This is a genomic window from Sphingobacterium sp. NPDC055346 (assembly GCF_053645235.1).
Genome location: NZ_JBSHMI010000001.1, coordinates 270,819 through 328,489, shown reverse-complemented (window position 1 = coordinate 328,489; position 57,671 = coordinate 270,819). Strand labels below are relative to the sequence as shown.

At 40.2% G+C, this 57,671-nt stretch carries 47 protein-coding genes (1 of these 47 only partly in view); 19 read left to right on the top strand and 28 right to left on the bottom strand.

The genetic code is table 11. The features are described from left to right. The 3 genes in view from ACWICE_RS01400 to ACWICE_RS01390 are tightly spaced (each overlapping or abutting the next) and all read left to right on the top strand, a layout consistent with a single transcriptional unit that may run on beyond the window. Positions 1 to 592: the end of a S10 family peptidase gene (locus ACWICE_RS01400; RefSeq protein ID WP_454297473.1), read on the top strand. It extends 962 nt beyond the left edge of the window; only the last 592 of its 1,554 coding nucleotides appear in the window; its start codon lies beyond the left edge, outside the window; the stop codon is at positions 590 to 592. Further along, positions 570 to 2,993: an alpha/beta hydrolase family protein gene (locus tag ACWICE_RS01395; RefSeq protein ID WP_454297472.1), complete on the top strand. Its 2,424-nt coding sequence runs from the start codon at positions 570 to 572 to the stop codon at positions 2,991 to 2,993. Before ACWICE_RS01400 ends, ACWICE_RS01395 begins: the two co-directional genes overlap by 23 nt. Continuing rightward, positions 2,990 to 5,692 (top strand): M14 family metallopeptidase, encoded by a 2,703-nt coding sequence (locus ACWICE_RS01390; RefSeq protein ID WP_454297471.1) that lies wholly within the window; start codon positions 2,990 to 2,992, stop codon positions 5,690 to 5,692. The genes ACWICE_RS01395 and ACWICE_RS01390 overlap by 4 nt, the downstream gene beginning before the upstream one ends. Positions 5,693 to 5,720: 28 nt before the next feature. Here the strand turns inward: ACWICE_RS01390 and uvrA are convergent, their stop codons facing one another. Next, positions 5,721 to 8,570, bottom strand: a complete 2,850-nt coding sequence (gene uvrA, locus ACWICE_RS01385) for an excinuclease ABC subunit UvrA (protein WP_454297470.1) — start codon at positions 8,568 to 8,570, stop codon at positions 5,721 to 5,723. 128 nt (positions 8,571 to 8,698) lie between these two features. Here uvrA and ACWICE_RS01380 point away from each other — a divergent pair, with 128 nt between their 5' ends. Continuing rightward, a complete protein-coding gene (locus tag ACWICE_RS01380) occupies positions 8,699 to 9,739 on the top strand; it encodes a DUF2157 domain-containing protein (protein ID WP_454290731.1) in 1,041 nt (346 codons plus the stop codon). A 4-nt stretch (positions 9,740 to 9,743) separates the two neighbouring features. On the opposite strand, the gene ACWICE_RS01375 is transcribed toward ACWICE_RS01380, so the two are convergent. Continuing rightward, positions 9,744 to 10,238, bottom strand: coding sequence for a YdcF family protein (locus ACWICE_RS01375; protein WP_185211203.1), 495 nt, complete (start codon positions 10,236 to 10,238; stop codon positions 9,744 to 9,746). 276 nt (positions 10,239 to 10,514) lie between these two features. Then, the gene (lpdA, locus tag ACWICE_RS01370; protein WP_185211201.1) at positions 10,515 to 11,903 is read right to left on the bottom strand and encodes a dihydrolipoyl dehydrogenase; all 1,389 of its coding nucleotides are present in this window, start codon (positions 11,901 to 11,903) and stop codon (positions 10,515 to 10,517) included. 190 nt (positions 11,904 to 12,093) lie between these two features. On the opposite strand from lpdA (ACWICE_RS01370), the gene ACWICE_RS01365 reads away from it, so the two are divergent. Next, complete coding sequence (locus ACWICE_RS01365; RefSeq protein WP_185211199.1) at positions 12,094 to 12,390, top strand: DUF3817 domain-containing protein; 297 nt, start codon at positions 12,094 to 12,096, stop codon at positions 12,388 to 12,390. Here ACWICE_RS01365 and ACWICE_RS01360 read toward each other — a convergent pair. Together ACWICE_RS01360 and lpdA (ACWICE_RS01355) are read right to left on the bottom strand one after the other, a co-directional pair. Further along, positions 12,387 to 12,794 (bottom strand): acyl-CoA thioesterase, encoded by a 408-nt coding sequence (locus ACWICE_RS01360; RefSeq protein ID WP_093100827.1) that lies wholly within the window; start codon positions 12,792 to 12,794, stop codon positions 12,387 to 12,389. The genes ACWICE_RS01365 and ACWICE_RS01360 overlap by 4 nt on opposite strands. A gap of 255 nt (positions 12,795 to 13,049) precedes the next feature. Next, the gene (lpdA, locus tag ACWICE_RS01355) at positions 13,050 to 14,456 is read right to left on the bottom strand and encodes a dihydrolipoyl dehydrogenase (protein WP_185211197.1); all 1,407 of its coding nucleotides are present in this window, start codon (positions 14,454 to 14,456) and stop codon (positions 13,050 to 13,052) included. A gap of 131 nt (positions 14,457 to 14,587) precedes the next feature. Between lpdA (ACWICE_RS01355) and ACWICE_RS01350 the strand changes: the two genes are divergently transcribed. Both ACWICE_RS01350 and ACWICE_RS01345 read left to right on the top strand, forming a co-directional pair. Continuing rightward, positions 14,588 to 14,800 (top strand): hypothetical protein, encoded by a 213-nt coding sequence (locus ACWICE_RS01350; RefSeq protein ID WP_454297469.1) that lies wholly within the window; start codon positions 14,588 to 14,590, stop codon positions 14,798 to 14,800. A gap of 325 nt (positions 14,801 to 15,125) precedes the next feature. Further along, a complete protein-coding gene (locus ACWICE_RS01345) occupies positions 15,126 to 15,410 on the top strand; it encodes a GIY-YIG nuclease family protein (protein WP_254526464.1) in 285 nt (94 codons plus the stop codon). 392 nt (positions 15,411 to 15,802) lie between these two features. Here the strand turns inward: ACWICE_RS01345 and ACWICE_RS01340 are convergent, their stop codons facing one another. From ACWICE_RS01340 to ACWICE_RS01320, 5 genes are all read right to left on the bottom strand, one after another. Continuing rightward, positions 15,803 to 16,348 (bottom strand): plastocyanin/azurin family copper-binding protein, encoded by a 546-nt coding sequence (locus ACWICE_RS01340; RefSeq protein WP_454297468.1) that lies wholly within the window; start codon positions 16,346 to 16,348, stop codon positions 15,803 to 15,805. Positions 16,349 to 16,410: 62 nt separating this feature from the next. Further along, entirely contained in the window at positions 16,411 to 18,036 is a 1,626-nt protein-coding gene (locus ACWICE_RS01335; RefSeq protein WP_185211193.1) for a response regulator, read from the bottom strand. 8 nt (positions 18,037 to 18,044) lie between these two features. Continuing rightward, positions 18,045 to 18,614, bottom strand: coding sequence for a chemotaxis protein CheB (locus tag ACWICE_RS01330; RefSeq protein ID WP_185211191.1), 570 nt, complete (start codon positions 18,612 to 18,614; stop codon positions 18,045 to 18,047). Between the two features lie 2 nt (positions 18,615 to 18,616). Next, complete coding sequence (locus ACWICE_RS01325) at positions 18,617 to 19,450, bottom strand: CheR family methyltransferase (RefSeq protein ID WP_185215955.1); 834 nt, start codon at positions 19,448 to 19,450, stop codon at positions 18,617 to 18,619. Next, positions 19,438 to 22,863 (bottom strand): response regulator, encoded by a 3,426-nt coding sequence (locus tag ACWICE_RS01320; RefSeq protein WP_454297467.1) that lies wholly within the window; start codon positions 22,861 to 22,863, stop codon positions 19,438 to 19,440. The genes ACWICE_RS01325 and ACWICE_RS01320 overlap by 13 nt, the downstream gene beginning before the upstream one ends. Positions 22,864 to 23,397: 534 nt before the next feature. Between ACWICE_RS01320 and floA the strand changes: the two genes are divergently transcribed. From floA to ACWICE_RS01305, 3 genes are all read left to right on the top strand, one after another. Then, positions 23,398 to 24,375 (top strand): flotillin-like protein FloA, encoded by a 978-nt coding sequence (gene floA / locus ACWICE_RS01315; protein ID WP_185211185.1) that lies wholly within the window; start codon positions 23,398 to 23,400, stop codon positions 24,373 to 24,375. A 381-nt stretch (positions 24,376 to 24,756) separates the two neighbouring features. Continuing rightward, positions 24,757 to 25,275, top strand: a complete 519-nt coding sequence (locus tag ACWICE_RS01310) for a KdsC family phosphatase (protein ID WP_254526462.1) — start codon at positions 24,757 to 24,759, stop codon at positions 25,273 to 25,275. Further along, entirely contained in the window at positions 25,275 to 25,871 is a 597-nt protein-coding gene (locus tag ACWICE_RS01305) for a Maf family nucleotide pyrophosphatase (protein WP_454297466.1), read from the top strand. Before ACWICE_RS01310 ends, ACWICE_RS01305 begins: the two co-directional genes overlap by 1 nt. Positions 25,872 to 25,939: 68 nt before the next feature. Here the strand turns inward: ACWICE_RS01305 and ACWICE_RS01300 are convergent, their stop codons facing one another. The 10 genes from ACWICE_RS01300 to ACWICE_RS01255 all read right to left on the bottom strand — a co-directional run bounded on the left by ACWICE_RS01300 (position 25,940) and on the right by ACWICE_RS01255 (position 36,274). Then, on the bottom strand, positions 25,940 to 28,597 hold the full coding sequence (locus tag ACWICE_RS01300) for a TonB-dependent receptor domain-containing protein (protein ID WP_185211180.1): 2,658 nt from the start codon (positions 28,595 to 28,597) through the stop codon (positions 25,940 to 25,942). A 59-nt stretch (positions 28,598 to 28,656) separates the two neighbouring features. Beyond that, positions 28,657 to 29,109, bottom strand: coding sequence for a hypothetical protein (locus ACWICE_RS01295; RefSeq protein ID WP_454297465.1), 453 nt, complete (start codon positions 29,107 to 29,109; stop codon positions 28,657 to 28,659). A gap of 273 nt (positions 29,110 to 29,382) precedes the next feature. Then, positions 29,383 to 30,141 (bottom strand): tryptophan synthase subunit alpha, encoded by a 759-nt coding sequence (trpA, locus tag ACWICE_RS01290; RefSeq protein WP_454297464.1) that lies wholly within the window; start codon positions 30,139 to 30,141, stop codon positions 29,383 to 29,385. A 1-nt stretch (position 30,142) separates the two neighbouring features. Continuing rightward, positions 30,143 to 31,327, bottom strand: a complete 1,185-nt coding sequence (gene trpB / locus ACWICE_RS01285; protein WP_185211175.1) for a tryptophan synthase subunit beta — start codon at positions 31,325 to 31,327, stop codon at positions 30,143 to 30,145. Next, positions 31,305 to 31,946, bottom strand: coding sequence for a phosphoribosylanthranilate isomerase (locus ACWICE_RS01280; RefSeq protein ID WP_185211173.1), 642 nt, complete (start codon positions 31,944 to 31,946; stop codon positions 31,305 to 31,307). Before ACWICE_RS01280 ends, trpB begins: the two co-directional genes overlap by 23 nt. After that, a complete protein-coding gene (gene trpD, locus ACWICE_RS01275; protein ID WP_454297463.1) occupies positions 31,939 to 32,928 on the bottom strand; it encodes an anthranilate phosphoribosyltransferase in 990 nt (329 codons plus the stop codon). Before trpD ends, ACWICE_RS01280 begins: the two co-directional genes overlap by 8 nt. A gap of 205 nt (positions 32,929 to 33,133) precedes the next feature. After that, the gene (locus tag ACWICE_RS01270; protein WP_454297462.1) at positions 33,134 to 33,607 is read right to left on the bottom strand and encodes a hypothetical protein; all 474 of its coding nucleotides are present in this window, start codon (positions 33,605 to 33,607) and stop codon (positions 33,134 to 33,136) included. A 130-nt stretch (positions 33,608 to 33,737) separates the two neighbouring features. Further along, on the bottom strand, positions 33,738 to 33,959 hold the full coding sequence (locus ACWICE_RS01265; RefSeq protein ID WP_002996718.1) for a DUF2795 domain-containing protein: 222 nt from the start codon (positions 33,957 to 33,959) through the stop codon (positions 33,738 to 33,740). Positions 33,960 to 34,096: 137 nt separating this feature from the next. Next, positions 34,097 to 34,834 (bottom strand): lysophospholipid acyltransferase family protein, encoded by a 738-nt coding sequence (locus ACWICE_RS01260; protein ID WP_454297461.1) that lies wholly within the window; start codon positions 34,832 to 34,834, stop codon positions 34,097 to 34,099. Between the two features lie 69 nt (positions 34,835 to 34,903). Next, a complete protein-coding gene (locus tag ACWICE_RS01255) occupies positions 34,904 to 36,274 on the bottom strand; it encodes a dipeptidase (RefSeq protein ID WP_185211166.1) in 1,371 nt (456 codons plus the stop codon). 221 nt (positions 36,275 to 36,495) lie between these two features. On the opposite strand from ACWICE_RS01255, the gene ACWICE_RS01250 reads away from it, so the two are divergent. Both ACWICE_RS01250 and ACWICE_RS01245 read left to right on the top strand, forming a co-directional pair. Next, positions 36,496 to 39,282, top strand: a complete 2,787-nt coding sequence (locus tag ACWICE_RS01250; protein ID WP_454297460.1) for an outer membrane beta-barrel protein — start codon at positions 36,496 to 36,498, stop codon at positions 39,280 to 39,282. An 8-nt stretch (positions 39,283 to 39,290) separates the two neighbouring features. After that, positions 39,291 to 40,076 carry a GLPGLI family protein gene (locus tag ACWICE_RS01245; RefSeq protein ID WP_185211162.1) on the top strand — a complete coding sequence of 262 codons (786 nt, stop codon included), beginning with the start codon at positions 39,291 to 39,293 and terminating at the stop codon, positions 40,074 to 40,076. 305 nt (positions 40,077 to 40,381) lie between these two features. Here the strand turns inward: ACWICE_RS01245 and ACWICE_RS01240 are convergent, their stop codons facing one another. Next, entirely contained in the window at positions 40,382 to 40,561 is a 180-nt protein-coding gene (locus tag ACWICE_RS01240) for a histone H1 (RefSeq protein WP_185211160.1), read from the bottom strand. Between the two features lie 127 nt (positions 40,562 to 40,688). Next, on the bottom strand, positions 40,689 to 42,827 hold the full coding sequence (locus ACWICE_RS01235; RefSeq protein ID WP_185215966.1) for a S46 family peptidase: 2,139 nt from the start codon (positions 42,825 to 42,827) through the stop codon (positions 40,689 to 40,691). 81 nt (positions 42,828 to 42,908) lie between these two features. Here ACWICE_RS01235 and ACWICE_RS01230 point away from each other — a divergent pair, with 81 nt between their 5' ends. The 6 genes from ACWICE_RS01230 (at position 42,909) to ACWICE_RS01205 (ending at position 49,434) form a co-directional block, all read left to right on the top strand. Then, positions 42,909 to 44,270: a DEAD/DEAH box helicase gene (locus ACWICE_RS01230; protein ID WP_454297459.1), complete on the top strand. Its 1,362-nt coding sequence runs from the start codon at positions 42,909 to 42,911 to the stop codon at positions 44,268 to 44,270. Next, positions 44,267 to 44,509, top strand: a complete 243-nt coding sequence (locus ACWICE_RS01225) for a hypothetical protein (protein ID WP_185211156.1) — start codon at positions 44,267 to 44,269, stop codon at positions 44,507 to 44,509. The genes ACWICE_RS01230 and ACWICE_RS01225 overlap by 4 nt, the downstream gene beginning before the upstream one ends. A 2-nt stretch (positions 44,510 to 44,511) precedes the next feature. Beyond that, positions 44,512 to 44,862, top strand: a complete 351-nt coding sequence (gldC, locus tag ACWICE_RS01220; RefSeq protein ID WP_093100791.1) for a gliding motility protein GldC — start codon at positions 44,512 to 44,514, stop codon at positions 44,860 to 44,862. A 49-nt stretch (positions 44,863 to 44,911) separates the two neighbouring features. Beyond that, positions 44,912 to 45,322, top strand: coding sequence for an EVE domain-containing protein (locus ACWICE_RS01215; RefSeq protein ID WP_185211152.1), 411 nt, complete (start codon positions 44,912 to 44,914; stop codon positions 45,320 to 45,322). Between the two features lie 159 nt (positions 45,323 to 45,481). Beyond that, on the top strand, positions 45,482 to 46,219 hold the full coding sequence (locus tag ACWICE_RS01210; RefSeq protein WP_185211150.1) for a LytR/AlgR family response regulator transcription factor: 738 nt from the start codon (positions 45,482 to 45,484) through the stop codon (positions 46,217 to 46,219). Positions 46,220 to 46,224: 5 nt separating this feature from the next. After that, positions 46,225 to 49,434 carry a histidine kinase gene (locus tag ACWICE_RS01205; RefSeq protein WP_454297458.1) on the top strand — a complete coding sequence of 1,070 codons (3,210 nt, stop codon included), beginning with the start codon at positions 46,225 to 46,227 and terminating at the stop codon, positions 49,432 to 49,434. Between the two features lie 201 nt (positions 49,435 to 49,635). Here ACWICE_RS01205 and ACWICE_RS01200 read toward each other — a convergent pair whose 3' ends face one another. The 6 genes from ACWICE_RS01200 to ileS are packed head-to-tail and all read right to left on the bottom strand — an operon-like array spanning position 49,636 to position 56,600. Then, on the bottom strand, positions 49,636 to 50,163 hold the full coding sequence (locus ACWICE_RS01200; protein ID WP_185211147.1) for an acyl-CoA thioesterase: 528 nt from the start codon (positions 50,161 to 50,163) through the stop codon (positions 49,636 to 49,638). A 2-nt stretch (positions 50,164 to 50,165) separates the two neighbouring features. Further along, on the bottom strand, positions 50,166 to 51,095 hold the full coding sequence (locus ACWICE_RS01195; protein ID WP_454297457.1) for an SDR family oxidoreductase: 930 nt from the start codon (positions 51,093 to 51,095) through the stop codon (positions 50,166 to 50,168). Further along, a complete protein-coding gene (locus tag ACWICE_RS01190) occupies positions 51,083 to 52,033 on the bottom strand; it encodes a M20/M25/M40 family metallo-hydrolase (RefSeq protein ID WP_185215970.1) in 951 nt (316 codons plus the stop codon). The genes ACWICE_RS01195 and ACWICE_RS01190 overlap by 13 nt, the downstream gene beginning before the upstream one ends. Positions 52,034 to 52,091: 58 nt before the next feature. After that, the gene (locus ACWICE_RS01185; RefSeq protein ID WP_185211141.1) at positions 52,092 to 52,742 is read right to left on the bottom strand and encodes a lipoprotein signal peptidase; all 651 of its coding nucleotides are present in this window, start codon (positions 52,740 to 52,742) and stop codon (positions 52,092 to 52,094) included. A gap of 57 nt (positions 52,743 to 52,799) precedes the next feature. Then, positions 52,800 to 53,183, bottom strand: a complete 384-nt coding sequence (locus ACWICE_RS01180) for a TraR/DksA family transcriptional regulator (protein ID WP_093100778.1) — start codon at positions 53,181 to 53,183, stop codon at positions 52,800 to 52,802. A gap of 3 nt (positions 53,184 to 53,186) precedes the next feature. Further along, positions 53,187 to 56,600: an isoleucine--tRNA ligase gene (gene ileS, locus ACWICE_RS01175; protein WP_454290824.1), complete on the bottom strand. Its 3,414-nt coding sequence runs from the start codon at positions 56,598 to 56,600 to the stop codon at positions 53,187 to 53,189. A gap of 883 nt (positions 56,601 to 57,483) precedes the next feature. Here ileS and ACWICE_RS01170 point away from each other — a divergent pair. Then, positions 57,484 to 57,671: hypothetical protein (locus ACWICE_RS01170; RefSeq protein WP_454297456.1), on the top strand; the 188-nt coding region annotated here is incomplete at its 3' end.

The window sequence follows — 57,671 nt, the reverse complement described above, 5'->3', positions numbered from 1 at the left end:
ATATGATCAGATCGCGACTAAATTGGCTAGGTATACCGGTTTGAGCAAAGCCTATATCAAAGAGACCAACCTTAGGATCAACATCCATAAATTCTGTAAAGAATTGAGGCGCGATGAAGGATTGACGGTGGGAAGGCTTGATAGCCGTGCTATTGGTCGAGACTATGATGATTCGGGCGATCGTTTCGAATTTGATCCAGCAGGAAATACAGCAGGTACCTTTTCTTCGGCAATGAATCATTATATTAGGACCGAACTTAAATTCAAGAATGAACTACCTTATGATTTTTCCGGTGGGGTATCCCCATGGAACTACAATAATGTTCAGAATAAATATTTAAATGCTTCAGAGCTATTGAGGCAAGCCATGTCTAAGAACCCTGACCTAAAGGTTTGGGTAATTGGTGGGTATTATGATTTGGCAACGCCTTATCATGCTGCTGAGTATGTTATGAAACATATGAATTTAAGGCCAGAACAGAAATCGAAAGTATCATTTACCTATTACGAGGCAGGGCACATGGTGTACATGCCGAAGGATTGCATGGTACAGCTAAATAAAGATGCAGATGAATTTTACAAGAAAAACTAACCGAAATTATTTGAAAGCAGGATTTTTCATTGCTTTCTTGGCAGGTTCAACCATGACCCATGCCCAAGAGGCAATCAAGTATCAATTACCTCCTCAATCCATCGTTGATCTTGTGGATGCCCCACAGATACCAATGGAGGAATTCAGTCCAGATGGACGGTACATGTTGGTACTGGAAGTTCCAGGTTTTCAAACCATCATTCAAGCTTCACAACCTGTATTAGGTGTTGCCGGCTTGAGGATCAATCCCATTAGTAATACCACTGTAGCAGAGAATCTGGGGACATTCAAAGGTCTGAAGATTCGTGATTTGAGCAATGGCTCAGAGTTCAGCATCCAAGGGCTACCTCAGGACTTACAGATTGCCGATGTAAAATGGTCATCCAAACCTGGTGTATTTGCCTTTTTGAATAAATCATTAGAGGATACGGAACTATGGCTTGCCGACCTGAACAGTAAAACAGCTAAAAAGCTGTTGAGCAAGGTCAATGACACCTACGGAAGTACCTTTCAATGGAATGGAGATGGAACAGCTTTGCTTGCCCAGCAAGTGAACAGCTCAAGAGGATCCGTTCCTGTCCAAAATCCTGTGCCTACAGGTCCTGTAGTGCAGGAAAACCTTGGTGGAATCACCCCTTCAAGAACTTATCAGAACCTATTGGCAAATGGATACGATGAGACCCTAATGGAATATTACCTGACTTCAGACCTTATCGAGGTCGATCTTCAGGGGAATGCCAAGCCTATTGGCATTAAAGGCATCTTTAAATCTGTTTCCTATTCTCCAGATGGAAAATATATCCTGACAGAAAAGGTCGTAAAGCCCTATTCTTACTTGGTTCCCATCTACCTGTTTCCGGCAGAAGTGACCGTTTATTCTTCAACTGGATCAAAAGTAAAAGATATCTATACCATCCCATTAGCGGATAAAATGCCGATCTCATTTGATGCGGTATTGGAAGGCCCTCGAGATTTCGAATGGCGAAAAGATAAGGATGCTTCCTTGGTTTATGTGAAGGCATTGGATAAAGGCGATCCTAATATGAAGACCGAGGTCCGTGATGAATTATTTGAAATCGGAGCGCCATTTGATCTTTCTTCTTCAAATAAGATATTCTCAGGGACCTATCGAGTTAGGGATATTCAATGGGGAGATGGAGTGGCTATCGTTTCAGAAAACTGGCGAAAGGACCGTTCCTCAAAATTGACATTAATCAACCCGACGACCAATCAGGTAGTTAAAGTGCTTTCAACCCGCAAGTCTGAGGATACCTATACCGATCCAGGAAGCTTTGTAAAAAATGAAAAAGGACAGTTGCTGACAGATGGCAAAGGTTCTGTTTTCACGCAAGGATTAGGAGCTTCTCCAGAAGGAGATCGCCCATTCCTAATGAAATGGAATGTTCAGAATGGTAAACAGGATACCTTATACAAATCTAAACGTGGCTATTATGAAGAACCGATCTTCTTCAACAATACCGGAGTACTGTATGTCTCTAGGGAATCTGCAAAAGATGCTCCGAATGTCTATTCGGTAAATATCAAAAACAAGAAGGAAACGAAGATTACCAATTTTGCAGATCCATACCCAAGTATCGCAAATGTTCAGAAAACCTTATTGTCTTACCCAAGAAAAGACGGATTGAACCTTTCAGGAACGCTATATGTGCCGGCGGATTTCAAAAAAGGCGATGCTCCATTACCTGTTTTGGTATGGGCATACCCGCGTGAATTTAAGACCAAAGAGGCAGCGGGACAGGTAAAAGGATCACCAAATAGGTTCCCACGCTTGGCCTTCCGTTCTCCGGTTTACTGGGTGACCCAAGGATACGCAGTCGTGGATCAAGCTGATATGCCAATCGTTGGTGAAGGGACTTCTGAACCTAACGACACCTTTGTTGAGCAGATCAAGGATAATGCAAGTGCATTGATAGAGCATATTGTAGGTCTAGGTGTGGCTGACCGCAACAGAATTGGAGTTGGTGGCCACTCTTACGGAGCCTTTATGACGGCCAATTTATTGGCACATACTGATTTGTTTGCCGCTGGTATTGCCAGAAGTGGAGCCTATAACAGAACTTTGACTCCATTTGGATTCCAAGGCGAGGCAAGGACCTATTGGCAAGCCAAAGACACTTATGATGCCATGTCGCCATTTACCTATGCGCCACAGATCAAGAGACCATTATTGATGACCCATGGTATGGACGATGAGAACTCAGGGACATTCCCTATACAGAGCGAGCGCCTTTATGCAGCGATTAAAGGGCATGGTGGAATCGTGCGTTTGGTGATGTTGCCTAAGGAGTTCCATGGCTACAGAAGTAGGGAAGGAGTCCTTCATACCTTCTGGGAACAACATCAATGGCTAGAGAAATATGTAAAAAACAACAAAAAATGATTAAGAATACCATAAAATCGATTCTGGTAGCCTTATTGATTGGGCAGTTCAACTATGGAACGGCGCAACAGGTTACCAATCCGAAAACACATTTTGGATTCAATATCGGTGATGACTATATGCTTGCCAACTACAAACAGATGGAAAGCTATTTTTTAAAAGTTGCCAAAGAATCCAACAGAGTACTCATACAGGACGGGGGACTAACAGAAGAGGGCAGGAGACAACACCTGATCATTATCTCTTCTCCTGAGAACCTGAAGAACATTGAAAAATACCGTAAGATATCCCAAACCTTAGGTCGTGCCGAAGGAATCACTGAAGCCGAAGTGAAGGAGCTTTCCCTGGCAGGAAAACCTGTGGTATGGATTGATGGAGGTATGCACTCCAATGAGATGGTTGGATCGCATCAATTAATTGAAACCTTCTATCAATTGACCAACCGGAATGATGCTGAAATCAATAATTACTTGGATAAAGTAGTGGTCCTGATGTGGCATGTCAATCCTGATGGACAAGATCTATTGGCAGATTGGTATATGCAATATGATGACAAGGAAAAGCGTAACATGTCCATTCCTACCTTGTACCAAAAATATGTAGGTCATGATAACAACCGTGATTTCTTTATGTTCAACATGAAGGAAGCTAGCAACCTTGCCAAGGTAGTCTATGTAGATTGGTTGCCTCAGATCATCTATAACCATCACCAAACCTCTCCAGATGGCACTATTGTCGCTGGTCCGCCATATCGTGATCCATTCAACCATGTATTCGATCCATTATTGGTGACCGGAATTGATGGTGTTGGATTTGCAATGATCAACCGCCTTAATGAAGAAGATAAACCTGGCTATGTACGCATGGATCAATCTGGATTTTCTACTTGGTGGAATGGAGGATTGAGAACTGCTCCATATTTCCATAACATGATCGGTATCTTGACCGAAATTACAGGACATCCAACCCCTTCAGAGATTCCATTGGTAGCAGAAAGGCAGATCCCTAGAAATGGCTTGCCTTTCCCTATTGCACCTCAAAAGTGGAATTTCAAGAAATCAATTGACTATTCCGTCTCGATGAACTTCGCCATCCTAGATTATGCTGCGCGTAATGGCGATAAATTATTGTACAATATCTACAAGATGGGTAAAAACTCCATTGACCGAGGGAATGAGGATTACTGGACAAAATACCCTAAATATGCCGAGTCCATTGAGAAAACCTATGATGCAGATGTAGCGGCAGGTAAGGTGAAGAAAGAAGAAAGCAATACTTTCTACCGTTCAAAAACCATCCCTAAAAGCTATTATGATGCTATTTTCGCTGATAAGTCTAAACGCGACCCAAGGGCTTTCATATTATCGGCCGATCAAGAAGATTTCGGAACTGCCGTTAAATTTGTGAATACCTTGATTAAATCCGGAGTATATGTTTATCAAGCGAACGCTGACTTTAGTGTGAATGGAAAGAACTATCCAAAGGGTTCTATCGTTGTCAAAACTAATCAAGCCTTCAGGCCGCAGGTATTGGATATGTTCGAACCTCAAGATCACCCACACGATGTGGAATATGAGGGAGGGCCTCCAATCCGTCCGTATGATGCAGCAGGCTGGACCTTGGCTATGCAAATGGGTGTAGAATACGATAAAGTATATGATGATTTTAATGCGCCTTTACAGAAAAAAGAAACAGGTGTTCTGTTGAGCCCATTGGCTAGAGAGGTTGCATCTTCAAAAGGTGGATATCTGATCAATGGAAAAGCAAATGATGCTTATTTGGCGATCAACCAACTATTGAAAGCTGGCGTGAAAGTATTCCGTGACCTTGATTCAAAAGATTTCTATGTAGATGCAAAAGCAGCAGCTAAGGTGAAAGAATTTGGTGCTAGCTTAGGCTTAGAAAGCAAAGCGGTTTCGAGCAAGCCAAAACAATTGAAACCAGTTGAAGCCATCAAGATCGGTTTATTTGACCATTATGGTGGTAGCATGCCTTCAGGTTGGGTAAGATGGATGTTGGAGCAATATGGATTTGACTACAAATTATTCTACCCACAAGATATTGACAACAGTAGCATTAAAGATTATGATGTGCTGTTGTTCGTAGGTCAGGGTATTCCGGCGTTTGGTTCCAATGCTTCAGGCCGTTCGGTAGACGCAAGCATCGTTCCGGATCAATATAAACACATGTTGGGTTCAGTAACAGCTGCCAAGTCCATCCCTGTGCTTAAATCCTTCGTAGAAAATGGAGGACAGATCGTAACTATTGGTTCTTCCTCAGAACTGGTTTACCATTTTAACCTTCCGGTTGAAAATCCATTGATGGAAATGGGCAAGGATGGCAAGAAAGTGAAGTTGTCCAGTGTGAAGTTTTATGTTCCTACGAGTATTTTAAAAGCTGAAGCGGATATCAGTAAGCCTGAGAACTACGGATTGGATAAAGACCTGAACATTGTGTTCAATAACAGTCCGGTCTTTAAGTTCCAGAATTCGGACAATCTGTATTCACTAGGATCCATTAACTCTGATCATTCGCTATTGAGTGGTTGGGCCCATGGACAGCAATATTTAAAGGATGTCAATATTGGATTGGTATCCAAGATTGGGAAAGGGAAATTAGTGGCCATTGGTCCTGAGATAACGAACAGGGCACAAAGCCATGGAACATTCAAAATGTTATTTAATCAACTATACCGATAAAAATAAAGGGAGCGAAAGCTCCCTTTTATTATTTATTGTAGTTCATCTCTATTTTCAGGAATCTTCCCGTTTCAGAGTTTTTCTGTTTGATCAATTCCTCCGGTGTACCTTGGAAAAGGACTTTTCCACCGTTTTTACCACCTTCAGGCCCCATATCAATGACCCAATCGGCCGCTTTGATGACATCTAGGTTATGCTCAATGATCAGAACCGTATTACCTCGGTCAACCAAGCGATTGATTACTCCCAGCAATACATTGACGTCCTCGAAATGTAGCCCTGTCGTTGGTTCATCCAATATATAGAAGGTCTTTCCGGTATCTTTTTTAGAAAGTTCCGTTGCCAATTTTACCCTTTGGGCCTCGCCACCAGAAAGGGTTGTCGACGATTGTCCCAAGGTAATATAGCCTAGACCTACATCCTGTAGGGTCTTTATTTTCCGATAGATGGAGGGGATATTTTCGAAGAAGGTTACCGCTTCATCGATGCTCATGTCCAGTACATCTGAAATGGATTTTCCACGATATCTGACCTCTAAAGTCTCTCGGTTATAGCGCTTTCCGTTACAGGTTTCACAGGGAACCTGAACATCAGGCAAAAAGTTCATCTCAATGATCTTCATCCCTGCACCTTGACAGGTTTCACATCTTCCGCCCTTCACGTTGAAGGAAAAGCGTCCAGGTTTGTAACCCCTGATCTTCGCTTCTGGTAACTGTACATATAAAGAACGGATATCGGAGAATACACCGGTATAAGTGGAAGGGTTTGACCTTGGCGTCCTCCCGATTGGAGACTGATCGATTTCAATCACCTTATCGATGTTTTCCAAGCCTTCGATCTTTGTGTAAGGTAGCGGTTTAGCTTTTGCCCTAAAGAAATGGTGGTTCAAGATTGGGTATAGGGTGTTGGTGATCAAACTAGACTTGCCAGAGCCCGATACGCCCGTTACAAGCACCAATTCTCCTAAAGGGATATCTATGCTCACATTCTTTAAGTTGTGGCCTGTAGCGCCCTTTAAAGTAAGTGTATGGCCGTTTCCTTTTCTTCTTTCATCAGGTATCTTGATTTCTCGGGTACCATTCAGGTAATCTGTCGTCAAGGTGTTTTCCTTCATCAATTGTTTCGGGGTACCTTGGGCCACGACTTTCCCTCCGTGAACTCCCGCAGCCGGTCCCATATCGATGACATAATCCGAATGTAGGATCATGTCCTTGTCATGCTCCACGACCAAAATGGAGTTACCGATATCGCGAAGATTTTTAAGAGCATTGATCAAGCGTTCATTATCACGTTGGTGCAGACCGATACTCGGCTCATCCAAGATATAAAGTACATTGACCAATTGTGAACCGATCTGTGTGGCAAGGCGGATACGTTGAGCCTCTCCACCGGATAAGCTTTTGGAGCTGCGGTTTAAGGTCAGGTAATTTAGGCCTACATCCAACAGGAATCCAATCCTGGTCTTGATTTCCTTGATGATTTCCGTGGCAATGATGTTCTGTCTTTCCGAAAGCCTGTCTTCAACAGCATCAAACCATTCATTCAAGGCTACAATATCCATTTCTGCCAATTCCGAAATGTTCTTATCAGCAACTTTGATATGTAGCGATTCTTTTTTTAAGCGCGCTCCATGGCATTCTGGACAAACAACCTGTGTACGGAATTCATCCAAGCCCTGTGCGTCATCGCTGTATTTTGCGCTCATTTCCTCCAACATCTTGAAGATGCCGGCGAATTGTACCTTATATTCCCTGGCTCCATAAGAACCGTAGGAAACCGTTAAGCTTATCGGTTCCTCTTCTCCAAAAAGAAGGTTGTCGATTAGTTCCTCGGATAGCTTGTCGATAGGGGTCGTTAAAGAAAAATCATATTTCTTGGCCACTGCTTTCAGTACCGCAAAGTTCCAGGAGTCTTTTACTGGTCCCAATGGGATTATTCCGCCTTTTTGTATGCTTTGGCTTCTATCAGGGATAACGATCTTTTTGTCGATTTCATAGATATATCCCAAACCATCACATTTAGGACAGGCTCCATAAGGGGAGTTAAAGGAAAAAGTGTTAGGTTGCGGTTCATCATAGGAAATCCCAGATTCCGCATCCATTAAATATCGACTGAAAAATTGCTCCTTATTTTCTTTATTGGCAATCTTGATGATCCCTTTGGCAGTTTTTAAGGCTTGGCCAATGGAGGTAAAGAGTCTTTTCCTTGATTCCTTCTCCACAATGATCCGATCCACGACAATCTCGATATCATGGATTTTATAACGGTCGACCTGCATTTTAGGAGCTATATCCAATATTTCTCCATCCACACGTACCTTGGTATAGCCCTGTTTCCTGATTTGTTCAAAAAGTTCGCGGTAATGACCTTTACGGCCCTTCACCACAGGGGCTAGTACATAGATGCCTTCACCATTGAATTCATTGAGGATACGGTCTGTGATTTCGTCATCAGACATGCGTTCCATCTTTTTGCCGGTCACATAAGAGTAGGCTTCCCCGATCCTTGCATATAGCAATCTCAGGAAGTCATATATTTCTGTTATGGTTCCTACGGTCGATCTTGGGTTTTTGGAAGTGGTTTTTTGTTCAATCGAAATAACGGGACTCAGGCCAGAGATTTTGTCTACGTCCGGTCTTTCCATTCCTCCCAAAAATTGGCGGCTGTAGGCAGAGAAAGTCTCCATATACCGTCTTTGTCCTTCGGCATAGATCGTGTCAAAAGCCAACGAAGATTTACCGCTGCCACTTAATCCCGTGATAACGACAAGTTGGTTTCTTGGAAATGATACATCGATGTTTTTAAGGTTGTGTACGCGGGCACCAAATACTTCTAATTCGCTTTGATCCCCAAGGTCTACTGCTTTTTTTACGGCCATTAATCTCTCCTTTTAGCAAAATGCAAAGTTACAGATTTTTAGCTAAGGATTTTTATTTGCTCAACCCTAATCTACTATTAGGCAGGATTATTGAAAAGTATTACCTTTAAACTACAAAGCACATCAACTTGAAAAAACTAGACGTAAATAAATCGGAGCGCGAAATCATTGAACAGGCATTGGAGCATTGGGAAAAGGAGCAGTTGCTATCGCAGGAAAAGTCTGAGGAATTAAAGGGAAATTTAGATGATAAAGGCTTTGAATGGGGGATGTTGGCCAGGTATGCCTTTTGGATCGCCTTGGCCTCATTGATATTCTCCGTGGTTTCCTTGTTTTCCGATGGTTATCTATCCGACTTGGTGGAGAAATTTTACGAGACCCCGAATGTAATATTCTGTTTAGGTTTTGCAGGATTGGCTGTTTTGTTCTATATCCTAGGTTTTCGGAATAAGTCGAAAAACCCAGAAAAGAACTTTTCAAATGAGACCTTGATGCTTGCCGGCGCATTCTCTACAGCAGCTAGCATCGGATTTTTAGGGCAGGTCCTGGACCGGAATGAAAACCATTTCACCCTGCTATTCCTCCTTTCCATCATTATTTACGGAATACTTTCAGTCAAGCTTACCTCAAAATTGCTTTGGGTTTTTACCTTAGTGGCCCTCGGGATTTGGTTTGCAACGGAAACAGCGTACCATAGCAATTGGGGATTTAAGTTCTGGGGGATGAATTACCCCTTAAGGTTTACCATTTTTGGGATTATTCTAACTGCTTTTGCTGTATTGCTACAGCCTAAAATAAAGCCATTGGCCGTATTCGGGTCCACTTCCTTTGTGGTTGGTCTGCTCTACACCATGATCGCCCTTTGGTTGCTTTCCATATTTGGCAACTATAGTGATTTCGACAAATGGTCCAGTGTCAGGCAATATGAGATTTTTTACTGGGGGCTTTTAGGGATTGCCATTTCCCTGGGCTTGGCCACCTATGGCATGAAAACCAAGGACCATATCTCGCGTGATATTGGTTTCGTATTCTTTATCCTGAACCTGTATACCCGGTTTGTGGAGTATCTGTGGGATAATATCAATAGAACGATATTCTTTTTGTTATTGGCGGTTTCCTTTTGGTTTGTTGGCCGTTGGGCCGAAAGTATCTGGAAGAAAAAGGAATGAGGTATTAATACTTTACCCCATTTTCCTTTAAGAAATTCACTGCAATTTTCTCATGTTCGATCAAAGGTTTCAACTCAGAATCCATGAGGGAAGAAGCAACAGAAACAAAGAATTTATTGATCGATGGAATCAAGGTCTCAGAAATAAGCTGTACCCTTTCCATATGAAATTCAGAGGTGATAATGATCAATAAGTCTGGTTTTATTTCTTCGATTGTCTTTTGTGAAAGGGAAAAATCTTCAATAGTGTTCTTTGAAGGGATCCCGGGCAGAAAACGGTCGGGATTAATGCCTTTGAGGCTCAAGAAATTTTGAGCATAATACGTATGTGGTTTGTCCGTAATATTAAAGTGGTCGCCTTGGCCACCCGTACATAAGATCAAAGCGGATTCGTTATTGATGGCTAAATCATATGCTCTATATAGCCTATCGAGTGCTATAGCCGAAAGGTGTCCGTACTCGTCATTAGGCGCGCCCAACACCATGATTATTGTTTTCATGAACAAATGAATTAATTACCCAAAACTATAAAAAAGGATATAAATAAAGTAAGGTTTAATAATTATTTCTTGGAATTTAAAATATTAACCAATCTAGTTTTACATTCTAATTATAATAAAAATTTATAACAACTGGAATTGATGTATCCACGGTAATTTACGAAAAATATTAAAAAAGGACAAATTGGTCTTAAATATGAGGTTACAGAAAAAAAGAGGTCGGAATTTTGTTCCGACCTCTTTCAACTCCATCAGGAGTTATTATATTTTAAAATCTTATAAGTGGATTACTTCACCGTACGCATCAGCAACAGCTTCCATAATAGCTTCACTCATGGTCGGGTGAGGGTGAACCGATTTAATGATCTCATGGCCAGTAGACTCTAATTTACGAGCTACAACCACTTCAGCGATCATTTCAGTTACGTTAGCACCAATTAAGTGAGCACCTAAGAATTCACCATATTTAGCATCGAAGATTACTTTTACGAAACCATCTTTTGCACCTGCGGCAGAAGCCTTTCCAGAAGCGGAGAATGGGAATTTACCCACTTTGATTTCATAACCAGCATCTTTAGCAGCTTTTTCAGTGAAACCTACGGATGCAACTTCTGGAGAACAGTAAGTACATCCAGGAATGTTATTGTAATCGATAGGGTCAACATGTAAACCTTTGATTTTTTCCACACAGGTGATACCTTCAGCAGATGCCACGTGCGCTAGAGCTTGACCTTTCACGATATCACCGATTGCATATACACCGTCGATATTCGTTTTGTAGAAGTCATCAACAAGGACACGTCCTTTATCTGTTTTTACACCAACTTCTTCAAGGCCTAGGTTTTCGATGTTAGGCGTAATACCCACAGCAGAAAGAACCACTTCAGCCTCTAAGGTTTCAGTACCTTTTTCTGTTTTGATGGATACTTTGCATAGATCACCTTTAGTGTCTACTGATTGAACTTCTGATTTCGTAAGGATATTGATACCAGCTTTCTTCAAGGATTTCTCTAATTGTTTAGAGATTTCTTCATCTTCTACAGGCACGATACGGTCCATAAATTCAACGATAGTCACTTTCGTACCGATTGCGTTGTAGAAATATGCAAATTCGACACCGATAGCTCCAGAACCTACGACAACCATAGATTTAGGTTGTTTAGGTAAGTTCATTGCTTGGCGGTAACCGATAATTTTCTTTCCGTCTTGAGGTAGGTTAGGTAATTCTCTGGAGCGAGCACCAGTTGCAAGGATCGTGTGTTTAGCTGTATATTCTTTGGTAGAACCATCTGCAGCTTTCACTTCGATCTTACCAGCTTTTTTAATTTTTGCAGTTCCCATGATCACATCGATCTTGTTCTTTTTCATCAAGAACTGGATCCCTTTGCTCATGCCATCTGCTACACCACGACTTCTTTTTACGATGGCTTCAAAGTCGGCTTCACCACCGTTCACTTTGATTCCATAATCAGCAGCATGATTTAAATATTCGAATACTTGTGCACTTTTCAATAGTGCCTTGGTAGGAATACAGCCCCAGTTAAGGCAAATTCCACCTAATGCGTCACGTTCGATAATGGCAGTTTTGAATCCCAATTGAGCTGCTCTGATGGCGGCTACGTATCCACCTGGACCACTACCGATAACAATAATGTCGTAATTCATAAATATTAATTGTCGTTATGTTTGCAAATACAATTCTTCAAAAATACACATTTTTTATTTAGTCAGGACATATCTTTTCCCCTATGGACTGATTTTTACGCGGTATATGTCATATCGAGGTCAATCCTTTTCCTCGATTTCTTTTCCCTAAAGGATTTCCTTTTCTTTGCGCTGACTAATAGTAATTTATATGTTAAGAATATTTCAGCAAGTTGCCCTTTGGGAGGCAATCTCTACCGTTTTGTTGTTTTTTGTTGCTATGCCATTGAAGTATTTTGGAGGAATTCCAGAAGCCGTGCGTGTTGCCGGATCAATCCATGGTTTCCTCGTTGTACTTTTTGTTATCCTGTTGATTGCCTGCTGGCAAACCTATAACTGGAAAATTGGCCGTGTAGTCAAATATTTCTTCCTTAGCTTGATCCCAATCGTTTCCTTTTGGGTAGAAAAAGACCTTAAAAGAGAGATTACAGCTCAAAAAGCTGCTTAGTCCCTTTTCTTGATATCAGACTCGATCCCCATATAGGCGTAGGTAATTTCCGTTTTGCCATGTGGGGTTGGAGTTCCTTCCGGATCTAGGTTGACAAATACCAACTTGTCGATCGAAAGAATCACCATCCTTGTTATTTTATTGCGGACCACGCAGCGCATCGTTAACGAGGTCCTTCCAAAATTGATGGCCTCGATTCCGAGCTCAATGATATCCCCTTGCTTGGCCGAACTGACAAAGTTGATTTCAGAAATGTATTTAGTGACTACATGTGGATTCCCGAGTTGGACGATGGCGTAGATTACCGCTTCTTCATCTATCCAGCGCAATAGAGTTCCTCCGAATAAGGATCCATTTGGGTTTAGGTCCTCGGGTTTGACCCATTTACGAGTATAAAAGTTCATAATACAAATATCTAAAAAAAAAGTTTATTCACTTTCTGAATTTACTCGAAAGATTCAAGGTGTCCTTCGCTCAAATTTTTAACGGAATGCCAAGTTTAGGGACCTGTCAACTGACTGAAAAATCCGTTTCGCAAACAGTTGATTGGGAGTATATTATTGGGGATTGATTCGAATAAGACCAATAACTCCACTAGATTCAGGGACAAAAAAAGAGGCTACCTGAAAAGATAGCCTCTAGAAATAATATTTTTGATTTTAAGCATGGATCGCTCTATTTGCAGTTGCTGCTAGAGCAGCTTCTTTAAATGCTTCCGTGAAGGTAGGATGAGCGTGGCAGATTCTACCGATATCTTCAGCAGATGCACGGTATTCCATTGCAACAACAGCCTCTGCAATCATATCAGCAGCACGTGGTCCGATCATGTGTACACCTAGGATCTCATCTGTTTCGGCATCAGCCAATACTTTGATGAAACCATCTGTGTCACCTGATGCTTTCGCACGTCCAGACGCTTTGAATGAGAAACTTCCAGCTTTATATTTCTTGCCTTCTTCTTTCAGTTGTTCTTCAGTTTTACCTACAGACGCAACCTCAGGCCATGTATAAACTACTCCAGGGATCAAGTTGTAGTCGATATGTGGTTTTTGACCAGCAATACGTTCAGCAACATAGATACCTTCATCTTCAGCTTTGTGAGCCAGCATAGCACCTTTAATCACATCACCGATGGCATATACACCAGCAACTGATGTCTCCAAATGCTCGTTTACAGGAACTTTATTTCCTCTTTCTTCAGTTTTGATGCCGATATTTTCAAGGCCTAGACCTTCTGTATACGCTGTTCTACCAACCGCTACGATACAGTAATCGCCTTGTAATTCTACCGCTTGGCCTTTAGCATCTTCCGCTGTAACCGTTACGTTCTTACCTTTTACGGTTGCACCGGTAACCTTGTGGCTCATAAAGAATTCTACGCCAAGATTTTTCTTCAGTACACGTTGTAATTCTTTGCCTAGTCCGGCATCCATGGTAGGGATGATAGATTTAGCATATTCAACAACGGATACTTTAGCGCCTAAACGGGCATATACAGAACCCAGCTCCAATCCGATAACACCGCCACCGATAACGATTAAGTGTTTAGGGACTTCAGTAAGGTTTAATGCTTCAGTCGAAGTAATGATACGTTTTTTGTCAACAGGAAGGAAAGGTAATGCTGAAGGTTTGGAGCCCGAAGCGATAATTACGTTTTTCGCGCTTAACTCTTCTACTTTACCATCTGCAGCAGTCACTTTAATGGTGTTTTTGTCAACGAATGAACCTACGCCTTGGAAGCTGTCAATTTTGTTTTTCTTGAATAAGAAGGTAATACCAGCAGTATTTTGGTCAATAACACTGTTCTTTCTGTCGATCATTTTTTTCATGTCGACTTTCAGGTTACTTAAGCTAATGCCGTGTTGTTCAAAATTGTGAGCAGCATTGTGGTAATGTTCTGATGAATCCAACAATGCTTTGGATGGGATACATCCAACATTAAGACAGGTTCCTCCAAATGTGCTGTATTTTTCAATTACGGCAGTTTTTAAGCCTAATTGAGCACAACGGATAGCGGCAACATAACCACCTGGACCACTTCCGATTACGATTACGTCGTATTGCATAGAGATTTTTCTTTGTTTACGAGGCAAATTTACTATTTAAATGCATATTAAGCGAAGATTAATAGGATTAAAAATTGGGTGTATTTTGTAATTAGACGGAGAGATTACAAAAGGAAAGCAAGGTTACACTGATGGATTCTGATTCTGAGCATGAAGCGAGGAATATGTTGTCTTTAAAAAAATTGAATGTCGTCCTTGACCGAAGGTTAAGGAACTGTTCGTATGCTGGAGTAATGGATGGTTTTTGGAAGAAGAAGGTGAGTATTGGCGTACAGTTCCTGTTTGCTTCGCAAAAGGATGACAGCGACAGGGAGAGGCGAGGAACTGTTCGTATGATGGAGTAATGGATGGTTTTTGGGTGACGAAGGTGAGTATTTGCGTATAGTTCCTCTTTGCTTCGCAAAAGGATGACAGCGATAGGGAGGAGCGAGGAAATGTTCGTATGCTGGAGCAATGGTTGGGTTTCGGATGAAGAAGGTAAGTAATGGTGTACAGTTCCTCTTTGCTTCGCAAAAGGATGACAGCGATAGGGAGTGGAAAAACGTACAGATTCTTCGCTATTCGCTCAGAATAAAATTTATTGACAATCAATAAAAAAAATATAAACTTTACATGGTTGGTACGAAGGCTTAATAGTAAAATGCTTATTTGTAAAAAAATTAATAGATAGTGTATTACGTTTATATTCTAACAAATTCCAATCGAACTGTCCTTTATGTAGGTGTAACTAATGATTTAAAAGTTCGATTAACTTATCACAAATCACCAACCCTATCTCAAAATTCCTTTACCAACAGGTATAAAGTGTATTTTCTAATTTATTTTGAGACCTTTTCTCATGTTTTGGACGCAATAACTCGAGAGAAGGAAATTAAGGGATGGTCAAGAAAACGAAAAGAGGAATTAATTAACACTCAAAACAAAGAATGGAAATTTTTAAATGACACAATTTAGAGCAGGATTCTGATTCTGAGCGAGGAATCTGTAGCCATAAAAAAAAGAATGTCATCCTTGACCGAAGGTTAAGGGACTGTTCGTATGCTGGAGTAATGGATGGTTTTGGAAGAAGAAGGTAAGTATTGGCGTACAGTTCCTGTTTGCTTCGCAAAAGGATGACAGCGATTTTGAGGAGCGAGGTACTGTTCGTATGCTGGAGTAATGGATGGTTTTTGGGTGACGAAGGTGAGTATTTGCGTACAGTTCCTCTTTGCTTCGCAAAAGGATGACAGCGACAGGGAGTGGAAAAGCGTACAGATTTCTCGCTATTCGCTCAGAGCTGAATTCAGGGGGATAAAAATATAAAAGGCTCCAATTTGGAGCCTTTTATATATGTTCTTTTACTTTGATTATTCAGCAACGATTTGACCATGCATAATTCCAAAGTGACCAGGGAAGCTACATAGGTAAGGATAAACTCCTTTTTCCAATGTAAACGTGATTTTGTCTTCTTGACCTGGACCTAATAATTTCGTGTGTGCAACAATTGAAGAAAGAGCTGATTTAGGGATATACTCGTTATCCGCTGCAGCCGTAGCTTCACCACCGAAAGTAGCAACATCAACACCTGGTTTCAAAACAACCAAGTTGTGTCCCATTGATTCAACAGGCATAGAACCTACGTTTTTCAAAGTCAATTCTACTGGTTCACCAGCTTTAACACGGATTAATGTAGTATTGAATTGCATTTGATCATTAGCTTCAACTGTCCATTGGTTTGACAATGTTACATTCTCAATACCTTCTACAGTTGTAGTAGATGCAGTTTCAGTAGCTTCAGTTTCAGTTGTAGTGGTTTCGGTTGAAGCGCCTTCTTCTTTCTTCTCAGCGTTATTGCCACAAGAAGTAATTCCAATTGCTAAAACTAGCGCTGGAATAATAAATAATTTCTTCATAGCTATTTTTAATAAATTTTATACGAATTTAACATAAATTATTGATTTAAACGAGGATTAAATCATTGTGAAGTCAATTTTGGGTTTTTATTTTTGTTGGTGACCTGTATTATTTTCTGATATAATTCGATTGGGTCGAAAGGTTTTCCAATAACACCGTCGGCTCCGGCTTGGAATGCAGCTGCTTGTTCATGTTCTAAAACCGATGCTGAAATGGTAATGATCGGTATGCCATGTTTTTCAGGGATTATATGGTTTTTGATTTCCTTGATGGCCTCAAATCCACTCATGATTGGCATGTGCGTATCCATTAAGATTAGGTCGTACTGCTCGTTCTCTACTTTTTCAAGGGCTAGTCTACCGTTCTTAACGATATCCACAGCACAGTTCCAGCTCCGTAACATATGGGCCAGCATAAAAGAGTTGAGCTCATTGTCTTCAGCCACCAGAACTTTCATCTCTTCAAATTTTGGAAAACTGTTGTAGGTCGGTACTTCTTTTTCCTTCTCGACCTCACTTTGGGCTGATTCTTCAAACCAACCTTCAAAATAGAATTCAGAACCTTCCCCATAAATACTTTTGGCTCCCACATCGCCGTTCAAAAGCTTTGCTAACCGCTTTACGATCGCTAATCCTAAACCCGTTCCGCCGAATTTTTTGGTGATACCATCATCTGCCTGTTCAAAGGCCATAAAGATCTTGTCGACGGAATCCTCACGGATGCCGATACCAGAGTCTTTAACGGAAAACTTAAGCCTAAAGCGTTCGTAATCTTTATTGACAACCTTTACAGAAAGCTGTATGGAGCCTTTTTCGGTGAACTTAAGACTGTTCGATACAAAGTTGCTGATGATCTGTTGCAACCTCAATGAATCGTAATGTATGTATTGAGGGACATCTTCGTCCACTTCGATATGGAATTTCAGATTCTTATGGGTTGCCTTGATCTTGAATATCCTATTGATATCCTCGATCATTTTGGTGAGGCTGAAATCCTCAAATTCAATCTTTAACATCCCTGAATCGATCTTGGACAGATCGAGGATGTCATTGATGATAAGCAATAGGGAATGAGAAGCATTGTCCAGCCTTTTTAACCAATCTTTTTGTTCAACGGTGAGTTCCGAACTCTTGAACATGTGCATGATCCCCATAATCCCATTAATGGGAGTCCGGATTTCATGGCTCATATTGGCTAGGAATATCTCTTTGGATTTTCTGGCTTGAATTGCCTCTTCACGTGTTTTGAGCAGTTCAATCTTGGATTCCTCCAATTCCTTATTCTTTTGGATAAGTTCTTGTTGGATCAAGATCTGTTGAACGAATGACTTAACCTTTGCTATGGTAATCTCTGGGTTCAGCGGTTTATATAAATAATCTACTGCGCCGCTTTCCAGGCCTTTCAATAGGTATTTGTCTTCCTTAGAAATAGCGGTGACCATGATTGCCATGATATGGCTAGTCTTGGGGTTAGATTTTAAAAGGGATACGAATTCGAATCCATTTATTTCTGGCATCTGTACATCGACCAGGGCAATTGAGATATCATCCTTCCAACAGATTTTCAGGGCTTCATTAGGGTCTGTAGAGCTCACGATGTTGACGTGGTCAACTTCCTGAAGCAGCGCATGCAGACTGATGATGTTTTCTTCCTTATCATCCAATATCAGAATATTGATCGTTTTCATAGGTGACATTACTTTAATTGACTGAAATAATCTACGATATGTTGATTTGAAATGACTTGCACTTTTTTAGAGACCTGTGTTCCAGCCAAGGGCATGGTGTCAATAATGGCTTCTTTGGGGTCTTGGACATAACATGCTGCACCTTGATCAACCATGGCCTTCAGGCCGGATGATCCATCGTTGTTGGCTCCGGAAAGAAGAAAAGCAGTCGCATCCTTGTTGTAAACAGCCGCTACAGAGTCGAAAAACACATCGATAGAAGGTCTTGAAAACTGTACGGGGTCTGAAATGTCCAAGGAAAATATATAATCTGGTTCTACCAGTGTATGGTAGCCCGGGGGAGCGAAATAAATATGGTTTTCCAAAATAGGCAGTTTATCACGTACCGAAATAACATTCCGGTTCAATCTTTTAGATAAACTCGTTTCGATTTTAGTTTCGTATTTCGAATTTCTATGCAATACAATGACAATAGCATCGGCAAATTTGCTGGGCAGATGATCGAGGATCTCCACGATCAATTCATAAGCGCCTGCAGAGCCACCAATTACTATGATATGTTTTGCCAGGTTTTCCATTTCTATTTTATTTTTTGATAGATGTTGTACTCCTTGTCGATGACCTTAAAATTATCCATGATCTCATGCCTCATTAAAGTCTCTTTTGTACCTAGGCATAAAAATCCAAACAGTGCCAAGGATTGGTAAAACAGGTTGATGACATGTTCCTGAAGTTTGAGATCAAAGTAAATCAGCACATTTCTGCACGTTATTAATTGGAACTCATTAAAGACTTGATCGGTTGCCAGGTTATGGGTTGAGAACAGGATGTTTTGCCTCAGGTCATGGTTAATGATCGCTGCATCATATCTTGCCGTATAATAGTTGGAAAGACTTTCTGTTGAGTTGTATGCATTGAAGTTGTCAGAATATTCCTTGAATTTATTGATGGGATAGATCCCTTTTTTGGCAACTTCGAGCACTTTACTGTTGATGTCGGTTCCATAAATAAAAGCACGGTCACTTAGATTGTTTTCCTTTAACAGAATGGCCAGGGAATAAACCTCTTCACCGGTTGAACAACCTGCACTCCATATTTTTATCCTAGGGAAAGTCTGTAAGTAGGGGATGATATCCTTGTTGAGTTTGTTGAAGAATCCAGGGTCCCGAAACATTTCAGTCACATTCACCGTGACTTCCTGTATGAAATATTGCTGGAATCCCTCAACGTTGACCAATGCATTCTTTAAATCCACCATATCCATGTCCTCCAGGTTCATGATACGTTGGATTCTGCGTTTCAATGAAGAGCGAGTATATCCGGACAGATCAAAATCTGACACATTCTTCAATAGAAAGACAATTTCTTCTACTTCTGAAAAACTCAATTCATTGGAATCTCTTAACTCAGCCATACTTGCATTAATGATACTAATTTATCAAGGTCGATGGGTTTGCTCACATAATCGTTTGCTCCCAATTCAATGGATTTTTCCCGATCTCCCTTCATTGCCTTCGCCGTAACGGCGATAATAGGCAGGTCTTTAAACTTTTTGTTTTTCCTGATTTCTTGGATAGCCTCATAACCATCCATCTCTGGCATCATGATATCCATCAGGACGATGTCCACTTCCTTTTGCTCATCGTTAATGATGTTTAGCGCTTCCAGGCCGTTGTTGGCAATCTCAATCTGCATGTTATATTGCTGTAGCGATGAGGTCAATGCAAATACATTTCGCATATCGTCATCTGCTATTAGCACCGTTTTATGATCCAATGTGCTTGTTCCATAATTTTCTTTAGGACCAATCTTCTCTGGATGCTTGATCGGATTATATGCCGGAGCAGATAGCTTGTTTAAGAAAAGGTTTACCTCATCGATCAATCTATTGTTGGATTTACTTGATTTTAATACCATAGATTGTGTATGGCGCATGATTCTTTCGGTCTGCTCTGAGCTCAAATCATATGCTGTATTGATGATGACCGGAAGTTTCTCAAATTTTGGATTCGATTTGATGACATCCAACATCTCAAGACCGCTACCATCAGGCAGTTTCACGTCCAAGATGATACAGTCTAGATTCTTTTCCTGTTCAAGTTTTTTCAATCCTGATTCTACCGTGAAGGCTTGGATTACATTGATGTTCTGTTCAGCAAAAGCCTTTTTGATCAGGTCACTTTGGAATTCCTGATCTTCGATCAATAGGATCTTTTTAAGGTCCTTATTGATGTTGAGTTTAATGTTTTCAAAGGCTACTCCAATGCTTTCTCCAGTAACCGGTTTTGCCATAAAGCCAATAGCGCCACTTTCAAGGAAATCTTTCTTGTTGAAATTAGCTGCAGACATCATGTGGATCGGGATATGCTTGGTCGTCTCGTTTGCCTTTAAGGTTTTCAGGACTTCCCAGCCATCAGCCAATGGAAGCATCACATCCAGAATAATAGCATCAGGAATATTTTCCTTGGCCATCTGGATACCTGCAACACCATCATAGGCATTTAAGACATTGAAGCCAAATTCTAGAGCAAATTCCTTCAGGATATCCGCAAAATTAACATCATCTTCAATGATCAGGATAGATTTCTTCTCTCTTACGACCTCCGCAATTGGTCCAGGTTCTACGACAGCTGCGGGTTTTGCTGCTGCTGTTTCCTTAATTGCTGGCGGAGTTGTTTTTATGGCTGCTTCTTTCGCAGGAGCTGCGTCTTTATATTCCGTAAATGGAATGATCAAGGTGAATTTACTTCCTATTCCAGATTCACTTTCCAAGGTAATTCGACCGCCTAATAAAGAGGAAATCTCTTTCGAAATCGACAAGCCCAGACCTGTTCCACCATATTTGCGGCTTGTAGAGCCATCTTCCTGACGGAAAGCTTCGAATATCAAAGCTTGTTTGTCTTCTGAGATCCCTTTTCCGTTATCGGAAACCGCAAAATGTAAGTTTCCAGATTGGTTGATGATCTGCAGATTGATCTCTCCATTTTGATCGGTGAATTTGAATGCATTGGAAAGGAAGTTCTTTAATACTTGTTCCAAGCGGTATTCATCGGAAATAAATTGTTCCGGCGCCTTTTTAATATCGATGTTAAATCGGATAGACTTTTCTTTTGCCACCTCTTTAAATAGGGATTCAAGATTGGCAGCAAAATGTTTGCTATTGATGCTGTCCTTGTGGATCTCTACTTTCCCGGATTCAATTTTCGCTAGGTCTAAGAGTTCATTGATCAATTGCAGCAGGTCCGAACCTGCATTATGAATTACGGAGGCATATTTGACCTGTTCTTCACTTAGGTTGCTATGTTTGTTATCCTGCAACAACTTGGCAAGGATCAAGATACTATTGAGTGGAGTCCTTAGTTCGTGGCTCATATTGGCCATAAACTCGGATTTATATTTACTTGCCTGCTCTACTTCCGTGATTTTCTGTTCTACGACAGTATGGGCATGATTAAGGTCGTTATTGCGCTTTTCAAGCTCTGCAGCTTTTTCGTTAAGCTCTTTATTGGCTTGAGAAAGTTCTTCCTGCTGTACCCGAAGCTCTTCTTCGGAAGCTTCCAATAGATTGGTCTTATAAACCAATTCTTCATTGGTTATTCTCAATTCTTCCTGTTGAGCTTCTAATTCTTCCGTTTGTCTTTGGGTTTCTTCAAGCAGGCCTTCAACTAAGGCATGGCTTTGACGGCTATGTAAAGCTGAACCTATAGAACGGCTAGTTCGGGTTAGGTAGCTGATGATGTTTTCTTTCTTGGAATCTGGAAAGGATCCGATGATCTCTATCAGGGCGATGCAATAATCTTCATATACCACTGGGAATAAAATCACGTCGGCTTCAATGGATTTGATTACCCCGGTTTTTATCTTGCTATTGCTGACGTCAATCGAGGATAGAATCTGCGGTTTTTTAGATTCTACGACCGATCCCAAAATCCCTTCGCCATGACGGAATATCTCAATTTTATCTTTTGGGTCTAGGCCTTTTGAGTCACGTATCCTGAATTCATAGGAGTCGATCTTTCGGACATAAAATGCCCCAGCAAAAGAATTGGTCACTTCCGAGATCACATTCAGTGAAGTTTTGGCAATTTCAGATTCCGTAGAAACGCCTGAGATGTTATTATGGAGTTTGGAGGAATTGGTAAGCACCCAATTGACACTTTCCAGTTCTTCAGAGGTTTTGGTCAAGTTGTGGTTTAATTCCTTTTCCTTTCTTGTATTTCTGCGCAGGTATTCAAGAATACGCAGCGTTTGGATGAAAGCAAAGAATATACCTAATAGGGATAGGATACCAAAAACGGCGGTATACACCCTTGTGCTAGCAAGTTCTTTGGATTTTTTATCAGTGAGCTTTTTCCTGGCTTCAATCACATCATTTGTGAAGGAATTTCTAGCCTGATTTATTATCGTTTGTTCATTGGCTAGGGACTTAAAGATTTCGTCGGTTGACTCGGTGTTGAAATCGTGTTCGTTAGCACTAATGGAAGCCGTTATAGCTTTAATATGTTCCACAGACTTTGGTGGAGTCTGGTACAGCTCATTTGGACGTTCGATCTGTAAAATCAAGCCATGGATTTCATCTTCTAGTTGTTCCACTGTCAGGGGATCTGCACTTTTTTCCAGGTTCTTGTATTTGGAGAGTTTCTGGATATCAAGTTCCCATTCTTGGATGTTGTAGAATTGTTTTTGCGCCAGTTCTATATAACCGTTAATGGTCTCTGAATACTCGCGTTGTTTGTTCAGGAAATACCAATAGGAGAATATTATGATTAGATTAGCGACAATAATGCTGACTATAAATTGCCACTTTAATTGACTAAACTTATTCATGTTAGAATAGAATGTTAACTTTAAATTTCATAAGTATAAATTTCATTATCCAGCACAGAGATGTAAATAATGTTCTTCTAATTAAAACTTGAAACCACAATCAAGAGAAGTGATTAAATCGCGTTAGTTTTTAGAAAATTATGACAAAGGTAATGAACTAAATAAGAATCATTAGCACCATATATCTGTTTTATACTTAGTAACACTTGTTTTTCCATAATTTACTTAGTCCAATTCTATAAAATTGTCGAAATAATAAAATCTAAATTAATGATTTAAATTTTAATTTTGTCGGTATAAAAAATTAATAATTAGCGTTTTAAGAATGAATTCTGTATTAAAAAATATCGAAATCATTCCTTTTACCAATCGGTTGCTTGGTGTAACACCTAAATTTAAAAATAGTTTTTTATTGTTTATTAATTTTTTATAACCTTTTTTCGTTGAAATATCATGGATATTGAGGTAAAGCTGACATGTTCGGAATATTTTTTTATCTTTAAGAAGTCAGAAACAATATTAATCTAAAAATTAATGGATTCACCGATTCAATTAGTTCTAATCATTACTGGGTCAGTAATAGCTATTTTTTTCCTGTTGTATTTGTTGCCAGTAAATCTTTGGTTTACGGCCCAATTGTCGAATGTAAAGATCAGTCTTTTGAATTTAGTACTGATGAGATTGCGTAAGGTTCCACCATCCTTGGTGACCAATGCCATGATTACCTCGACTAAAGCCGGCTTGAAAATTACTTCCAATGAGATCGAAACCCACTATTTAGCGGGAGGAAATGTAAATAAAGTAATCAAGGCACTGATTTCTGCGGATAAAGCAAATATTCCTTTGGATTTTAAGTTGGCCACAGCCATTGACCTTGCGGGACGTGATGTTTTTGATGCGGTACAGCTTTCCGTAAATCCTCAGGTTATCAATACACCTCCAGTTGCAGCCGTCGCAAAAGATGGTATTCAGTTGATTGCGAAGGCAAGGGTTACCGTTCGTGCAAATATCAATCAATTGGTCGGGGGTGCTGGTGAAGAAACCATTCTTGCCCGTGTCGGTGAAGGTATTGTGACAACAATTGGTTCCTCTGCCAACCATAAGGAGGTTTTGGAAAATCCAGACCGTATTTCAAAAACTGTTCTTTCCAAGGGATTGGATTCCGGAACGGCCTTTGAAATCTTATCCATTGATATTGCAGACATCGATATTGGTGAAAACGTAGGTGCGAAACTTCAGACCGATCAGGCCGAGGCAGACCTAAAAGTTGCTAATGCAAGAGCGGAAGAACGTAGAGCGATGGCTGTTGCAACCGAACAGGAAATGCGTGCGAAAGCTCAGGAAGCCAAGGCTAAGGTAATCGAAGCTGAATCGCAAGTTCCAATGGCTATGGCTGAAGCATTCAGAAATGGCAACTTGGGTATAATGGATTACTATAAAATGCAAAATATCCAAGCGGATACCGATATGAGAACATCTATAGCGAAGCCGCAAGGACCTGATAAAAAATAAATTATCTCAATCAATAAGAAAAGCCATGATTAAGAAAGTTTAGCGCTTTCTGAAATCATGGCTTTTTTTATGGAATTATGCAGGTTTATAAACGAAAAAACCCTGACGATGGGCGCCAGGGTTTGATACTAACCAATTATAAACCTAAATTATGAAAAGACAATTTTAATATAAATTCTACTTATCCTTCGAATTATGAAACAAAGGTACGGTGAGAATTAACATTTACAAAGAAATGTCGATAAAAAGTTTCCCTTGCAACCATTTTCTGACAATACCGTGATTTATCTGTTGCAACAAATAAAACTTTGGCGTAAATGAATTAACAATTCAAAATTTTGGTCTATAAAAATTATTTACTTTTGGAAATATCAATTGATTATGGTGCTTAAGAAATTTGCTGCAATCAAAGCAGTTGTATTAGATGTTGACGGGGTCCTGACGGATGGCCGACTTTTGGTTACAGAAGCGGGTGAACAGTTGCGTTCTTTTTTTGTGAAAGATGGATATGCCATGCAATTGGCAATTAAAATGGGTTTAGATATTTGGGTGATATCAGGTGGAAATTCCGAGGGTGTCAGAAAGAGATTGGAAGGTCTGGGTATTCAAGAGATACATTTAGGTGTAAGAAATAAAATGGATGTCATGACCCAACTTACCGAAAAACACGAATTGCAAATGGAGGATTTGATGTACGTAGGAGATGACATGCCAGATTATGAGGTAATGCAGGTAGTGGGAATCGCTGTCTGTCCTAGTGATGCCGTGGAGGATATCAAGACCATCTCGCATTACATGTCACCGAAAAAAGGAGGGGAAGGAGTTGTCCGTGATGTCTTGGAGAAAATATTGAAATTGAAAGGTCGTTGGGGCGTACAGACAGAAATAAAGAGTGTTTAATGATAGTCCAAGAAAAATTAAAAGCGACCCCAATCATCTTGGGTTCTAAATCACCCCGAAGAAAGGAGCTATTGAAGTCCATGGATATAGATTTCACGGTAGAAGTTCGGGAAACCGATGAATCCTTTGATGAAACCTTGTCTCCTGAAGAGGTCGTTCAACATATTGCAGAAGCAAAATTGGCGGCATTCCATGAACCTTCATTATATGATAAGTTAATTATTTGCGCTGATACCATTGTCGTAGATCATTTGTCTGCTGTAATAGGGAAGCCAAAGGATGCCGAAGAGGCTGTAGAGGTAATTACTGGCCTAAGCGGCAAGGAACATTTGGTCTTTACTGCAGTTGCCATGGCTTATCAAGGCGAGACAAGATCATTTGTTGAGGCGACGAAGGTATGGTTCAACAAATTGGAGAAAGAGGAAATCAATTATTATGTTAAAAACTATCAGCCCGTGGATAAGGCAGGCTCTTACGGCATTCAAGAATGGATAGGCAGAATTGGTATTGAGAGAATTGAAGGTTCTTATGAAAATGTGATAGGATTGCCTACGGCCAGGTTGCAAAAGGAACTCAAGGAAATGTTTGCTGTATAAATCTAGCTTTAGATATTAAAATAAAGGGCGGAAAATTAATTTTCCGCCCCATTTATTTACATTTACCCTTACTTAATATGATATCTAATTCCTGTGTAGAACATTCTACCGGTCATAGGTCCCCAAAGCATGTTTGTGTCAAAATGTTGACCAAATGGTTGGTCAAACGCCAAGATTGGATCTTTTTGATAGAAGTTGCTTAAGTTTTCCCCACCGATATAAATATCAAAGTTTTTGTTCTTGCCCAATGTTTTGCTAACCTGAGCATTCATGGTTACATAGGCATCAGATTGACTTGCCAATTGATATTCTACTGGATTACTGCTGGTATTAGGCAATCTTTTCTTGCCCACTACGTTCAACGTATAGTCAAAATGCCAGCCTGAATGGGTATTGTAGGCTAGGTTCATGAATCCACGGTGCTTAGCAGTCAACGGTTTCTGTAGCTTTCCTGATTTATATTCTGTTTCCACATCGAGCATACGGTAAGCCATTCTGGCTTCGAAGTGTGGAGCGGGCATAAATCTGAATTCAGCCTGTAAGCTATTGGAGTATGATTTCCCGTCTAAGTTATAGAATGATACTTCACGGGGGTTTTCAAAATCAACGACTACTTGATTTTGGAAGTTGTTATGGAATAGTTCCACGGACACGCCAGATTCCCTTCCGAAAAGCTGGAAGCTTTGGTCAACAGTAAATCCTGTATTCCAAGATACTTCTGGTTTAAGTCCATAGGCATGTTCGCCACTAGCAAGGTTTGCCAATCCGTTGATAGCCCTGCTTGAGGCAAAGATACCTAGGTTTTCGGCAAAGATATTGGCAGTACGCTGTCCGCGACCTGAGCTTAAGCGGAGGGTAGTTCCCAGGATTGGCTCATAACGCAAAACTGCTCTTGGTGTAGTAAACCAACCATATAGATTGTTGTAATCCTGACGGATTCCCAATACAGCATCAAACTTTTCGCTAGGGCTGAAGGTGTATTCTGCAAATACGCCAGTTACAGCCTCTTTACGGCCAAAATTGTAGGCATAGTCATTGTTGGAATTTACGCGTTTCAGATCTTCATCATAGTGGTCATATTGAACAGAAGCTCCAACCTTATATTTGTGGGATACATCGCCGATGATATCCTGGAACAATAGGTTTGCATAATAGGAGTTTTGTTCATTATCGTAGGTGTTCAATCCAAAGAAACTTTCTTGTTTATATTGACTTGCAGATAATTGAAGCCCGATACTACGGTGTTTGTTTGTCGGGAATACATAGCCCAATTTACCAAAACCTTCAATTCTTTGGTTTTTGAATCCTAGACCATATTTATTGGTCGTCAATTTATCAGTATTCTCGTTGAATTCAATCTGTCCACCGATTCTATCATCGTGAAGGAATTTCACGCCGAACTGGGCAATGATTCCTTTGCCGTTTTCGAAATGCCAACGGTTTACACCTGAGAATAGGTTTCCTACTGGAATATCACGGAAGCCATTGTCACTGAAGTTCATTTTCTTGTTGTACATGAAGTTATCATGCAGCAATAGTCCAACAGACCATTTCTCATTGATATGATGCGAAAGGTTTAGATTGACATCGGTACGGCCCATATTGTTGGCGTAGGCATTAAAAAATAACTTCTCGCTGTTATGGGGTTTCTTCAGTTCAACGTTGATTTGGCCAGCCATGTTTTCAAATCCATTGGCAACTGAACCAATGCCTTTGCTGATATTGATGGCTTCGATCCAAGTTCCGGCAATACTGTTCAATCCTAAGGGTGAAGCAAAGCCTCTAGGTCCTGGTAGACCTTCAACGGTAAGTTGGGTATAGATACCAGCAAGTCCGAGCATCTGGATCTGTTTACTGCCCGTTACTGCATCGCTGCTTACTACATCCACGGAAGCATTCGTCTCAAAGCTTTCACTTAGATCACAACATGCCGCCTTGAAAAGTTCTTTCGCCGTGATAGTCTCTACACGGTTTGGGGTCAATTTAGAAATGTAATTGGATTTCTGTCTTCTAGTGACCACGATTTCCTGTAAAGTGTTGTTCTTTGCCTGTACAACGAGGACTTCATGTAGGTTTTTTACCTCGATGGTATCCCCCTGCATACTGGCATGTGAGATCACTAACTTTCTATAAGGCTTCTGGTGCATGATTTTGAAAACGCCATTTTCATTGGTCTTAACCTTTTTGCTCGGGTTGTCCAACCAGAAAATGGTAACTTCGGTAATAGGGGTCAAATCCCCTTTTTCACTTTCATTAACTACGACTCCGGTAACCTCATGGTCATGGTCGTGGTTATGTCCGCCATCGTCATCGTGATTGTGTTCTTGGCCTTCCTCATGCTGATGGCCTTCCTCCGCATGGTCATGGTCGTGGTCATGCTCCTGCTCTGCATCCATTCTAGGGTACAGACAGCATTCATGTAATTCTTCATAGGTGGCATCCGGTGCACGGAATTCTTTGGTGTCATGACCGGCTTCAGCGATTCCCTGTTTAATTTTATCTAAGGAATTTTTGCTGGAATCATAGGTTACAGTAGCAATACCAGTACTGCTATCCCATTCAATGGATTTTGCGCCGGCATCTTTGCCCGCAGTCTCGATCCGTTTCTTACACATGGCACAATTGCCAGAAACTTCAAATTTCTCGGTGTTAATATTGTTTTGGGCGAACAGTCCTGTGCCCACAGCTATAAAAATAAATACTAATAAATATCTAAATAAGTGCATAGTTCATCGTAATTAATAAAAATTCAAAAAGTCTAGATTGATTTTGAAAGTTTATTTAATCAAATGATGAATGTGCAGTTGAGAAGGTATACAGAATGGGATTCCGCGAATAGAGCGGGTTTGAAAGGATTGGGTTCTTCGGGTTTATCTTCAATGATTTGTACCCAATGATTGATAATCCAAGGGATCAATACGATAGCCGGAGAAAAGTCGAAAGTACTGCCAAATAGCATTTTAGAACGCAATTGATCACTTTCGGTAGTCAATTCTAAATTTACTTTGGAATCTTGACAGGTATGGTCATCTTCACATTGGCTGTTGGTTTCCAGATCATCGGCATGATCGTGGTCTTGGTGCAAATTGCTGCACATAGGGCAACTGTCATGTGATACTTTGGATTCCTCAAGAACCGAGAACATGGTACTTTTTCCACAATGGTGCATATGGATAGTAGCCCCTGTACTGCATACAGAATAAATCAATAGTAAGCATATGGCTACAATTTTTCTCATGTCGGTTTCAAATATAGGAAACTAACACTGAATATGTGGATAATTAATTGTAATTTTTTCTTGTCAAAAGAATTCACACTAATTATATTCGAATTGACTTATTACTTTATAAACCTTTGACTTATGGAAACTTTAGCTGCACATCCAAATCTGTTGTATTTGGGCTTGGTAAGCCTAGTATCAGCAGGAATCTTGGTAATTTTCCTATTCAACAAAATTCTGAGAAGAGTTAATTAAATAAAAAACCTGATTCAACTGAATCAGGTTTTTTTTCTATCCTTTAATGGAGGAAATGAAATCTGGTATTTTCTCCAAGTAGTTTTCCTCTGTCAATAACTTGACAAATGCAGTTCCTACAATGGCGCCATTGGCATATTTTGTAGCTTTTTGAAAAGTGTCCTTATTGTGGATCCCAAAACCTATCACGACAGGGTTCTCTAGATCCATATCCTTAATCCTCTGGAAATAGCTTTCTGATTGTTCCTGAACATTTAATTTTGTTCCAGTGGTCGCATTCGAAGAAAGGAGATAAATAAAGTTTGTCGAAAGAGAGTCGATTTTTCTAATTCTGTCGGCAGATGTCTGTGGAGTTACCAAAAAAACATTGCTCACTTGGTTCTCTTCAAATACTCCTTGGTACAGCTCTTCATATTCATACATTGGAAGGTCAGGGATGATCGTGCCGTTCACTCCGACCTCCTTGCAGGCTTTACAGAAGTTCTCAACGCCATATTGAAGGACGGGATTCACATAACCCATTAGAAATACTGGGATACTGACTCTTTTTCGTAGATCCTTCAATTGTTCGAACAAAACCTTTAAGGTCATGCCGTTTTCCAGTGCTACTTCTGAACTATGTTGGATGGTAGGTCCATCGGCAACCGGATCCGAGTAGGGGAATCCAATTTCAAGGAAATCCGCACCTGCTTTTTCCAGTGCTTCTGCAATATCAATGGTGCTGTCCAGCGTTGGGTAGCCAGCGGTAAAATATATAGATAGCAATCCGTTTGCCTGTTTGTTAATCTTTATCATGTTATAAACCGAAATATTTCATGTAATTGTCCAAATCCTTGTCGCCACGTCCAGAAAGACAGATGACCACAGTTTCGTCTCCTTTAAAGTTCATTTTTTCTAGGTGAGCCAATGCATGTGAACTTTCTATAGCCGGAATGATACCTTCTAATTTTGTCAATTGTAGTCCTGCCTGCATGGCTTCATCATCTGTCGCACTCACATAGGAGCCGCGACCGGATTTGAAAAGCCAAGCATGTTGGGGGCCAATTCCTGGATAGTCCAGTCCGGCCGAGATGGAATAAGGTTCGATGACTTGGCCATCTTCCGTTTGCATCAGGATCGAACGGCTGCCATGTAGTACACCTTCATTTCCTAAAACCGTGGTCGCGGCGGATTCTCCACTGTCTACACCATGGCCAGCAGCTTCAACAGCAATTAATTGTACATCTTCATCATCTAAAAAGTGATAAAACATGCCTGCTGCATTTGACCCGCCACCTACGCAGGCCATAACAATATCTGGTGTTTCCTTGCCTGTTTTTTCTAATAATTGTTTTTTTGTTTCTTCCGAAATAATGGACTGAAACCTTGCCACCATATCTGGATAAGGATGTGGTCCTACCACGGAGCCGATGATGTAATGCGTGTCGACAGGGTTGTTTATCCAATCTCTCAAAGCTTCATTGGTAGCATCTTTCAGGGTTTTGCTCCCTGATGTGGCAGCTACTACTTTTGCACCCATCATCTTCATTCGGGCTACATTGGGAGCCTGTCTTTGGATATCGATCTCGCCCATATAAACCACACATTCCAAGCCTTTCAGGGCACATACGGTAGCCGTGGCCACACCGTGCTGCCCAGCGCCAGTTTCTGCAATGATACGCTTCTTGCCTAGTTTCTCGGCAAGCAAGATCTGTCCGATGGTATTGTTGATCTTGTGCGCTCCTGTATGGTTCAGGTCTTCACGTTTCAAAAATATTTTGGCATTGTATTTTTCCGAAAGACGTTGAGCATGATATAGGGGAGAGGGTCTGCCTACATAATCACGTAATAAGTATTCAAATTCTTCCTTGAAAGAAGGGTCTTCCATTATTTGCAAGTATTGGTTTTGCAATTCTTCGACATTTGGATAAAGCATTTCAGGAATATAGGCCCCGCCGAATGGTCCATAGTATCCTTTATTATTTACTTGATATTTGCTCATTTCTGATGGTTTTCAATGCTAATTTTAATTTTTCTATATCTTTTAGGCCAGGTTCGATTTCAAATTTTGAATTGAGATCCAGGCCGATCAGTTTCAAGTCTTCAAAGTTTACGGCTTCCTGTAAGTTTTCCAAAGATAGCCCGCCACTTAAGAAATATGGCGTATCGTAGGGGTACTCTTTTAGTTTTTGCCAATTGAAGGTAACTCCAGTGCCGCCATAAGCTGGGCTCTTGCTGTCAAATAGGAAGTAATCGACCTGCCCAATATATGGTTCCAATTGTTTCCAATCAAAGTCTTCATCAATTCCAAAGGCTTTGATGACTTCCAAGCCTTTGGCCTTTAATGCTGCAGCAAGCTCAACTGGTTCAAGTCCATGTAGTTGGATGCTGTTCAGGTTGAATCTTTCAGTCGCATCCATGATTTCGGCAAAGTCGGAATTTACAAAAACTCCTGTTTTTTTGATGTCATTTGCCATGGAAATATTAACCAGGTCTCCAACATATCGTGCTGATTTCTTATAGAAGATATGCCCAATATACTGGATAGGAAGCTCAAGGAGTTGCAAAATGTTTTGCTCTTCCTTCATGCCACAGACCTTTACTAATAGTTCCCTAGCCATTTATCAAAGTTTTAAAGCTTTTCAAGGCCTTGTGACCCAATAGGGACTCTTCTGCCTCGTAATAACAGTCTGCAAAGCTTTTTTCTGGATGGAAGGTTTTTATTCCAAAAGCTGCATTGGTTAAGACGACATTGTTCTGGATGTCATTTCCTTCACCCTCGATAATCTGTTTGAAAATCTTTGCCGCATCTTCGATGGATTCACCACCTGCAAGATCTTGTGGAGCTACTGCCGTAAAGCCAAGCTCGTCCACCGTATAGTAGTTCTCCCCTTGATTATTGATTACCTTGAAGTCGCCCGTCAAGGAAATTTCATCATAACCATCCATGGCATGCATGATGCTGTATTGTTTGTCGGTGTTTTGATAGAGGTATGCATAGAGCCTAGCTAATTCCAAACTAAATACTCCAACCGATTGGAATTTAGGGTTTGCAGGATTGGTCAATGGTCCCAACATATTGAAAAAGGTCTTCACCGCTAAAGCTTTGCGGATTGGCGCTACGGTTTTCATCGCTGGGTGAAACAATGGGGCATGTAGGAAACAGATGTTGGTTGTTTCTAATTGTTTCTTTAGAACATCTTTGTCAGCAGTAAATGTATAGCCCAAGTACTCCATAACGTTGGAGGATCCGCAACTGGATGATACGCCTACATTGCCATGTTTGGCAACATGGTAACCAGCGCCTGCCACCACAAATGAGGCAAGTGTGGAAATATTGAAGGTGTTTTTTCCATCACCTCCGGTTCCACACATATCAATCAGGTCAAAACCATTGAAGTCTAATTTATTGCAAAGGTCATACATCGCGTCTCGGAAACCGCCTAGCTCCTCCACTCGGATACTGCGCATTCCATAGATGGTCATAAAGGCAGCAATCTGATGAGTATCGTATTTTCCAGTTGCAATGTTCGTCAGGATATCGTAAGCCTCTTTTCTGCTGAAGGACTTGTATTCAAATAGATGCGCTAAAATTTCTTTCATATTTTTTTCAATAAAAAAGGGCTTGCCGAAAAGGCAAGCCCACTATTATTTAGTTCTTTAATTCAACCAATAGGTGTCTGCCACAACATTATTTGTTGTGCCACCACCAAGCTGTATTGAATTGTACTGTTTTCATCGTTAGTTCAACAAATATCCAAGATGTTTTTGAGAATTGCAAGAAATCCTTTCAAAAAATGATTTTTTGTTAATAAGTGACAAAGTGAGCCATTTCATTCCCTTTGGATACCAAAGTAAATGATCCGATTTTATCCCCTTCTACGTAGACGCTGGTAACCAGTCTGTTCTTGTAATAAACGAAGAACATATTATCTACATCCAGATCTTCTGGATCGATATCACGAACCTCCTTACGAGGAAGTTCAGCGTAGTTTTTGATTTCTATCTGTTCAATATTTTTACTGTTTAGGTTCAGTCTGATTTCTTCCAAACTGACTTCTAAATAGTCATATAGTTCATCGGAAGGTTCATTCACGATGACCCATTTGCTCAGGATGACATCCAAAGCAATTTCATTATCATTTAGGTCGTAGATGAAGTCTGTTGCGACATCCCTGCCATTGACAGCATATTCTTCGGTTCGATCATCTCCATGTTCAAACTGTGCGAAGCTGATCCTTGGGCTGAGAAAAAGCAAGAAATATAGTAAGAAATGTTTCATTCAGTAAATTTTATTGTCGTTCTATGGACATAAAAAATGCAGAAAGGATTAATTTGTTTGGAGGTTTGCAACATATAATCCCCATGATATTAAAAAAGCGCCCTTCTTCAAGGCGCTTTCTATACCGATTTTAATATTCGTCTTCGTTGAAAAAGAAATCATCTTTTGTTGGATAATCTGGCCAGATTTCCTCAATGTTTTCATAAGGTTCACCATCATCTTCCAACGCCTGAAGATTCTCAATTACTTCAACTGGTGCTCCAGAGCGAATCGCATAATCAATTAATTCGTCTTTTGTCGCTGGCCATGGAGCGTCTTCTAAATGAGAAGCTAATTCAAGTGTCCAATACATATCTCTTTAATTAAGTTTCACGTTTTCGCAAAAATAATATTTAATTTAACTAATGCAAGGAAATTATCTTTAATTCTTTGTTAAAACAGGTATATTTCGCAGAAAATCAACGTTTTAAAATGAAACATTTCTTAAAATCAACTCCCTTGATTCCATACTTTTTTCATTTTTTCATAGACTTCTATTTCAATAGAGTCATATTTTTGACTTGAACTGTTGTCATATGTAATCGGTTTGAGTACCGATATTTTTATGACGCCTGGTTTTGAACCAAATCTTCCGCCATCATCCCATAAGATCTCCCATGCATTATGGATGACAACAGGGAGTATTGGAATGTTGTTCTCAATGGCCATTTTAAAGGCGCCAGCCTTAAATTTATGCAATACAGGTGGGAATTCTTCATCAATCTTCCCTTCCGGAAAGATAACAACCGATTTACCCTCATGTAGCAGTTCAGTGGCTCTTTTGAAAGCCTTGAAAGCTGAAATCTTGCTCTGACGGTTGACAGGGATGTCGATCGATTTAAAAAAAATACGTGTGACGGGATTCTTTAACAATTCAACCTTTCCAATAAAAGAAAATTCCTGCGGACAAAGGTAGGTGAGTGCTGTAATATCTAATATAGAGGTATGGTTAGGGCAGATGATGTAGGGTTTGCTCCAGTCGATTGCTTCCTCATATTCTATTTTGAACCTGATGCCTACTAAATGGACACTTAAGATGGAAATCCATTTTCTAAACCAAACAATGGAGGAGTAAAGTTTATTGGGGTTCTTAGAAAGGAAATATAAAAAAGGAAAACATATTGAAAAGAAAAAAAGGACGGATATGAAATATAATAACCTATGTATTTTCTTTAAAAATATTAACATATCTTCCTTAAACGTCTTTTCTGATGGTATAAAAATATAAAAAGCTTCACAATCGTGAAGCTTTTTATTTTATTTACTTAGTTCAGCATAATATTTATGGAACAATGGAATAGTTTCAATTCCTTTTAAATAGTTTTCAATACCGTACTTTTCATTTGGAGAGTGCAGGTTATCTGAATCCAATCCAAAGCCTAAAAGCACTGTTTTGATGCCCAATTCTTTTTCAAATAGGGCAACGATTGGAATAGATCCACCACCTCTTGTCGGGATAGGTTTTTTATTAAATGTTTCTTCCAATGCTTTTTCAGCAGCTTTATATGCGATGCTATCAGTAGGAGTAACTACTGGTTCACCACCATGGTGGGGTTTAACCTCTACTTTTACAGATTTTGGAGCGATCTTTTCAAAATGTTCTTTGAACAATTTAGTGATACGCTCTGAGTTTTGATTAGGGACCAAACGCATAGAGATCTTTGCGAAAGCTTTTGAAGGCAATACGGTCTTTGCTCCTTCACCAATGTAACCACCCCAGATACCGTTTACTTCCAAAGTCGGACGGATACCAGTACGTTCGATAGTAGTGAACCCTTTCTCACCCCATAATTCTTGAACACCTAAATCATTTTCGTATTCCTGAACATCAAAAGGCGCTTCGTTCAAAGCTTTTCTTTCTGCATCAGTCAACTCCAATACATCATCATAGAAACCTGGAATCGCGATGTGGTTGTTTTCATCATGCAACGAAGCGATCATCTTTGAAAGAATGGTCGCAGGGTTAGCTACAGCACCACCATACACACCAGAGTGAAGGTCGCGGTTAGGACCAGTAACTTCAACTTCAACGTATGAAAGACCACGCAATCCTGTTTCTAATGAAGGATTTTCAAGACTGATCATGGACGTGTCCGAAATAACGATTACATCAGCTTTAAGGCGTTCTTTGTTTGCATTGACAAAGATGCCCAGATTTGCAGAACCTACTTCTTCCTCTCCTTCGATCATGAATTTAACATTACATGCCAATTCATTTTCTTTCATCATATATTCAAAAGCTTTAACGTGCATATAGAACTGACCTTTGTCGTCAGCAGCACCACGAGCGTAGATTTTACCGTCGCGAACAGTTGGCTCAAATGGAGGAGTTTCCCAAAGTTCAATTGGGTCTGCCGGTTGCACATCATAATGTCCATAAACCAAAACTGTCGGTAAACTTGGGTCGATGATCTTCTCCCCATATACGATTGGATAGCCTGCAGTTGGACAAATCTCAACGTTGTCTGCACCAGCATCCTTAAGTTTTTGAGCTACAAATTGTGCGGTATTGATTACACCTTCCTTGAACTGTGGGTCAGCACTAACTGATGGAAAGCGCAATAATTCAAATAATTCTTCTAAGAAGCGATCTTTGTTTGCTTCTACATAGTCTTTGATTTTTTGCATTTCAAAAGTGTTTTTACAAAGGTAATGAAATAAATTTTACAAGAGCTGTAACTTTTTCTTTCTCCCGACGACATATGTTTACATAGATTTTCAATAAATGAAATCTCGTTTTTTAAAGCATTGTGTTAAATGATTGTTAAAGATCTTTTAGTTTTCTGTTATTTCTCACAATAGTGATAATTTAGTGCTGCCTTTATTTGATTTGAAACTTTAACTTTTTTATGAAACCACTAACCAAAGTAATCTTAAGCCTATTTCTCGGTTTATTTTCACTTGCAAGTTTTGCCCAAACTAAAATTACGGGTACTGTCGTTGATGAAACGGACAAGACGAAGCTTATCAATGCGACCGTCATGCTTTTGCAGGCGAAAGATTCCATCCTCGTAGACTTTACGAGAGCAAATCAAGAGGGCAAATTCTCCCTCAACAATCCTGATACCACGGATTATTTAGTCATCATCAGCTATCCAAAGTTTGGTGACTTCTTTGAAATTATCAGCAAAGGTTCTGGAGACAAGAATCTTGGTGAAGTCACTATGCAAAGTGCGGCCAACCTGATTGAAGAAGTGTTAATTACTGGTAAGATCCCCGTTGTCATTAAGGGAGATACCGTAGAATATGATGCATCCAGTTTCGTAACTGAAAAGAATGCAAAGGTAGAAGACCTGCTAAAGGTGCTCCCTGGTATTTCAGTCGATGCATCGGGTAAGATTACTGCCCAAGGAAAGACCGTTGAAAAGGTGCTTGTCGATGGGGAAGAGTTTTTTGGAGATGACCCTAAATTGGTAACCCGTAATATCCGATCGGATATGGTGGATAAGGTTCAGGTCTTCGAGAAAAAATCTGAAGAAGCTGAGCGTACGGGTGTTGACGATGGAACCCGCGTTCAAACCATTAACGTGAAATTAAAAGAAGATGCCAAGAACGGTATGTTCGGCAAGCTTGAAGCTGGCGGAGGATTAGATGATAATTCTGGATATTATCTCGGTAAAGCAGCCATCAATAAATTCAAGGGTTCCCAAAAGATCTCTGCATACGGCATTACATCCAACGATGGAACTACCGATCTAGATTGGCGCGAAGCTGAGAAGTTTGGTGTTGATAACGGAAATATGACCGTATTGGATGATGGTGGAATCATGATCTCTGGTGGTGGTGGATTCCTGAACAACACCAATAGGGGGCAACCAAAAGCCTTGACCGCTGGGGTTTCGTTTATGGATGCTTGGAAGGAAAAGAAACATAAGTTGAACCTGAACTATAAATATGGTATGGCTGAAAATGAAATCAATACCAATACCATTAGCCAAACTCCTTTGACGGAGGGTATCTCAAACTCTGAAACTGATAATGATGATATCTCCAAAAGTACAGGACATCGCCTGAACACTAAATACGATGTTAGTATTGACTCCTTGACAACCCTGACCTTGCGTGTTGCTGCTTCAAAAATGAACAGTGAAAATAATACCCAGAGAAGAGGAAAGAGCTTTAAGAACGGCGAATTGCAATCGGAAGATGAACGTTCTCAAGATATCAATTCATCAAATGACAACTTCAACTATGATGCAAACTTCACAAGGAAATTTGCAAAAGAGGGACGTTCCATCAACTTGAAATTCACTGGAAACTTAGGTAAAACGGAGTCTGACATGATGTTGAACTCTTCATTGAAAAATGTTGTAGAAGGAACAGAGACCATTGTTGATCAGTTTAAAGACAATTCCAATAACTCCAATTCGATCATGGCCGCTGCAACTTATACAGAGCCATTTTCCAAGAAGATCAATATGGCTTTTGGTTATGAGTACACCAACTCGAAGGCTCACTCGATCAATAGTGCCTACAACAAGGATGCTTCTGGCAACTATACCGATTTCGATGAGGAATTCAGTAATGACTTTAACTTCAATACAGTTAGGAACGCAGCCAACATTTCATTCAATTATAAAGCCGATAAAATTGAGTTTAACTTAACCAATAACATCAGACATGATGATATGTTCCAAAAGAACAACTTGGCAGGAAATGAAATGAGTAGAGATTACCTTACTTACAACCCTAGAGCTCGTTTCAGATATAACTTCACTAAGGCTAAATCATTGAATTTATCTTACAACAGATCCAATTCATTGCCTTCTCTGTTCCAGATTCAACCTTTGAAACAGAACGAAGATCAGATGAACCAATATTTCGGTAATGAAAGTTTGAAACCATCCGTTTCCAACAATTATAACTTGAACTATTATTGGTATGATATGCTGAAAGGAAAGAATATCTACACCGGTATCGGTATGACACAGACCTTAAATGCAATCCAGACTGATGTTGTTATCCATCCTTCCCTGAAAAGAGATCTTTACTATGTCAATACCGATAAGGCAATGACCAATGGTTATATTTATGGAGGATACTTCTTCGATCTGATCAAGAAAAAGCAGATTAAGATGAACTTAGGGTTGAATGCAAACCTAAATAACTATTACAACAAGATCAAAGACCTTTCTGATATCAATAATCCAAAGGATTTTGAAGAAAACAAGAACATCAGCTACAGCTTCGGAACGGATATCGGTTTTCAAAAAAATACAACCAAAGGCTTTGATTTTTACCTGAATTTCTCTCCAGGTTATAGAGTGTTGAAAACCACCCTGAACCCTGAGTTGAACTCTGAAGGTTTCACTTTCGACTCTTACGGTAGATTTACTTACTACCTGCCAGCGAAGATCCAGTTGACCGGTGAGTTGAACTACGAGTATGAAGCGGCAACTAAATCATTGCCAACAGATTTCAGTAGGTTGAAGTTCAGTCCAGGTATTTCCAAGAAATTCATGAAAAATGAAAGTCTGATCGCATCGTTCTACGTGAATGACGTATTTAATCAAAACGTTGGATTTAGCAGAAGCCAGTCAGGACAAGCGATCACCCAACAGCGCTTTAACAATATCGCAAGATATTACATGCTGAAACTATCTTGGGAATTCACATCAATGAAAGGAGCTGAGTAATTATGAAAATGAAATATATATTATCGACAATACTTTTGGCCATCCTGAGCATGGGATTCGCCAATGCACAATATGCTTTCTTCCCTGAACAAGGAACCATTACTTATGACAAAACTGTTCACGTCAAGAACCTGATGCGTAGACATATCCAAACCTTGAAAGATGGAGATTTCTCCAAGAAGTATTTTGAGGAAATGATGGCCAAAGTACCGGAGACAGCAGTATTAAATAAAAAACTATCCTTTAGTGGATCTGAATTCTCCGTGGAGCCTATTGAGAAGGACCAACCGCAAATGATTGCAAACCTTTTGCGTATGGGCCTTTTGGATTACGGTGCCAAGATTTATCAAAACATAGCAAAGAACGAATCCTTACAGACCATGGAAATGGGAGGCTCACAGATCAACATTAAGGACTCTCTGACGAACGTTAAGTGGAAGATTACAAATGAATACAGAAATATTGCTGGATACGATTGTAGACGAGCTAACGGCGTCACATTGGACTCTGTGTATGTAGTTGCCTTCTACACCGATCAGATTCCGACTGCCGGATCGCCTAGTACCCTGCATGGCTTACCAGGAATGATCCTAGGGTTGGTTGTTCCAGAACAGCATTTCAATATTTACGCCACAAAAGTGGAAATGCAAGCGACGACAGTTAACTCCAATATCTTTAAGAAGAAAGCTGATACCATGACCAGGCAACAGACCAAAGACCGCATGAAGGAAATCTTTGGCCGTTGGATGACCGACAAACAGTTCAACCTGATTATGGCAGCCATATTCTTATAGGATCATATTAAGATCTTATTTATTAAGCAATTCAAAATTAATGATGATGCAAAGAGCCGGATTTATCCGGCTCTTTCGCTTTGAAAGAGTATTTAGTAGAAAGTATTTAGTATTTAGACCTATGTCCATCCCAAATTAGGGTTGACCTTCCTAATGAGTCGTGATTCCATTCAACTGGGATATGAATAATAATCTTGGTCTATCCTCCCATCCCTTGAATCCTGGTTCTAAAGAATACCCAAATCCTGGCGAAAAAAAAATCCCGGTCAATATTGACCGGGATTTTTATGCTTTAATTCAACGAATTATTTCTTCTCGTTTTTCTTAGAAGTAACATCGTTACGAATTTCTTGAGCTAAAGTTTTGATCTCTTGTAACCCTTTACGAACGCGTGTTCCTGCAGCAGAGTTTCCGTTATTGAAGAATTTTTCTGCGTCAGCTTCGATTGAAGCTACTAGCTCTTTTAATTTAGTGTAGTTTTCCATTTTTTAATTAATATAATTTTAGTTTTTCTTAATTAATTCTCTAATATATCATAAATATACAAAAGGAATGCAAACAATGCGAATTTTAAAATGTTTTTTTGTGTTATAAACGCCTTTTTTGTGGCATCTACTCTACTATTTTCAATTCGTCGATGATGTTTTGAGCACCCGCAAACTTGTCAATTATGAAAAGAACGTATCGGATATCAACCGAAATAGTACGTTGCAATTTTGGATCAAAAATCACGTCTCCTGCCATTGCTTCAATGTTTCCATCAAAAGCCAAGCCAATTAATTCGCCATTTCCGTTTAAAACAGGTGATCCGGAGTTACCGCCGGTAATGTCTTGGTCACTTAAAAAGTTAACCGGTAGATAGCCAGCTTTATCTGCATAACGTCCAAAATCCTTATTTTCATATAGTTCCATTAACCTTTTTGGTAAATCGAACTCCTCATCTCCTGGTTTATATTTTGCAATGGTACCTTTCAATGTGGTGTAATAATTTTCTTTGGCATCATTCCTTTTGTCCTTAGGCAATGCTCTGATCGTTCCATAAGTCAAACGTAATGTTGAGTTAGCATCTGGATAATATTTGCCATTAGGATCCATTTTCAATACTCCAGCGATGAATTTTCTGGATGCTGCCAAGAACTCATCATTCATCTTTTCAGCCTCCGGAGAAGTCTCACGGTATTTATCCATCAAAGATGATGATAGTTTGTAAAGAGGGTCTGCATCAATCAGCTCTGCTTTAGGGTTTTTAAGGTATTCAGCCAATTTTGCCTGTGATCCAAAAATGCTGTTGTCAAAAGCTGTTTTGATATCCGATTGGAAATTTCCGCTGTTCTTGTTTGCCATTTCACGGACATAAGGAGCGATTTCACCACCTTTTGCTGCGTATAGGTTCAATTCATCAGCCAATACGTCAATTTCTAATGGCATATATGCTTTCTCATAGTTATCCGCGATAAATGCTTCCAAGCGTGGAGCCATTTCTTTGCGTTTAGCTTCGTTTTCTTGTGCATATTGTTTCAAACCATTGCCTAACGTAGCAGGGATTGCTGCGAAAGTCGAAGAACGTAACATACCGATCAGGTAATTGTCTTGTCTAGCCTTATCGTTTGTTTTCGCGTAGAAATCATTGATTACCGCTAGGACGTTGCCATATTGTTCCTTGTTTTCAGGACGGTTAGCCCATTTGTTGAATTTCTTCTCTTGCTTGCGTTTTGCCGCTGCGGTCTTGTGCTTTTTCAAGGCATCGATCATCCCTTGTCTATTTTTCCAGTAGTTTGCCACTCCAGAATATTTAGAAGCATAGTTTAATTTTACCGCTTGGTCTTTATCCATGTATTTTTTCATGGCATCCATACCTACTTTAGAAGCTTCAACCCATGCTGGATACGCATAATTAACGTTTTGATCAATTCCTGCTGCATTCATCCAACGGTTTGTACGGCCTGGGTAACCTAAGATCATGGAGAAATCTCCATCTTGGAAACCTTTGATGCTTACTGGCAAGAATTTTTTAGGCTTCAACGGCACATTGTCTTTTGAATATTCAGCTGGGTTACCATCTTTATCCGCATAAACACGGAAGATAGAGAAATCACCTGTATGGCGAGGCCATTCCCAGTTGTCGGTATCACCTCCAAATTTACCGATGCTGCTTGGCGGAGTCCCTACCAAACGGACGTCCGTAAAGTCTTGGTAGACGAAGTAGTAATATTCATTTCCATTATAGAATGGACGAACAGAAACTACATATTTACCGTTTTCGCTGTTTTCTTGTTGGATCTTGGCAATTTCTTGATTGATCACTTTTTCGCGTTCCTTTTCCGACATCTTATCGTTTACCAATCCTAGGATACGTTTAGAAACATCATCCATACGGACAAAGAAACGAACGTACAAAGATTTAGGCTTTAATTCCTCAGCATGGTTTTTAGCCCAAAATCCATTGGTAAGATAATCATGTTCTGGAGTAGATAATTCTGCGATAGCGCCATAACCACAGTGGTGGTTCGTGAATACCAATCCGCTTCCTGATACAATCTCTGCGGTACAACCGCCATTAAACTGCACGATTGCATCTTTCAAGCTGGAGTTATTGATGCTGTAAATTTCTTCGGCTGTGAGTTTTAAGCCTTTTTTTTGCATGTCAGCTTCGTTCAGACGCTTTAGGTGCATCAAGAACCACATGCCCTCATCCGCAAATGAGAAAGTGCCAACGAGCGTCAGCACACATAGTAATACTAGTTTTTTCATATCAACCTTTTTTGTGGTAGGACAAATTTGCTGGAATTTAGGCGCAAATCAAAATGATTTGTAAGGAAATCAGGCCACTGCATGTCCTTGGATTTAACTATCTTTGCCAAGATGGCGTCATTTGAAGACTTTAAATTTAATAAGCAGATCCTAAATGCAATAGCCGAAGCAAGCTATACAACCACGACTGAAATCCAAGAAAAGGCGATTACACCGATTCTAGCGGGGCAAGACGTGATGGGGATTGCGCAGACAGGGACCGGAAAAACTGCAGCATTTGTGCTGCCGATGCTCATGAAGCTGAAATATGCTCAAGGTAATGACCCAAGAGCATTGATTTTAAGCCCTACCCGAGAACTTGCTATGCAGATTGAAGAGCATATCAAGCAATTCTCCACTTACTTAGACCTAAGAACCGTTCTGTTATATGGTGGTTTGGGACCAAAAACCCAAAAGGAACTCCTTGCCAAAGGCTGTGATATCATTGTTGCTACCCCAGGCCGTTTCCTCGACCTCTATTTAGAAGGTGATATCAATGTCAAGAGCCTTAAATTCTTGGTCCTTGATGAAGCAGACAAGATGATGGACATGGGTTTTATTGGAAAAATCCACCGTGTCCTGGAAATCGTCCCTAGAAAAAGACAGAACCTTCTTTTCTCCGCAACCATGAGTGAACTCGTGCGTAAGATTGCAGGTGATTTCTTGGCATTCCCAACCGTTATCGAAGTAACAGAACAGGCAACTCCGGCACAAACCGTGACCCAGGAGCTGTATCATGTTCCCAACTTAAAGACGAAGATCAACTTATTGCAACATTTCTTCAAAGACGATGAAACCTTCAGTAGAATCATCGTTTTTACCAAGACTAAGGTGGTTGCTGATCGTATATATGCCTTCCTAGAACGTAAATATGGTCCTGAGGAGGTTCGCGTAATCCATGCAAACAAAGGCCAGAATACCCGCATCAATTCCATTAATGCCTTCAAAGAAGGTGAAGTTAGGATCTTGGTTGCTACGGATGTTGCTGCTCGCGGATTAGATGTATCGCAAGTGAGCCATGTGATCAATTTCGATGTTCCCATCGTTATCGAGGACTATGTACACCGTATCGGCAGAACAGGCCGTGCATTCCAGACAGGTGATGCCATTACCTTCTGTAATCCAGCCGAAGAGTATTATGTGGCAAAAATTGAAAAACTGATCAGACAGACCATTCCTGTGAAGGAATTGCCTGCGGATGTGGTTATTGAAAAGACACCTTTCGACGAGAAACAGGATATCGCTAGGGAAATTGATAATCAGAAGAAAAAAGATAACCCCGATTTCAAAGGTGCATTCCACGAGAAAAAATATGCCATTAAGGCAAATAACTCAAAAAGACAGGCTCGTGGTAAAGCTAAGCCGGTAAAAAAGGGAAATAGCAAACCAAGCAAGAAAAGATGAAGTTAACCCCATTGAATATAACCTTGGCTTGTATCCTTGTATGGGCAATATCTGAAATGGGTTCGGTAGAAAAGCCATTGTTTTCATGGGCTTGGCTCCTTATCCTTTCTATCGTGCTCATCGTTGTGGATATCCTGTTCCGCTTATGGACCAAGAATACGCAACGCTTATGGATCATGCAGATAGGCTTTATTTTGGTGGTGGGTATCATTTCAATGTTAATAAAATTACAGTTTTAGATATGAAGAAAGCAGAAATCAAACTCCAGATCGAGTTAGATGATTCCAACGTTCCAAATTCCATCCAATGGAGTTCTACAGATGGGCAGAATACAGAAGAATTACCAGCAAAAGCTATGTTCTTAGCGCTATGGGATGCCCAGTATAAAAATTCATTAAGAATTGACCTTTGGACTAAAGATATGCCTTATGATGAAATGAAGCGTTTCTTCTATGAAACTTTGCAAACATTAGGCGACTCATTCCTAAGGTCTTCAGGTGGTGATCCAATGGCTGAGAAAATTATTGGCGATTTACGTGACTATTGTGCACACTACGCTGATAAAATGGAAATCTTGGAACAACAGAACTAATTGAATTTGGAATCTGCCAACAGGTTCGTTGGCTAATCAATATGCAGATATGAATTACTTTTTGGTGAAATCTGAACCATTTAAATACAGTTGGGAACAATTTAATAAAGATGGAGAGACCTTTTGGGATGGCGTACGCAACTATCAAGCTCGAAACAACCTTAAAGCGATGAAAAAAGGCGACCTCGTACTTTATTACCATAGCAATGAGGGTAAAGAAGTTGTAGGTTTGGCAAAAGTCGTGAAAGAATTCTACCAAGATCCAACCACAGAAGATGAACGTTGGGTAGTGGTGGATCTAGCTCCAGTGGAAACTTTCAAACATCCAGTTACCTTGGAAACAATCAAGGCAGATCCATTGCTTCAAGATATCGCATTGGTCAGACAAGGTAGGCTATCCGTGATGCCCCTTAAGGCTGAAGAGTTTGATCGGATCGTTCAACTCGGAAATGCTGACTAAAGACATTGAAACTCCCCAAACTGGGGAGTTTTTTTATTTTCTCATTATCTTTCCGCTTTCAATAACTAAAATCCCTACTTTGCTCATTCTTCCTGTTTAATTCAAAAATTTCAAATAACTTTATATCAGCTGACTCATTAATAACCAATTAACAGACATATGATAAAGGCAGTTATTTTGGATGATGAAATTCGTGGTTCCGGATTATTGCAACATAAGCTGCAACAATTCCAGGAGCTATTGTCCATAACGGCCGTATTCAATGACCCACAAGAAGCCTTGCTTCAAATGCCCAATATGGAATGTGATGTCCTTTTTCTCGATGTTGAAATGCCATTTATGAACGGATTTCAATTCCTCGAAAAACTGGGTCAATTTGAATTTGAAGTCATATTTGTCACTGCCTATAACATCTACACCTTGGATGCCTTGAAGGCAAATGCACTCGATTATCTCCTAAAGCCAGTAAACAATGAGGAACTCAAGAAAGCCATGGTCAAACTTGAACTGCGGATCACCCAGCGGGAAAAGTTGAAAAAAGTGGACTTAACGGAAAATCGCCCAGTGATGGGAAGATTAGCATTGCCAACTGCCGAAGGGATACATCTGGTGAAAAAGGATGATGTAATCCGTATCGAAGCCATGAGCAATTACAGTATCTTCTTCCTGAATAATCTCTCGAAAATCATTGTTTCCAGAACATTAAAGGAATTTGAAATGTTATTGGAGAATACGCAGCTCTTTCGTGTCAATAGAAGTGTCATTGTCAATTTAGATTACGTCGTAAAATATAAAAAAGGAGAAGGAGGGACCTTAGAATTAGTCGATGGTTCGGAGATCGAAGTCTCTCCAAATAAAAAAAAGCAATTGATGGATAGGTTGTTTACAGCCTTCTAAACCCAATGAATTTGAAGATAATTCTATCTTTTGTCCTTGCTGTATGCTTAACCTGTTCTATTACCTATGGACAAAGACGGATCTATAACTTTCTCCATTTTACAGAGAAGGAAGGGCTTTCCAACAATGAAGTGGAAGGGCTTAAGCAAGACAGCAATGGATTGATCTGGATTAGTGGTAAACGTGGGCTTTCCTATTTTGATGGTCAGAAGTTTACCGATGTGAAATTTGAACATACAAACGGGGTGATGCTCAATTACCTCGGTAGCATGGCTATTGACCAGAAAAATAGAATTTGGATTACCAGCAATAGCCATGGACTGATCTGCTATGATCGAAATAAGCCTATAGGAAATAACCTGAGTTCGTATACGGCAAAAGTGAGCAACAAAGGCTTGGTAAAAACCAACCTTTATGATGTACTGGCTTCTAAATCGGGTATGATTTATTTTTCAGGGCAAGAGACAGACCTCCAGTCCCTAGATCCTGAAACGGGTGAAATAAAACAGATCTCTATGCCTGGGATAGTGAGTAAAAATTATCTTTCCATCTTTTCCTTGGATGAGGACTCTTTGGGGAATATCTGGATGGGGACCCGTTATGATGGTTTGATATGCTATAATCCGATAAAGCATACAGCAAAACAGATTAATCTTGAAAATGAAGGGGAAAATGCGGTAGATGGTATTGTATTGCGTCCAGATCGTATCTATGCTGGATATTATGACCATGATCTTATCGCTGCTGATTATAGCTTCAAAAACACCATTTCCTCTATTCTGGGCTGGGACAAAAGCATCAATTTTTATGATAATAGCATCAGTTCCATTGCCTTTTGGCCAACTGAAAATAAAATCCTGATTGGCCATGTGTCCAATGGCATCTATACTTATCAGCCTGAAACCAAGAAAATCGAGTATATTTCTATAGAAACATTAATGCCAATTACACCGAAGGCAACACGGATCTTTGATTTTTGTATTGTAAAGGATGGCTATTGGCTGGCAACTAATTCGGGCCTGTTTTATTATTCTACCAAACTCAACCAAATAAATAGTCTTATTGAAGATCGATACGCTGATCCAATCGTAGAATTGTTCAATTGGAAAGGTAAAGTTTGGTACAGGACTGAAGCTGATTTCGGTGAACTGGATGCGAATAAGGATTTTAGATTGTCAAAATATTCCTTAAAAGATCTCAAGATTGGAAACCTGATGACAACAGATGAGGCCATTTATATCTCAACAATCGATCAAGGAGTTTATGAATTTAAGGATCCTAAAAAAGGGTTGGTTCCATTGGAAATCAAAAATGAAGATTATGGTTTTAGAAAAGCTGATTGCAATAGCATTATCTTGGATACCATTGCCAACGAACCCATATTATGGATAGGGTCCTGGAGTTCGGGCTTATATAGATACCATTTAAATACTAAGCAGATATACCTGTTTGCGGAAAAGGAGGGATTACCAGACCCAAAAGTTATCTGTGTTGGCAAAGATGCCTTTGGTTCAATTTGGTTAGGAATGGATGGCTATGGATTGGTCCTGTTAGAAAACAAGCTCGACCCTCAATTCAAACAATTCACCCATAATAAACAAAATCCAAAGACCCTCCAATCCAATACGGTATTCTCCTTTCTGTTGGATCAGGACAAACGGTTTTGGTTCAGTAATGCCAGTTCAGGAATTGCTGAAATCAAGAAAAATAATAGGAGAGAGTATGAGTTTATCCAATATCCAGAAAGTAATACGCAACCCTGGTTATACTCGGTCAAGATGCAAGCAGATAAAAATGGACTTATTTGGATGAAGTCGCTTGATGGCACCATGTTTTTCCAACCAGATTCCAAGCTATTCTTCCATCTCAATGAATCTGCAGGGATATTCCCCCCTGAGGAGTACATCACATACAGTTTTTTTGTCCGAGGTAATGAGCTCTTCTGGTGTACTAATTGGGGGTTAGTCAAGGGGGATTTGCCCGTTTTTCATCCAGATAAGACGATCAATTTTAAGCCTTTGATCAATAAGTTTTTCGTTCAACATCAAGATAGATCAGAAGACCTATTCAAAAAGGTAATCGAATTAGGTCCAGATGAAAATAACTTCACCTTTAACTTCTCTGCAGCAGAGCAACTCTTGGAACAAGGACTGAGGTTTCAATATCAATTGATCGGATTTGATCCCCAATGGGTGGAAAGTTCTGAAGAGCAGATTGCGGTATATAATAATTTGGAAGGAGATGATTATCAATTTCAGGTCAGGGTAGGAGATCAGTTTGGAAATTGGTCAACACAGATTGCTTCAATTGACATTAGCTTGGCTTCACACTGGTATGCTACGGTCTGGTTCAAGCTTTTGTTTGTGGTCTTATTTCTCTCTGCTGTTACGCTCTTTTATTTCTATCGGCTACAAGAACATAAGAACATTAACCGACTTCAGGCAGAATACAACCTTAAACTCCAACAGGAATTGATGATGAATGAAACGAAGATCAAGGAGCAAGCCGCCGATATAGAAAAAGAGAAACAGGAACGATTAGAAAATGATTTTAAGCAAAAGCTCTATGAAAGTGAATTAAAGGCAATCCGTTCTCAGATGAACCCTCATTTTATTTTTAATGTGCTGAATTCCATTGAGGCTTATGTAGTGGAGAAGGATAGTAAAAGTGCCAGTGATCTAATCCAAAAATTCGCCAGCATTAGTCGCTTGGTCTTGGAGAATTCTCAGTATTCCATTGTCGGCTTGAGTTCTGAAATACAATTATTGAAACTTTACCTAGAACTGGAACAGGAACGCTTTAACCATGCATTCGATTTTGAACTTGAGATTCAAAAAGGATTGATAAAGAAGGATAAGAAAATCCCTTCTATGTTGATCCAACCCATTGTTGAAAATGCCGTGCACCATGGTGTCCGACATTTGAAATCTAAAAAAGGCTTGATCCGAATATCCATTGCCGAAGAGGACCAGAAAATTATCATTCAGATAATGGATAATGGAATAGGATTTAATAAGGATGCAGAAAATAAATCATCTGCATTCAAACAAAGCTCCTTTGGAATAAAGGGTGTACAGGAAAGGATCAATATCATCAATAGCTACTATCCGACACCCATTGCATCCCTACTGATCAAACAGGGGGATGAGGATTCCGTATTTACCACCATTGTATGCATAACACTGCCATCTAGGACCGATCGAATGGATACATAAGAGCTTTGTATATTAAGCCTAAAAAGGGATGAAATCTAAGGGTATGCATTCAATTCGCCCCGAAAATTAATATCTTTAAAGAGGAATATGGATCACGATCCTGGTCTATCCTCTCATCCATTGAATCCTGGTTCATTCCATAATCTTGGTCTATCCTCTAATCCCTTCCATCCTGGTTCAACTCAGAAATCACAACTCCCCTTAGCCCTTATGCTCAAAAAGATTGACTAAATTCTTGATCTCTGTGGCATTTTCTGGTTTTAGTTTGCCTGCCAATAACAACCTTAATTCCCTACGTTGCATGGCCTCGTCATATAAAGTCTTTTCCTTATCAGACTCTGGGATCAATTTAGGGATAGCTTTCGGACGATCAGACTCGTCGATGGAAACAAAGGTATAATATGCCTCATTGGACTTAACTTTAGTGCCCTGAGGGAGGTTTTGCGCAAAGATTTCCATTCTAACTTCAACGGAAGTGTTGAAAGCGCGGGTTACTTGTGCCTCGATGGTCACCACTTCACCTAATTTGATGGAACGTTTGAAAGACACATTGTCTACCGAAACGGTTACCACTTGGTTATTGCAATGTTTCTGCGCCGCCATTGCCGAACAGATATCCATCCAATAAAGAAGTCTTCCCCCCATGAGGTTTCCGAAAGTATTGGTGTCATTGGGAAGTACCAATTCGTTCATCTCGGTATAGGATTCCCTTGCGTATTTATCTTGCATAGTTATTTTCTAAAGAATGTATATTGTTGATCGATATAAGAGAGCGACTCGCGGAAGGGCGTTGGTTTAAAACCCAGTTCGCGTATCGCTTTATCTAAAATAAACCCAGTTTTTCGCGGTCTGTTTTCGGCTTGTCCAATTTCAGCGGCTTGGATAGGACTGATCAAGGATTTGTCGAAACTCCAATAATCGGCTAATTCCTCAACTGCTTCCAGGACACTGAACATTTTGTCGCTTGAAATGTGGTAGATGCCCTCTGCATTCCTTTCAATGCAGCGCAAACAGGCATTCGCCAGATCATCTACCCAGATTGGCATACGCCATTGGTCGCTGACCACCTTGATTGCTTCTTGGGCTTCCAGTTTTGATTTTGCCCATAGGACCAGATTGGATCGGTTCCGATCAGCAATAATCCCATAAACTAGAATGGTCCTCAAAATTGCCGCACGGCAACCTGAATGGAGTACTGCTTGTTCCGCATCCAGTTTACTCTGTCCATATGCATTGCATGGATTGGTTTCGGCAAGCTCATCATATGGACCATTTTTCCCGTCGAAAACAAAATCTGTAGACAGGAAGGTAAGGTGGATGTCCTTCGCTTTACATTGCTCTGAAAGCAATTTGACTACCTCGACATTGAGCTTGTTGCAGGTCTCAGGGTCTTGCTCGCAAGCTTCAACACTGGTCATGGCTGCGGTATGGACAATATGCGTAGGGTTAAATGAGCCTAAAAGTTGGATAAGGCCTTCTGAATCCAACAGGTCCAATTGTACAAATTGATAGCCCTGATTATTGGGATTCCTGTTTTCCGAATGAGAAGTACAGCATAGGCTATAGTCCGTCTCTTTCAAGATAAAATCTGTTAATTTCTGTCCCAGAAAACCATTCGATCCCGTGATCAAGATCCTGATATTTGAACTTAGTTGGTCCATTGAAAGTCCATCTTAGGTTGTTTCATGGAATTGTCCAGTACATCAATTTCCAATTTAAGGATTGCTTCCATTGCTTTGTAGTCTATCCTTTCTTCATCATCGGTAGGTTTGTGGTAATCATCATGTCCACCTGTATGGAAGAAAAGGACTGGAATATTCTTTCTGTAAAATGATGTTTGGTCTGAACCGCCATTTCCATCACGGCTCTTATTGAATTTGATGGTACTGCTTATACCTTCAAAGATCTTTGGGAATGCTGAACTCGTCCCATAACCAATGACTGCCAATCCATTATCTGGATTATACCGGCCGATCATATCCATGTTCAACATCCATTGGATGGATGCTAAAGGAATGGTTGGATTTTCGGTGAAATATTTTGAGCCTATCAATCCCAATTCTTCCGCGCCAAAGCCGATAAATAAGAAATTAAAAGGTTCTTTGATGTCATTTGTTGCATAATGTCTTGCCAACTCCAACAATCCAGCTACGCCGGAAGCATTGTCGTCCGCTCCATTATGGATTTTTCCTACACCAAGTGAATCTTTAGAACCTCCGATCTCACCTTTACCTAAGTGATCATAATGAGCACCGATAACAATGGTATAGGGAGCGGCATTATCTAGGAAACCTATGATATTGTCCGATCTTCTTTCGGCATTTTCTATCTTAACCTTGGTCACCTTTGCAGGGAAGTTTTGTCGATAGCCGTTTTCCCCTTTAGGTTCCAACTTATATTTTTTAAAGTATTTCTCAACGTAGTCTGCGGCTTTTGAAGAACCTTTCATGCCCGTTTCTCGCCCAAGCATTTTGTCTGCGGAAAGATATTTGATATGTTTCTTCAGATTCTTAGGGTTGACTTGTGCGATTGCCAAGTGTGCTGAACCTAAAATTGCCAGACAAAGGGCAATAGAAAATAGTACTCGGAGATTTTTCATGTCCAAATATACGGAATAAGCGAAAAGTGTTGTAATTAGCTTTGTTAAATCGGAAAGTTTAATCCTCTACGATTTCACTGTTGGCATGTGATTTTTCATCATGTTCTTCCTTGAAATAACGCTTTTGGAAGATCAGGATCAAGAAAACTCCCACGGATATCGCCGAATCGGCAATATTGAAAACTGGTCGGAAGAACAAGAAGTCCTCTCCGCCCCAGATTGGGAACCAAGTAGGGAAGGTCCCACTGATGAGTGGAAAATAAAGCATGTCTACGACCTTACCATGTAAGAAAGAGGCGTAACCACCTCCATCCGGAAACAGGACTGCTTTGGAGAATGGAGTACTCTCACTAAAGATCAATCCATAAAAGGCACTGTCAATGATATTGCCTAACGCACCAGCAAATATCAAGGCTACATTCAGGATAAAGCCACGGTTATACTTGTTCTTCACCATATAGTGAAGTCCATAACCAATGCCCATTACAGCAATGATACGGAACACACTCAGGAAAAGCTTGCCATATTCGCCACCGAATTCCATTCCATAGGCCATGCCTGGATTTTCAATGAAGTGAATCAAGAACTTATCACCTAAAACTTTGAAATCCTGACCGATGGTCATGTTTAATTTGACCCAAAACTTCGAGATTTGGTCAACCAATAAAATGATAATAATCAGTAGAACGGGCTTGGAGTATCCTTTCATAGCATATAAAAATGGTCTTTGCTGTTGATAACAAAGACCATTTATTTAATCTTTTGCTTAATATTGTTTGTTTTTTGCCTCAATACTCAAGGTGGTATGAGGTACAGCTTTCAATCTTTCTTTTTGAATCAACTTACCAGTCTCTCTGCAGATTCCGTAAGTCTTGTTCTCAATGCGCACTAAGGCTGCTTCAAGATTGTCGATAAATTTCTTTTGACGAGCTGCTAATTGGTTGATTTGTTCCTTCTCCAATGTTGCAGAGCCATCTTCTAATGTCTTGTAGGTACCTGCTGTATCGTCAGTTCCATTCGCATTGCTATTACTTAAAGAAGTAGTCAAAGAGGTTAATTCCTCTCTCGCTATGCGCAACTTCTCAAGAATTATTGCTTTAAATTCCTGTAATTCAGCATCACTGTACCGTGTTTTCTCTGTGTTTCCCATACTTTAAATTTTTTCTATTGATAGCAATAAATTCTCTCCGTCAATTTCGATAGCATCGCCATTTGCCAGGGCACTATCGAATTTCAGACTGTCGGCCAAAATTTCCGTACAAATATACGAGAAATTATTATCTACAGCTTGTTGAATTTCAGTATTTTGACTTAAGGTCACATTTATTCGGTCAGTAACTTCAAATCCTTTATCTTTTCTGAGATTTTGGATGCGGTTAATAAGCTCTCTTGCCATCCCTTCTTCCTTTAACTCTGCAGAAATATTAACGTCTAAAGCTACCGTTAAACGTCCTAAATTAGCAACTTGCCATCCTTCTACGTCCTCTGCTATGATTTCTACATCTTCGCTGCTAATTACATATTCCGTGCCAGTTAACTGGATGGATCCTTGATTTTCTAGTGCTTGGATCTGGGCAGCATCCATATTTTGGATCGCACTGGCTACCACTTTCATATCCTTACCTACCTTAGCACCAAGGACTTTGAAGTTAGGTTTTACCTTTTTCTTAATGATACCGGTAGTGTCCGTAATAAATTCAATATCCTTGATATTTGTTTCTGAAAGGATCAGGTCTTTTACCTTTTCTACTTTCTCTTGGAAGGAACTGTCCAGTACAGGCACCAAAATCTTGCTCAATGGTTGTCTAACATTGATCCCTGTTTTCTTTCTCAAGGAAAGGGTCAAGGATGATATATCTTGGGCCAAGGCCATACGTTCTTCCAATTCTTTATCTACCAAGTCCTCATGGTAAGCTGGATAGTCTGCCAAGTGAACCGACTCATACTTTTCTTTGCCTGTTGCTGCATTTAAGTCCAAATACAATTGGTCTGCAAAGAATGGTGAGATCGGTGCTATTAATTTTGCAATGGTATCCAAACAGGTATATAAGGTTTGGTAAGCCGAGATCTTATCTTGTGAATATTCTCCTTTCCAGAAACGGCGACGGCATAAACGAACATACCAGTTGCTCAAATGCTCATCTACAAAATTCTGGATCGCACGTGCTGCCTTGGTAGGCTCATAATCTGCATAGAATCCATCAACTTCCTTACTCAAACTGTTCAATAAAGAAAGGATCCAACGGTCAATTTCAGGACGGTGTTTTAATGGAATCTCAGGCTCTGCATAATTGAATTTGTCAATATTGGCATAAAGCGCAAAGAATGCATATGTATTATATAAGGTGCCGAAGAACTTACGACGAACTTCATCCAAGCCTTCTACATTAAATTTCAGGTTGTCCCATGGTGCGGCATTGCTGATCATGTACCAACGGGTTGCATCTGCTGAATATTTGTCGATCGTAGCAAATGGATCCACGCCATTTCCTAGACGCTTGGACATCTTGTTGCCATTCTTGTCCAGTACCAATCCATTCGAAACTACGTTCTTGAAGGCAATCGATCCGCGTACCATGGTTGAAATCGCATGCAAGGTAAAGAACCAACCGCGTGTTTGATCAACACCTTCTGCGATGAAATCAGCAGGGAAAGCCGAAAAGTATTCATCCTTGAATGGAAGTGCTTCACCTTTTTCCAATTTATCGTAATCCAATCCCCATTGCGCATAAGGCATTGCTCCTGAATCAAACCATACGTCGATCAAGTCCGGTTCACGGAATAATTTCTGCCCGCCATCGGAAACCAAGATGATATCATCCACATAAGGTCTATGTAGGTCTAATTCATCGGTTCCAAATTTATCCAGATAGGATTTGTTGGTTGCTTTTTCATCTTCGGTCAGGACATCTGAATTTAATGAAGCTTCCAGGTAAGATTTCAGTTCAGGCATTGAACCTATGCAGATCTCCTCATTCTCGTCTTCACTTCTCCAGATAGGTAGGGGAGTTCCCCAATATCTTGAACGGGAAAGGTTCCAGTCAACCAGGTTTTCCAACCAGTTGCCAAAGCGCCCAGTTCCTGTTGCCTCTGGCTTCCAGTTAATAGTTTTATTCAAAGCCACCAGTTCTTCCTTTACCGCTGTTGTTTTGATAAACCAGCTATCCAATGGATAGTATAGTACCGGTTTGTCCGTTCTCCAGCAGTGCGGATAGGTGTGCTCATATTTCTTAACGTCAAATGCTTTGTTCTCTTCCTTAAGTTTGATGGCGATCAATACATCCGTTGGACGGAAATCTTTGTCCGCACGCTCTTCATTGGAATAATATTCCTCTTTTACAAAACGGCCAGCAAAATCGGTGATTTCTTTTACGAATTTACCGGTCTTGTCCACGGTTGGCACTTCTTTTCCGTTTTCATCAAGAACCATGATGGATGGAATACCATTCTCACGAGCTACCCTAAAGTCATCTGCACCATAGGTTGGTGAAGTATGCACGATACCAGTGCCGTCTTCAGTGGTCACAAAGTCGCCTAAGATGACACGGAATGCTTTTTCCCTTAGCTCTTCAGAAGTCACATAAGGCATCAATTGATGATAGCGCAAGCCTTCGATTTCTGCTCCTTTAAATTCCTCTACGATTTCCCAAGGGATAACCTTATCACCAAATTTATAGTCTTGGAAGGAAACCTGCTGACCATCAGCTTTAAAGTGCTTTGATATCAGGTTTTTTGCCAAGATCACCGAAACAGCCGTTCCAGTGTATTGGTTGAAGGTTTTCACTTTGACATAGTCAATATTTTTACCCACTGTCAAGGCGCTGTTTCCAGGTAAGGTCCAAGGTGTGGTCGTCCAGGCCAAGAAAGCCACGTCCTCATCTTGGTTTTCCACCAAACGATCCATCATTGGGTGGATCTGTTGTTTATCCAAACGGAATTCAGCAACAATCGTAGTGTCCTTAACGTCCTTATAGGTTCCAGGTTGGTTCAATTCATGCGAACTCAATCCCGTTCCCGCAGCAGGAGAGTATGGTTGGATCGTATAGCCCTTATAAAGCAATCCTTTTTTGTAAAGATCCTTTAATAAGAACCATAGGGTCTCGATATATTCATTTTGGTAAGTGATATAAGGATGTTCCAGGTCTACCCAATAGCCCATTTTCTGGGTCAGGTCGTTCCATACATCCGTATATTTCATGACTTCCTTACGGCAGGCATCATTATAGTCCTTCACGGAAATTTTCTTACCGATATCTTCTTTAGTGATACCTAAAGTCTTTTCAACAGCTAATTCAATCGGCAAACCATGGGTATCCCAACCACCTTTACGTTTAACCTGATAACCTTTCAAAGTCTTATAACGGCAAAAAATATCCTTGATCGTCCTCGCCATAACATGGTGGATACCAGGCATTCCATTCGCTGATGGAGGTCCCTCGTAGAAAGTGTAGGGTTTGCTGGCTGGACGGTTGGAGATACTCTTCGCAAAGATGTCGTCAGTCTCCCAACGTTTCAATACTTCTTTGCCTATTTCTGAAAGATTTAACTGCTTATATTCCTTGTACATCACGTAATCTAATTCTGATTTTTAAAGGTGGCTAATTTAGTGAAAAATTTGCACAAATTATAGATAGCTGGGATTGGGGGATTTGAACCAGGATGGAATGGATGGGAGGATAGCCCAAGATCATGGAATGAACCAGGATGGAATGGATGAGAGGATAGCCCAAGATTATTTTTGAACCCCAGCAGGGGTGACATATTTGTAGAAATTGGATGTTTGAAAAGGCGAACCCAAAGGGTGGGTGAAATGTTTTTCAACAATTCCTCTTTATGGGTTTAAAACAAAAAAAAACAGTTTACTCATCTTACGATTCGCAATGATCAATGTCCTCATAAAAAAAACAATAGATTCTTCGCTTCACTCTGAATCCCTCATTAGCACATTTTTATTCTGAACGATCAGTGAGGAATCTGTACGGTTTTCCAATCTACGACCCTGTCATTCTTTACCGAAGGTAAAGGACCTGTTCGCCAATGCAAAAGATAATGTTTTGATTTTAGAGATATGTATGGGGAGATAATAGGATGAACCTCAGTATTCCCTATAAAACCTTAACTTAATGACATTGCCCAGCATGGGTGACATATTTGTAGAAATTCGATGTTTGAAAAGGCGACCCCACAGCGTAGGTGAAATATTTTTCAATAATTCCTCTTTATGGGTTTAAAACAAAAACAACAGTTTGCTCATCTTACGATTCGCAATGACCAACATCCTCATAAAAAAAACAATAGATTCTTCGCTTCACTCTGAATCCCTCTTTAGCGCATTTTTATTCTGAACGATCAGTGAGGAATCTGTAGGGTTTTCCAATCTACGACCCTGTCATTCTTTACCGTAGGTAAAGGACCTGTACGCCAATGCAAACTTTGAGGCAATACTTTTTATGTTGTTTTTTAATAATTATGGGATTGCAGTATTCCGAGATTCTTCCTTCGTCAGAATGACTGGAAGGCGGAAACCGCAGTTGCAGGACCTATACGCCAATGCAAACTTTGAGGCAATACTTTTTATGTTGTTTTTTAATAATTATGGGATTGCAGTATTCCGAGATTCTTCCTTCGTCAGAATGAC

Bases quoted from the DNA above. Each gene is read 5' to 3' on its own strand.
- ACWICE_RS01395 (WP_454297472.1), top strand. From the start codon at position 570: ATGAATTTTACAAGAAAAACTAACCGAAATTATTTGAAAGCAGGATTT.
- ACWICE_RS01390 (WP_454297471.1), top strand. From the start codon at position 2,990: ATGATTAAGAATACCATAAAATCGATTCTGGTAGCCTTATTGATTGGG.
- uvrA (WP_454297470.1), bottom strand. From the start codon at position 8,570: ATGGCCGTAAAAAAAGCAGTAGACCTTGGGGATCAAAGCGAATTAGAA.
- ACWICE_RS01375 (WP_185211203.1), bottom strand. From the start codon at position 10,238: ATGAAAACAATAATCATGGTGTTGGGCGCGCCTAATGACGAGTACGGA.
- lpdA (WP_185211201.1), bottom strand. From the start codon at position 11,903: ATGAATTACGACATTATTGTTATCGGTAGTGGTCCAGGTGGATACGTA.
- ACWICE_RS01365 (WP_185211199.1), top strand. From the start codon at position 12,094: ATGTTAAGAATATTTCAGCAAGTTGCCCTTTGGGAGGCAATCTCTACC.
- ACWICE_RS01360 (WP_093100827.1), bottom strand. From the start codon at position 12,794: ATGAACTTTTATACTCGTAAATGGGTCAAACCCGAGGACCTAAACCCA.
- lpdA (WP_185211197.1), bottom strand. From the start codon at position 14,456: ATGCAATACGACGTAATCGTAATCGGAAGTGGTCCAGGTGGTTATGTT.
- ACWICE_RS01350 (WP_454297469.1), top strand. From the start codon at position 14,588: ATGGATTCTGATTCTGAGCATGAAGCGAGGAATATGTTGTCTTTAAAA.
- ACWICE_RS01340 (WP_454297468.1), bottom strand. From the start codon at position 16,348: ATGAAGAAATTATTTATTATTCCAGCGCTAGTTTTAGCAATTGGAATT.
- ACWICE_RS01335 (WP_185211193.1), bottom strand. From the start codon at position 18,036: ATGAAAACGATCAATATTCTGATATTGGATGATAAGGAAGAAAACATC.
- ACWICE_RS01330 (WP_185211191.1), bottom strand. From the start codon at position 18,614: ATGGAAAACCTGGCAAAACATATCATAGTAATTGGTGGCTCTGCAGGC.
- ACWICE_RS01325 (WP_185215955.1), bottom strand. From the start codon at position 19,450: ATGGCTGAGTTAAGAGATTCCAATGAATTGAGTTTTTCAGAAGTAGAA.
- ACWICE_RS01320 (WP_454297467.1), bottom strand. From the start codon at position 22,863: ATGAATAAGTTTAGTCAATTAAAGTGGCAATTTATAGTCAGCATTATT.
- floA (WP_185211185.1), top strand. From the start codon at position 23,398: ATGGATTCACCGATTCAATTAGTTCTAATCATTACTGGGTCAGTAATA.
- ACWICE_RS01310 (WP_254526462.1), top strand. From the start codon at position 24,757: ATGGTGCTTAAGAAATTTGCTGCAATCAAAGCAGTTGTATTAGATGTT.
- ACWICE_RS01305 (WP_454297466.1), top strand. From the start codon at position 25,275: ATGATAGTCCAAGAAAAATTAAAAGCGACCCCAATCATCTTGGGTTCT.
- ACWICE_RS01300 (WP_185211180.1), bottom strand. From the start codon at position 28,597: ATGCACTTATTTAGATATTTATTAGTATTTATTTTTATAGCTGTGGGC.
- ACWICE_RS01295 (WP_454297465.1), bottom strand. From the start codon at position 29,109: ATGAGAAAAATTGTAGCCATATGCTTACTATTGATTTATTCTGTATGC.
- trpA (WP_454297464.1), bottom strand. From the start codon at position 30,141: ATGATAAAGATTAACAAACAGGCAAACGGATTGCTATCTATATATTTT.
- trpB (WP_185211175.1), bottom strand. From the start codon at position 31,327: ATGAGCAAATATCAAGTAAATAATAAAGGATACTATGGACCATTCGGC.
- ACWICE_RS01280 (WP_185211173.1), bottom strand. From the start codon at position 31,946: ATGGCTAGGGAACTATTAGTAAAGGTCTGTGGCATGAAGGAAGAGCAA.
- trpD (WP_454297463.1), bottom strand. From the start codon at position 32,928: ATGAAAGAAATTTTAGCGCATCTATTTGAATACAAGTCCTTCAGCAGA.
- ACWICE_RS01270 (WP_454297462.1), bottom strand. From the start codon at position 33,607: ATGAAACATTTCTTACTATATTTCTTGCTTTTTCTCAGCCCAAGGATC.
- ACWICE_RS01265 (WP_002996718.1), bottom strand. From the start codon at position 33,959: ATGTATTGGACACTTGAATTAGCTTCTCATTTAGAAGACGCTCCATGG.
- ACWICE_RS01260 (WP_454297461.1), bottom strand. From the start codon at position 34,834: ATGTTAATATTTTTAAAGAAAATACATAGGTTATTATATTTCATATCC.
- ACWICE_RS01255 (WP_185211166.1), bottom strand. From the start codon at position 36,274: ATGCAAAAAATCAAAGACTATGTAGAAGCAAACAAAGATCGCTTCTTA.
- ACWICE_RS01250 (WP_454297460.1), top strand. From the start codon at position 36,496: ATGAAACCACTAACCAAAGTAATCTTAAGCCTATTTCTCGGTTTATTT.
- ACWICE_RS01245 (WP_185211162.1), top strand. From the start codon at position 39,291: ATGAAATATATATTATCGACAATACTTTTGGCCATCCTGAGCATGGGA.
- ACWICE_RS01240 (WP_185211160.1), bottom strand. From the start codon at position 40,561: ATGGAAAACTACACTAAATTAAAAGAGCTAGTAGCTTCAATCGAAGCT.
- ACWICE_RS01235 (WP_185215966.1), bottom strand. From the start codon at position 42,827: ATGAAAAAACTAGTATTACTATGTGTGCTGACGCTCGTTGGCACTTTC.
- ACWICE_RS01230 (WP_454297459.1), top strand. From the start codon at position 42,909: ATGTCCTTGGATTTAACTATCTTTGCCAAGATGGCGTCATTTGAAGAC.
- ACWICE_RS01225 (WP_185211156.1), top strand. From the start codon at position 44,267: ATGAAGTTAACCCCATTGAATATAACCTTGGCTTGTATCCTTGTATGG.
- gldC (WP_093100791.1), top strand. From the start codon at position 44,512: ATGAAGAAAGCAGAAATCAAACTCCAGATCGAGTTAGATGATTCCAAC.
- ACWICE_RS01215 (WP_185211152.1), top strand. From the start codon at position 44,912: ATGAATTACTTTTTGGTGAAATCTGAACCATTTAAATACAGTTGGGAA.
- ACWICE_RS01210 (WP_185211150.1), top strand. From the start codon at position 45,482: ATGATAAAGGCAGTTATTTTGGATGATGAAATTCGTGGTTCCGGATTA.
- ACWICE_RS01205 (WP_454297458.1), top strand. From the start codon at position 46,225: ATGAATTTGAAGATAATTCTATCTTTTGTCCTTGCTGTATGCTTAACC.
- ACWICE_RS01200 (WP_185211147.1), bottom strand. From the start codon at position 50,163: ATGCAAGATAAATACGCAAGGGAATCCTATACCGAGATGAACGAATTG.
- ACWICE_RS01195 (WP_454297457.1), bottom strand. From the start codon at position 51,095: ATGGACCAACTAAGTTCAAATATCAGGATCTTGATCACGGGATCGAAT.
- ACWICE_RS01190 (WP_185215970.1), bottom strand. From the start codon at position 52,033: ATGAAAAATCTCCGAGTACTATTTTCTATTGCCCTTTGTCTGGCAATT.
- ACWICE_RS01185 (WP_185211141.1), bottom strand. From the start codon at position 52,742: ATGAAAGGATACTCCAAGCCCGTTCTACTGATTATTATCATTTTATTG.
- ACWICE_RS01180 (WP_093100778.1), bottom strand. From the start codon at position 53,183: ATGGGAAACACAGAGAAAACACGGTACAGTGATGCTGAATTACAGGAA.
- ileS (WP_454290824.1), bottom strand. From the start codon at position 56,600: ATGTACAAGGAATATAAGCAGTTAAATCTTTCAGAAATAGGCAAAGAA.